The 56,557-nt window shown below is 42.1% G+C and carries 57 protein-coding genes and 7 pseudogenes; 26 read left to right on the top strand and 38 right to left on the bottom strand.

Annotated elements, in window-relative coordinates:
- Positions 1 to 169: 169 nt before the first annotated feature.
- The 3 genes and pseudogenes from CSQ79_RS15050 to CSQ79_RS15040 all read right to left on the bottom strand — a co-directional run bounded on the left by CSQ79_RS15050 (position 170) and on the right by CSQ79_RS15040 (position 986).
- Positions 170 to 371: pseudogene (locus CSQ79_RS15050) on the bottom strand (hypothetical protein).
- 105 nt (positions 372 to 476) lie between these two features.
- Positions 477 to 762, bottom strand: a pseudogene (locus CSQ79_RS15045) (type II toxin-antitoxin system RelE/ParE family toxin).
- Positions 759 to 986 carry a hypothetical protein gene (locus CSQ79_RS15040; RefSeq protein WP_099701978.1) on the bottom strand — a complete coding sequence of 76 codons (228 nt, stop codon included), beginning with the start codon at positions 984 to 986 and terminating at the stop codon, positions 759 to 761. Before CSQ79_RS15040 ends, CSQ79_RS15045 begins: the two are co-directional and overlap by 4 nt.
- A 165-nt stretch (positions 987 to 1,151) precedes the next feature.
- Here CSQ79_RS15040 and CSQ79_RS27850 point away from each other — a divergent pair, with 165 nt between their 5' ends.
- Entirely contained in the window at positions 1,152 to 1,301 is a 150-nt protein-coding gene (locus tag CSQ79_RS27850; RefSeq protein ID WP_289501150.1) for a hypothetical protein, read from the top strand.
- Between the two features lie 373 nt (positions 1,302 to 1,674).
- Here the strand turns inward: CSQ79_RS27850 and CSQ79_RS15030 are convergent, their stop codons facing one another.
- Both CSQ79_RS15030 and CSQ79_RS15025 read right to left on the bottom strand, forming a co-directional pair.
- Positions 1,675 to 2,175 carry a type IV pilin-like G/H family protein gene (locus CSQ79_RS15030; RefSeq protein ID WP_099701976.1) on the bottom strand — a complete coding sequence of 167 codons (501 nt, stop codon included), beginning with the start codon at positions 2,173 to 2,175 and terminating at the stop codon, positions 1,675 to 1,677.
- Positions 2,176 to 2,275: 100 nt separating this feature from the next.
- A complete protein-coding gene (locus CSQ79_RS15025; RefSeq protein WP_099701975.1) occupies positions 2,276 to 3,607 on the bottom strand; it encodes a class I SAM-dependent methyltransferase in 1,332 nt (443 codons plus the stop codon).
- Between the two features lie 310 nt (positions 3,608 to 3,917).
- Between CSQ79_RS15025 and CSQ79_RS15020 the strand changes: the two genes are divergently transcribed.
- Both CSQ79_RS15020 and CSQ79_RS15015 read left to right on the top strand, forming a co-directional pair.
- Entirely contained in the window at positions 3,918 to 4,145 is a 228-nt protein-coding gene (locus tag CSQ79_RS15020) for a hypothetical protein (protein WP_099701974.1), read from the top strand.
- 2 nt (positions 4,146 to 4,147) lie between these two features.
- Positions 4,148 to 4,570 carry a type II toxin-antitoxin system VapC family toxin gene (locus CSQ79_RS15015; RefSeq protein ID WP_099701973.1) on the top strand — a complete coding sequence of 141 codons (423 nt, stop codon included), beginning with the start codon at positions 4,148 to 4,150 and terminating at the stop codon, positions 4,568 to 4,570.
- 180 nt (positions 4,571 to 4,750) lie between these two features.
- Here the strand turns inward: CSQ79_RS15015 and CSQ79_RS15005 are convergent.
- From CSQ79_RS15005 to CSQ79_RS14985, 6 genes and pseudogenes are all read right to left on the bottom strand, one after another.
- A pseudogene (locus CSQ79_RS15005) lies at positions 4,751 to 4,912 on the bottom strand (DUF2281 domain-containing protein); the annotation flags it as partial.
- 283 nt (positions 4,913 to 5,195) lie between these two features.
- On the bottom strand, positions 5,196 to 5,297 hold the full coding sequence (locus tag CSQ79_RS27845; RefSeq protein ID WP_289501161.1) for a ribonuclease HepT family protein: 102 nt from the start codon (positions 5,295 to 5,297) through the stop codon (positions 5,196 to 5,198).
- Positions 5,278 to 5,538, bottom strand: a complete 261-nt coding sequence (locus CSQ79_RS15000) for a HepT-like ribonuclease domain-containing protein (RefSeq protein WP_289501149.1) — start codon at positions 5,536 to 5,538, stop codon at positions 5,278 to 5,280. The genes CSQ79_RS27845 and CSQ79_RS15000 overlap by 20 nt, the downstream gene beginning before the upstream one ends.
- Positions 5,535 to 5,825, bottom strand: coding sequence for a nucleotidyltransferase family protein (locus tag CSQ79_RS14995; protein WP_099701972.1), 291 nt, complete (start codon positions 5,823 to 5,825; stop codon positions 5,535 to 5,537). The genes CSQ79_RS15000 and CSQ79_RS14995 overlap by 4 nt, the downstream gene beginning before the upstream one ends.
- Positions 5,826 to 6,018: 193 nt before the next feature.
- On the bottom strand, positions 6,019 to 6,462 hold the full coding sequence (locus CSQ79_RS14990) for a type II toxin-antitoxin system VapC family toxin (protein WP_099701971.1): 444 nt from the start codon (positions 6,460 to 6,462) through the stop codon (positions 6,019 to 6,021).
- The gene (locus CSQ79_RS14985) at positions 6,462 to 6,704 is read right to left on the bottom strand and encodes a ribbon-helix-helix domain-containing protein (protein WP_099701970.1); all 243 of its coding nucleotides are present in this window, start codon (positions 6,702 to 6,704) and stop codon (positions 6,462 to 6,464) included. The genes CSQ79_RS14990 and CSQ79_RS14985 overlap by 1 nt, the downstream gene beginning before the upstream one ends.
- A 190-nt stretch (positions 6,705 to 6,894) precedes the next feature.
- Between CSQ79_RS14985 and CSQ79_RS14980 the strand changes: the two are divergent.
- The 4 genes and pseudogenes from CSQ79_RS14980 to CSQ79_RS14965 all read left to right on the top strand — a co-directional run bounded on the left by CSQ79_RS14980 (position 6,895) and on the right by CSQ79_RS14965 (position 11,336).
- Positions 6,895 to 7,510 (top strand): annotated as a pseudogene (locus CSQ79_RS14980) (Uma2 family endonuclease).
- Positions 7,511 to 7,612: 102 nt separating this feature from the next.
- A complete protein-coding gene (gene trxB / locus CSQ79_RS14975) occupies positions 7,613 to 8,983 on the top strand; it encodes a thioredoxin-disulfide reductase (RefSeq protein ID WP_099701969.1) in 1,371 nt (456 codons plus the stop codon).
- A gap of 139 nt (positions 8,984 to 9,122) precedes the next feature.
- Positions 9,123 to 10,007, top strand: a complete 885-nt coding sequence (locus CSQ79_RS14970) for an ABC transporter permease (RefSeq protein WP_099701968.1) — start codon at positions 9,123 to 9,125, stop codon at positions 10,005 to 10,007.
- Positions 10,008 to 10,094: 87 nt separating this feature from the next.
- Positions 10,095 to 11,336 (top strand): inorganic phosphate transporter, encoded by a 1,242-nt coding sequence (locus CSQ79_RS14965; protein WP_099701967.1) that lies wholly within the window; start codon positions 10,095 to 10,097, stop codon positions 11,334 to 11,336.
- On the opposite strand, the gene CSQ79_RS14960 is transcribed toward CSQ79_RS14965, so the two are convergent.
- The 3 genes from CSQ79_RS14960 to CSQ79_RS14950 all read right to left on the bottom strand — a co-directional run bounded on the left by CSQ79_RS14960 (position 11,333) and on the right by CSQ79_RS14950 (position 14,881).
- Positions 11,333 to 12,301 (bottom strand): hypothetical protein, encoded by a 969-nt coding sequence (locus CSQ79_RS14960; RefSeq protein WP_099701966.1) that lies wholly within the window; start codon positions 12,299 to 12,301, stop codon positions 11,333 to 11,335. The two genes, CSQ79_RS14965 and CSQ79_RS14960, sit on opposite strands and share 4 nt — an antisense overlap.
- Positions 12,302 to 12,464: 163 nt before the next feature.
- Positions 12,465 to 12,767 (bottom strand): hypothetical protein, encoded by a 303-nt coding sequence (locus tag CSQ79_RS14955; RefSeq protein WP_099701965.1) that lies wholly within the window; start codon positions 12,765 to 12,767, stop codon positions 12,465 to 12,467.
- Positions 12,768 to 12,775: 8 nt separating this feature from the next.
- On the bottom strand, positions 12,776 to 14,881 hold the full coding sequence (locus tag CSQ79_RS14950; RefSeq protein WP_099701992.1) for a TonB-dependent receptor plug domain-containing protein: 2,106 nt from the start codon (positions 14,879 to 14,881) through the stop codon (positions 12,776 to 12,778).
- A 623-nt stretch (positions 14,882 to 15,504) separates the two neighbouring features.
- On the opposite strand from CSQ79_RS14950, the gene CSQ79_RS14945 reads away from it, so the two are divergent.
- Positions 15,505 to 16,575, top strand: coding sequence for a zinc-dependent alcohol dehydrogenase (locus CSQ79_RS14945; RefSeq protein ID WP_099701964.1), 1,071 nt, complete (start codon positions 15,505 to 15,507; stop codon positions 16,573 to 16,575).
- On the opposite strand, the gene CSQ79_RS14940 is transcribed toward CSQ79_RS14945, so the two are convergent.
- The 9 genes from CSQ79_RS14940 to petJ all read right to left on the bottom strand — a co-directional run bounded on the left by CSQ79_RS14940 (position 16,569) and on the right by petJ (position 23,830).
- Positions 16,569 to 17,447 (bottom strand): ribose-phosphate diphosphokinase, encoded by an 879-nt coding sequence (locus CSQ79_RS14940; protein WP_289501148.1) that lies wholly within the window; start codon positions 17,445 to 17,447, stop codon positions 16,569 to 16,571. The genes CSQ79_RS14945 and CSQ79_RS14940 overlap by 7 nt on opposite strands.
- Positions 17,448 to 17,480: 33 nt before the next feature.
- On the bottom strand, positions 17,481 to 18,962 hold the full coding sequence (locus tag CSQ79_RS14935; RefSeq protein ID WP_099701962.1) for a phenylacetate--CoA ligase family protein: 1,482 nt from the start codon (positions 18,960 to 18,962) through the stop codon (positions 17,481 to 17,483).
- Between the two features lie 20 nt (positions 18,963 to 18,982).
- Entirely contained in the window at positions 18,983 to 19,222 is a 240-nt protein-coding gene (locus CSQ79_RS14930) for a hypothetical protein (protein WP_099701961.1), read from the bottom strand.
- A 107-nt stretch (positions 19,223 to 19,329) separates the two neighbouring features.
- Positions 19,330 to 20,043: an HD domain-containing protein gene (locus CSQ79_RS14925; protein WP_289501147.1), complete on the bottom strand. Its 714-nt coding sequence runs from the start codon at positions 20,041 to 20,043 to the stop codon at positions 19,330 to 19,332.
- A gap of 26 nt (positions 20,044 to 20,069) precedes the next feature.
- The gene (locus tag CSQ79_RS14920) at positions 20,070 to 21,305 is read right to left on the bottom strand and encodes a radical SAM/SPASM domain-containing protein (protein WP_099701959.1); all 1,236 of its coding nucleotides are present in this window, start codon (positions 21,303 to 21,305) and stop codon (positions 20,070 to 20,072) included.
- Positions 21,306 to 21,340: 35 nt separating this feature from the next.
- Positions 21,341 to 21,913: an adenine phosphoribosyltransferase gene (locus CSQ79_RS14915; RefSeq protein ID WP_099701958.1), complete on the bottom strand. Its 573-nt coding sequence runs from the start codon at positions 21,911 to 21,913 to the stop codon at positions 21,341 to 21,343.
- A 615-nt stretch (positions 21,914 to 22,528) separates the two neighbouring features.
- Entirely contained in the window at positions 22,529 to 22,918 is a 390-nt protein-coding gene (locus CSQ79_RS28640; RefSeq protein WP_354000913.1) for a tetratricopeptide repeat protein, read from the bottom strand.
- Between the two features lie 6 nt (positions 22,919 to 22,924).
- The gene (locus tag CSQ79_RS27840; RefSeq protein ID WP_289501146.1) at positions 22,925 to 23,392 is read right to left on the bottom strand and encodes a tetratricopeptide repeat protein; all 468 of its coding nucleotides are present in this window, start codon (positions 23,390 to 23,392) and stop codon (positions 22,925 to 22,927) included.
- A gap of 105 nt (positions 23,393 to 23,497) precedes the next feature.
- Positions 23,498 to 23,830: a cytochrome c6 PetJ gene (gene petJ / locus CSQ79_RS14905; RefSeq protein ID WP_099701957.1), complete on the bottom strand. Its 333-nt coding sequence runs from the start codon at positions 23,828 to 23,830 to the stop codon at positions 23,498 to 23,500.
- Positions 23,831 to 24,125: 295 nt separating this feature from the next.
- Between petJ and CSQ79_RS14900 the strand changes: the two genes are divergently transcribed.
- Together CSQ79_RS14900 and CSQ79_RS14895 are read left to right on the top strand one after the other, a co-directional pair.
- Positions 24,126 to 24,545 carry a BlaI/MecI/CopY family transcriptional regulator gene (locus CSQ79_RS14900; protein WP_099701956.1) on the top strand — a complete coding sequence of 140 codons (420 nt, stop codon included), beginning with the start codon at positions 24,126 to 24,128 and terminating at the stop codon, positions 24,543 to 24,545.
- Positions 24,545 to 25,381, top strand: coding sequence for a M56 family metallopeptidase (locus CSQ79_RS14895; RefSeq protein ID WP_099701955.1), 837 nt, complete (start codon positions 24,545 to 24,547; stop codon positions 25,379 to 25,381). The genes CSQ79_RS14900 and CSQ79_RS14895 overlap by 1 nt, the downstream gene beginning before the upstream one ends.
- A gap of 425 nt (positions 25,382 to 25,806) precedes the next feature.
- Here CSQ79_RS14895 and CSQ79_RS14890 read toward each other — a convergent pair whose 3' ends face one another.
- Entirely contained in the window at positions 25,807 to 26,208 is a 402-nt protein-coding gene (locus CSQ79_RS14890; protein ID WP_099701954.1) for an ExbD/TolR family protein, read from the bottom strand.
- Positions 26,192 to 26,845, bottom strand: coding sequence for a MotA/TolQ/ExbB proton channel family protein (locus CSQ79_RS14885; protein ID WP_099701953.1), 654 nt, complete (start codon positions 26,843 to 26,845; stop codon positions 26,192 to 26,194). The genes CSQ79_RS14890 and CSQ79_RS14885 overlap by 17 nt, the downstream gene beginning before the upstream one ends.
- 379 nt (positions 26,846 to 27,224) lie before the next feature.
- On the opposite strand from CSQ79_RS14885, the gene CSQ79_RS14880 reads away from it, so the two are divergent.
- Positions 27,225 to 28,637 carry an energy transducer TonB gene (locus CSQ79_RS14880; RefSeq protein WP_099701952.1) on the top strand — a complete coding sequence of 471 codons (1,413 nt, stop codon included), beginning with the start codon at positions 27,225 to 27,227 and terminating at the stop codon, positions 28,635 to 28,637.
- A 54-nt stretch (positions 28,638 to 28,691) separates the two neighbouring features.
- Here the strand turns inward: CSQ79_RS14880 and CSQ79_RS14875 are convergent, their stop codons facing one another.
- The 4 genes and pseudogenes from CSQ79_RS14875 to cbiT form a co-directional block, all read right to left on the bottom strand.
- Positions 28,692 to 32,234, bottom strand: coding sequence for a WD40 domain-containing protein (locus tag CSQ79_RS14875; protein ID WP_099701951.1), 3,543 nt, complete (start codon positions 32,232 to 32,234; stop codon positions 28,692 to 28,694).
- Positions 32,235 to 32,356: 122 nt separating this feature from the next.
- Positions 32,357 to 32,668, bottom strand: a pseudogene (locus CSQ79_RS14870) (glutathione S-transferase family protein); the annotation flags it as partial.
- A gap of 624 nt (positions 32,669 to 33,292) precedes the next feature.
- Positions 33,293 to 34,162: a phosphatidate cytidylyltransferase gene (locus CSQ79_RS14865; RefSeq protein ID WP_099701949.1), complete on the bottom strand. Its 870-nt coding sequence runs from the start codon at positions 34,160 to 34,162 to the stop codon at positions 33,293 to 33,295.
- A 110-nt stretch (positions 34,163 to 34,272) separates the two neighbouring features.
- A complete protein-coding gene (gene cbiT, locus CSQ79_RS14860) occupies positions 34,273 to 34,875 on the bottom strand; it encodes a precorrin-6Y C5,15-methyltransferase subunit CbiT (protein ID WP_099701948.1) in 603 nt (200 codons plus the stop codon).
- Positions 34,876 to 34,942: 67 nt separating this feature from the next.
- Here cbiT and CSQ79_RS14855 point away from each other — a divergent pair, with 67 nt between their 5' ends.
- Both CSQ79_RS14855 and tatA read left to right on the top strand, forming a co-directional pair.
- Entirely contained in the window at positions 34,943 to 36,334 is a 1,392-nt protein-coding gene (locus CSQ79_RS14855; protein ID WP_099701947.1) for a serine/threonine protein kinase, read from the top strand.
- A 66-nt stretch (positions 36,335 to 36,400) separates the two neighbouring features.
- Entirely contained in the window at positions 36,401 to 36,571 is a 171-nt protein-coding gene (gene tatA, locus CSQ79_RS14850; protein ID WP_099701946.1) for a twin-arginine translocase TatA/TatE family subunit, read from the top strand.
- 206 nt (positions 36,572 to 36,777) lie between these two features.
- Here the strand turns inward: tatA and cphA are convergent, their stop codons facing one another.
- Together cphA and CSQ79_RS14840 are read right to left on the bottom strand one after the other, a co-directional pair.
- Positions 36,778 to 39,471 carry a cyanophycin synthetase gene (gene cphA, locus CSQ79_RS14845; RefSeq protein WP_099701945.1) on the bottom strand — a complete coding sequence of 898 codons (2,694 nt, stop codon included), beginning with the start codon at positions 39,469 to 39,471 and terminating at the stop codon, positions 36,778 to 36,780.
- Between the two features lie 137 nt (positions 39,472 to 39,608).
- Positions 39,609 to 40,469 carry a cyanophycinase gene (locus tag CSQ79_RS14840; RefSeq protein WP_099701944.1) on the bottom strand — a complete coding sequence of 287 codons (861 nt, stop codon included), beginning with the start codon at positions 40,467 to 40,469 and terminating at the stop codon, positions 39,609 to 39,611.
- A 369-nt stretch (positions 40,470 to 40,838) separates the two neighbouring features.
- On the opposite strand from CSQ79_RS14840, the gene trmD reads away from it, so the two are divergent.
- The 4 genes from trmD (at position 40,839) to CSQ79_RS14820 (ending at position 44,936) form a co-directional block, all read left to right on the top strand.
- Positions 40,839 to 41,549, top strand: coding sequence for a tRNA (guanosine(37)-N1)-methyltransferase TrmD (trmD, locus tag CSQ79_RS14835; RefSeq protein ID WP_099701943.1), 711 nt, complete (start codon positions 40,839 to 40,841; stop codon positions 41,547 to 41,549).
- Positions 41,550 to 41,708: 159 nt separating this feature from the next.
- Positions 41,709 to 42,188: a 2-C-methyl-D-erythritol 2,4-cyclodiphosphate synthase gene (gene ispF / locus CSQ79_RS14830; protein ID WP_099701942.1), complete on the top strand. Its 480-nt coding sequence runs from the start codon at positions 41,709 to 41,711 to the stop codon at positions 42,186 to 42,188.
- Positions 42,189 to 42,278: 90 nt separating this feature from the next.
- Positions 42,279 to 43,157 carry an SMP-30/gluconolactonase/LRE family protein gene (locus CSQ79_RS14825; protein ID WP_099701941.1) on the top strand — a complete coding sequence of 293 codons (879 nt, stop codon included), beginning with the start codon at positions 42,279 to 42,281 and terminating at the stop codon, positions 43,155 to 43,157.
- A gap of 3 nt (positions 43,158 to 43,160) precedes the next feature.
- Positions 43,161 to 44,936, top strand: coding sequence for an ABC transporter substrate-binding protein (locus tag CSQ79_RS14820; RefSeq protein WP_099701940.1), 1,776 nt, complete (start codon positions 43,161 to 43,163; stop codon positions 44,934 to 44,936).
- A 271-nt stretch (positions 44,937 to 45,207) separates the two neighbouring features.
- Here CSQ79_RS14820 and CSQ79_RS28910 read toward each other — a convergent pair.
- From CSQ79_RS28910 to CSQ79_RS14805, 3 genes and pseudogenes are all read right to left on the bottom strand, one after another.
- Positions 45,208 to 45,357: pseudogene (locus CSQ79_RS28910) on the bottom strand (Uma2 family endonuclease); the annotation flags it as partial.
- A gap of 268 nt (positions 45,358 to 45,625) precedes the next feature.
- Positions 45,626 to 45,850 (bottom strand): HepT-like ribonuclease domain-containing protein, encoded by a 225-nt coding sequence (locus tag CSQ79_RS27835; protein WP_289501160.1) that lies wholly within the window; start codon positions 45,848 to 45,850, stop codon positions 45,626 to 45,628.
- Between the two features lie 110 nt (positions 45,851 to 45,960).
- Entirely contained in the window at positions 45,961 to 46,251 is a 291-nt protein-coding gene (locus CSQ79_RS14805) for a nucleotidyltransferase family protein (protein ID WP_099701938.1), read from the bottom strand.
- Positions 46,252 to 46,297: 46 nt separating this feature from the next.
- On the opposite strand from CSQ79_RS14805, the gene CSQ79_RS14800 reads away from it, so the two are divergent.
- From CSQ79_RS14800 to CSQ79_RS14780, 5 genes are all read left to right on the top strand, one after another.
- Positions 46,298 to 48,100: an ABC transporter substrate-binding protein gene (locus CSQ79_RS14800; protein WP_099701937.1), complete on the top strand. Its 1,803-nt coding sequence runs from the start codon at positions 46,298 to 46,300 to the stop codon at positions 48,098 to 48,100.
- Between the two features lie 39 nt (positions 48,101 to 48,139).
- Complete coding sequence (locus CSQ79_RS14795) at positions 48,140 to 48,397, top strand: ribbon-helix-helix domain-containing protein (RefSeq protein WP_289501144.1); 258 nt, start codon at positions 48,140 to 48,142, stop codon at positions 48,395 to 48,397.
- Positions 48,387 to 48,539 (top strand): PIN domain-containing protein, encoded by a 153-nt coding sequence (locus tag CSQ79_RS27830; RefSeq protein WP_289501143.1) that lies wholly within the window; start codon positions 48,387 to 48,389, stop codon positions 48,537 to 48,539. The genes CSQ79_RS14795 and CSQ79_RS27830 overlap by 11 nt, the downstream gene beginning before the upstream one ends.
- 327 nt (positions 48,540 to 48,866) lie before the next feature.
- Positions 48,867 to 49,643: a nickel pincer cofactor biosynthesis protein LarB gene (gene larB / locus CSQ79_RS14785; RefSeq protein ID WP_099701935.1), complete on the top strand. Its 777-nt coding sequence runs from the start codon at positions 48,867 to 48,869 to the stop codon at positions 49,641 to 49,643.
- Positions 49,644 to 49,717: 74 nt separating this feature from the next.
- On the top strand, positions 49,718 to 50,725 hold the full coding sequence (locus CSQ79_RS14780) for an endonuclease/exonuclease/phosphatase family protein (RefSeq protein WP_099701934.1): 1,008 nt from the start codon (positions 49,718 to 49,720) through the stop codon (positions 50,723 to 50,725).
- Between the two features lie 90 nt (positions 50,726 to 50,815).
- Here the strand turns inward: CSQ79_RS14780 and CSQ79_RS14775 are convergent, their stop codons facing one another.
- Positions 50,816 to 51,424 (bottom strand): hypothetical protein, encoded by a 609-nt coding sequence (locus tag CSQ79_RS14775; protein ID WP_099701933.1) that lies wholly within the window; start codon positions 51,422 to 51,424, stop codon positions 50,816 to 50,818.
- A gap of 176 nt (positions 51,425 to 51,600) precedes the next feature.
- On the opposite strand from CSQ79_RS14775, the gene psbP reads away from it, so the two are divergent.
- On the top strand, positions 51,601 to 52,143 hold the full coding sequence (gene psbP, locus CSQ79_RS14770) for a photosystem II reaction center PsbP (RefSeq protein WP_099701932.1): 543 nt from the start codon (positions 51,601 to 51,603) through the stop codon (positions 52,141 to 52,143).
- A 171-nt stretch (positions 52,144 to 52,314) separates the two neighbouring features.
- Positions 52,315 to 52,899 carry a Maf family protein gene (locus CSQ79_RS14765; protein ID WP_099701931.1) on the top strand — a complete coding sequence of 195 codons (585 nt, stop codon included), beginning with the start codon at positions 52,315 to 52,317 and terminating at the stop codon, positions 52,897 to 52,899.
- A gap of 2 nt (positions 52,900 to 52,901) precedes the next feature.
- Here CSQ79_RS14765 and CSQ79_RS14760 read toward each other — a convergent pair whose 3' ends face one another.
- Complete coding sequence (locus CSQ79_RS14760) at positions 52,902 to 53,135, bottom strand: hypothetical protein (protein ID WP_099701930.1); 234 nt, start codon at positions 53,133 to 53,135, stop codon at positions 52,902 to 52,904.
- A gap of 214 nt (positions 53,136 to 53,349) precedes the next feature.
- Here CSQ79_RS14760 and CSQ79_RS14755 point away from each other — a divergent pair, with 214 nt between their 5' ends.
- Positions 53,350 to 54,075 carry a phycocyanobilin:ferredoxin oxidoreductase gene (locus CSQ79_RS14755; RefSeq protein ID WP_099701929.1) on the top strand — a complete coding sequence of 242 codons (726 nt, stop codon included), beginning with the start codon at positions 53,350 to 53,352 and terminating at the stop codon, positions 54,073 to 54,075.
- A 123-nt stretch (positions 54,076 to 54,198) separates the two neighbouring features.
- Here the strand turns inward: CSQ79_RS14755 and CSQ79_RS14750 are convergent, their stop codons facing one another.
- The gene (locus CSQ79_RS14750; protein WP_015187670.1) at positions 54,199 to 54,684 is read right to left on the bottom strand and encodes an allophycocyanin subunit alpha-B; all 486 of its coding nucleotides are present in this window, start codon (positions 54,682 to 54,684) and stop codon (positions 54,199 to 54,201) included.
- Positions 54,685 to 54,766: 82 nt separating this feature from the next.
- Between CSQ79_RS14750 and rlmD the strand changes: the two genes are divergently transcribed.
- Entirely contained in the window at positions 54,767 to 56,164 is a 1,398-nt protein-coding gene (gene rlmD, locus CSQ79_RS14745; RefSeq protein WP_099701928.1) for a 23S rRNA (uracil(1939)-C(5))-methyltransferase RlmD, read from the top strand.
- Between the two features lie 35 nt (positions 56,165 to 56,199).
- Here rlmD and CSQ79_RS14740 read toward each other — a convergent pair.
- Positions 56,200 to 56,424, bottom strand: a pseudogene (locus CSQ79_RS14740) (Uma2 family endonuclease); the annotation flags it as partial.
- Positions 56,425 to 56,557 lie beyond the last annotated feature (133 nt).

Raw genomic sequence — 56,557 nt, 5'->3', positions numbered from 1 at the left:
CAAGTCCTACTGCTAATTTACTTCAATTGCTAATATGCCCAGATTTGAGTAAAATCTTGCAAGCACACTAGTGTATTTGTGTGTCAGAGGATGAAAGTGCGATTAGAGTAATTAACAAAAGTGCGATTGGGCTTTGCCCACGCTAGACGCGAACGCCTTTGCATAATACTCAACTATGAAAAGATGATTCTGGTGTCGTATTTGTATCTTTTGTAGGAATTTGCTCAGCTTTGAGAGTGACAATTTTGCCATCTTGCAAAATACTAATTGACTGTCCTAATTGACGATGACGTTCAATCAAAGAGCGCGATCGCATCTTTTACTCCTGCGTCAATTTTTTGATGTAATATCTTCATCTGTTGCTCATTCATCCACCACCTTCAAGATTTACTTCCAATCTATCTTGTATAGGATGAGTTTAAGGCGATCGCTCAGTATCAACTTCGTTAGCGAGTTAGATTGCCGCCACAATACAACTAATAAACTTCCTCATGCGTCCCGATGTCCAGCAGAACAATGACTTCAACCTTCATTTCCGTGTTTTGTTCAATAGAGAAGACAATACGACAATCATAACCACACGAGCAAGATTGAAGACCATCGAGTTTGCCACTCAGTTTGTGAGTTCCTAGGGCTGGGGCAAATATATCAATTTCCATTTGCTCAAGAGTATCTTCAATACGTTGCTGAAGATCAGTATTACGTTTGACAAACTTGCGAAAAGCGCGTTTGAACTTAGGGAGTTAAAACCAGCTGTCTCATGCTTCTGGTTCATGCAAAGACTCGCGTAACGCGATAATTATATCCTCGGCTGACTGGTGTTGAAATTTGCCTGCGCGAAACTCCGTTAAGGTTTGTTGTGCATCTATCGCTATTTCTATACGGCGATTTTCATGAAGGCGATTTTGGAGAATGTTGATCAGCATTTCTTGCTGTTCTCTAGGTAGCTGCGAAGCCGTCTCCAACACTTGATCGAGAGTATTCATAAGTTGACTGTTGCACAGTTGAGTTAATTATATCGTTTATTGCTGAGCATAAATCACAGATAACTCTATTGTGACCTAGCTATGATGATCGCGGCGATTGAGTGCAGCTAGCTACCAATGAACCCATATCTAATAATCTAACGAAAGTGCAATTTTGCTGTTGATGTGAAAGTGCGATTGGGCTTTGCCCACGCTAGACGCGAACGCCTTTATATGACTACTCAACTATCAGGTGACTTTTGGCTAGTATCTGTATCTTTTGCAGGAATTTCCTCAGCTTTGAGAGTGACAACTTTGCATCAAGCCAAATATTAATTGATTACCCACAGTTGCTTTTGCTGTTCAATCGAAGAGCGCGATCGCACATAGTGCAGTGCTTCCTACAAATATAGCTGTATTGATTTTATCGCCACTTGGCAATTGAAACCTGATTGGACTACTTCGCCATGCAATTGAAAAACTCTCAGATGATCGCAACTCGGCTTCTCAGTCAACTTCAAGATCAACAAGCTTAGGTAACTCGCTGTGAAGCAATACAAACTACTAGCTGCTAAAATCTGCAAAGCGATCACTAATAGTAATGTTCCACTTAATAACGTTTTGCCTTGAGTCATGCAATCGGTAGCATGATGCTACAGAAGTTGTAATACTATGGTAATTAAGAGAAATGCGATCGCCACAGACAAACTTACTGCAATCGCTGTGAACCATTAGCACAAGTATTTGAACTCGTAGGCGCGTTTATTGGTGCGTTTCCTGCACTATTCGCCTCACACAAAATTACCTGAGTTGTTTGGTTATGTGCCGATTTAAACACACCACCAGCATAACTTTTCAAGTCTGCTTGCTGTGCAGTTGCCAAATGAGCAACTTGATTCATCAAATCATTGCTACTTACTTCGTAGTTATAATTGACGCTATTGACAATGCCTACACTTAACTTAGTTACATCGTCTGCAAATATTTGATTTTCTAAATAATAAGCTTGTTGCGAACGATTCAAAGTACCAGTACTACTTTTAGCTTCCGATTGCCGAGTTTTTGCCGCTTGATTTAGAAAAGATGGCATTGCAGTAGCAGAAAGAATACCAATGATAATCACAACCACTAGCATTTCAATCAGCGTAAAACCCTCTTCTTGTTTTAGTGTCTTCCGGTATGGGAATTTAGCTGTAAGTTGTGTTTTCATGATACTCTAAGCTACATAGTGGGTAAAATCTTTTGCCAGCATCTAGACCTAGCTTGCCCACTCTCAGAGCTTTTCATATAATCCACATCAAATCATTAATTTAGACCACCTCAAAGTTAGATTCTAAATAGACATAACCAAGCTCATGCAATTTAGCCAATGCACTGATTGTCAATTGCAAAATTTCCTCTTCTGCGGTTGGTTCTAAAGTAACAGGATTCAAAGGGTGGATTTTCTGCCACCGTTCTACCAACGCCTTGATTGACTGTGAACTATCCCACAAAGGTAACAAACAAGCTGCAACACTACTATCAATAGATATGGCGTGTTCAAAAAGTGGTAAAAAACGATTGATATCAAAAGGTTTACGTTGATTGATGCATTTAATAACTTCTTGCTTGACTTCTGGCTGTTTTATCTGAGGGATTAAATAAACTCGCGCAGTTTGCCAATCAGATAAACTCCACTCTGCAACTGATGTAACTTCACTACTTTCTTGAGGATGACCACACCAAAAGTCTATCAAGCGATGCATTGGATGTAACAATTCAAATAAAGTTAGTTGTTCTTCTACCGTTGCTTCTGGTAAGCTTATTGCTAAGAATGCTGGTAAGTTGTTAGGCTCCTTAAACAAATCCATCAAATTCCATTGTCGCCAGTTGATCATACTGATAAACTCAAGTTCAGCAGTTCTCAGCGCAGCAAACAACTCTGGAATCGTATAGCCTTTATCTCCCTGGAACAAGTAGTTCATGAGAATGCGTTCTTTATCCGTCTCCAACTCAGGCTTCCAAGTGACAGATTTGAGTTTGACGTGATCCTTCAATGCATTCATTGTGTCTCGCACCAAGTCAATCTCTAAGTCTTGTGGGTTATCATCCATCAACCCCATCATCTTGAAGACTTCTTGAGCGCGGTAGTAGTGGGTGCGTTGCAATGAACTATGTAAATTAGCACGAATAATACCATCAGGCTTAAGAACCGACTTCATCGCCTGCAATCCAACCGCAGGTTCACTCAACAAGTACAACACATCATCACAGTTAATATAGTCAAACTGCAAACCTAAACTCGGTAATTCTTCAATCCTACATACATAAAACTGTGCATTGTCAAAGCCGTGATATTGCAACCGTTGTTTCGCTAGTTCAATCGAGTTGGCAGAGATATCTACACCCACAATCTTGGCACCAGGGTTTGCTTCAGCTAAAATCAGTGACTTATACCCTGAACCACATCCAGCATCTAAAATCAGCTTACCTTCGGTACTGATCACTTTTTGATTGCGTAAATAATATGCATTGACTAAGCTATGAATATACAGCGCGATCGCATCATTTTTTGGTGACTTCTCTAACGCAATTCGGGGGTATGGTCCGGTATCAAACTGCTGCCGAATTTTTTCACTCAATTCCTTAGTCTCTACCTGCATCGTGGGCTTCTCCTGCGTGGACTTGTTTAGCATTCACTCACTAATATGCCCACAAGAAACAGGAAACTTTACAATCACTTTAAATTTGGTAATTGGTAATTGGTAATTGGGGTTGCGATCGCCTGTATTGCTGTGATAATTAACGAAAGTGCTATTGATGTAATTGAAAGTACGATTGGGCTTTGCTCATGCTTCGCGATCACATTTATAGTGCTGCGCTACGCGCAATCACCTACACTGCTGGCAACCATTGACTCATTTAGTACTACTACATTAAGGTAAGATAAAAGTATGACATAGACGAATAGCGATGAAACGAACGATATATTTACCTGATGATATAGCCGAGCGCCTCAACAAGTATCTCATAGACCATCCAAACGAAACTTTGTCGAGTGTGGTACAGGAGGCTCTAGAAGACAAACTAGCACGAAAAGATGTATCGAAACTCTTAAGTCTTGCAGGCATCGTTCAAAATGCTTCATGCAACGCAGCTGACAACGCTGAGGATCGTGATGCAATCGCCAACGAGAGATAACGTTGCAACAAACACTCAAACAATTAATTTTAGATGCAGGACCACTAATTGGACTTTTTTCAGCTAATGATAGAGATCATGATGTTTGTCAAGCTGGATTTAAGCAACTTTCCCAATCTCAAACTACATTGCTAACACCACTGCCAGTAATATTTGAAGTATACAAATGGCTGCTTTACCGAGCAACACCAACTATAGCTCAAAGTACTCTGACTGTAATGCACGAGAGCCTACATATCATACCACTCAACCAAATCGATTTCCACGAGATTTCTGCTATGATACGAACGTTACCGCAGTGGCAAGGTAGCCTAGAGGATGCGTCAGTTATCTTATTAGCCCAACGCTATCAATGTCCAGTTTGGACGTTGAATTACCGAGATTTTGGGATATTCAAATCACTGGCATTTTGGAATCCTTTGTAAAATACAAAAACCAGTAGCTAAATTTATCTGACATAACAACGAGCGATCGCTACCATGCCACTCAGTAGAAGAAGCTCAGTATTGCATTTGACAAACTTGCGAAAAGCGCGTTTGAACTTGGGAGTTAAAACCAGCTGTCTCATGCTTCTGGTTCATGCAAAGACTCACGTAACGCGATAATCACGCACCATAACCTTCCATATACTTCTTATTAGTAGATAGATCTTCTGCTCCTTCCACACAGCCAATATACTGCTGCGCAAGGGTAAACACAGATACTGGTACGCGCTCTTGATGAGAATTTTCAAGTATTTTACTTTGGAGAAACTCAACAAAATCAAGGACTTCCTGCTGTTTTTCTACAGGAAGGGTTTTAGCTTTTCTATAACTGTCTGTTCAATACTCATTATCAATCGTCTCTAAGTAATTGCTCGCTAGTGGTTTAAAATTACTCCCAAGTTATGACTTAACCTTAACCATAGCGCGATCGCCTGCATTACTGATTAACAAAAGTGCAATTTTGCTGTTGATGAATTGAAAGTGCGATCGCTTTTAGTGCTGCGCTACGCGCAATCGCATAAAAAATGTTGCACTACACGCAATCGAAATAAAGTCCTTTTAATACTTAAGTTTCACTTAATTTCTGTAGTATTGTTACTAAGTTTCTTTTGAAATCAGGCAAATTTTGCTCTACTACGTTCCAAACCTCATTGAGATCGACACCCAAATATCCGTGAATCAAGACGTCTTGTAAAGATAGCTATCCGCCGCCAGGGAACTTCAGGATGACTTTGCCGTAGTTCTTGAGATAGTCTTTTAACAGCTTCTCCAATCACTTCAACATTACGAATCACCGCATCCTGAATAATAAGAGCCTCTAAAAAAACATCCTTACCCTCTTGAGTATATGTCTCAATGCGCTCAATCCGTTGAATGATATCAGCTAAGTAAAACTGATCGTTCTTCACAAGGGCAATGCTTCGCACAAAATGCGATCGCGGATACTCGCTTGTAGTCCTTTTTCGGTTGCAACTTCCACTTTCGTGCCTAATAAATCTTCTAAGTCTTGCATCAGTGCCACGCGATCTAAAAGACTGCGGCTCGATTCTAGTTCTACTAACAAATCAATGTCACTATCTGGTCGTGCTTCACCTCGTGCTACTGAACCAAAAACCCTCACATTGTACGCTCCATGTTGAGCCGCAATGCGGAGAATTTCTGATCGTTGTTGATCAAGTAGCTCACGAATACTCATAAATTTTTAACGTGTAGACATTCACATACACAGCATATTGATTTTAGCGTTACAAGCAATGCGGGCGATCGCCTGTATTACTGTGATGTTAACGAACGTGCAGTTTTGCTTTTGTTGAATTGAAAGTGCGATTGGGTTTTGCCCACGCTAGACGCGATCGCATTTATAGTGCTGCGCTCCGCGCGATCACTGCTCATTCTCTATCTGCTAACCCTTGATAATTAGCCAAATACTCCACAAAATCTAACTTTGAAGCAACCGCATTATATAAGCGGAGATCAGCAGTCATCATATTAGCACTATTGACTTGAGCTAACGCAAGATATAAGGCATCATAGACTGTTCGATCCAAGCGTTCTGCTAAACTATAAGCCTCTGCTAAGATAACTTGCGACTCGACAGTTGGAATCTCTAAATCGAGTAAGTCAAAGATCGAACTTGTTGCTTCTTCTTGCGTAATCAAGCCCAAACGCTGCTTTTTCCAAATAATATTACCAACCTCAACAAATATCAAATTAGGAGCAATCAATTCAACTTTTGAGGATTCCCAATCTTGACATACAGTTCTTGCTTGTGAGTGCAATGGTTCTGGGAACAACCATTTCGCTAAAACACTGCTGTCAATTACTAATAGCATTAACGCTGGCGATCTTCTGCAATCATTTGTGCCGAATCAGGCGTTATGCCAACACGTTTGGCAATTGTGGCGTTTCGTTGAGCGATACTTGCTAATACTTCACTTCGCGATCGCTTTTGTTGTAATGACTGCTCTAAGAGTACAATAATCTGCTGATTTACCGAGCGACGTTCTTGATCTGCAATTTCTTTAATTCGTTGATAAAGTTCTTCTGGAACATCCCGTAAACTTAGGTTTGCCATATATTTGCAGTTTTTAACTTTCTAAAATCATAGCATATTGCTAGCATTTTGGTGTATTTTTGTTTGAAAAACTATGTGTTCTAGCAATAGTCTCTTGATGAAGAGTATGGCAGAAGTGCGATCGCATCTGTACAGTACCTCAAGTGGCACACAATATTTATAGATGGATTAGTTAAGCTGGATAGCAACAATGACTGCTATTACCCTAGATTTACATTCGGTTGTTGATTTAACAGATGAGCAGTTTTATCAACTTTGTCAGGCAAATCCAGACTTCAAATTAGAACGCGCCGCTACAGGGGAAATCGAGATGTCGCTACCAACTGGTTGGGGAACTGGTAAGCGAAATTCTAAACTTACCCAACGTTTATCAGATTAAGCAGAAAATGACGGTACTGGAGTAGCCTTTGATTCCTCGACTGGCGTCATAACTCCCCAATGGAGCAACTCGTTCTCCCGATGCAGCGTGGGTAAAACAAGCAAGAATTGCTGCTCTAAACCCAGATCCTGATAGATTCTTACCTTTAGCCCCTGACTTTGCGGTGGAATTGATGTCTGCAAGTGATGACATAGCAACTACTCAAGCGAAAATGCAAGAATACTGCGATAACGGCGTACGCTTAGGCTGGTTAATCGACCCGAAAAACCAGCGTGTGGAAATTTATCGTCACGACAAGGTGGCGAGGTGTCCTCGCCACAACGTACCATGTCAAGGACTGCCAGTAGAAATACTAAACTCACCTGTCAGCTTATCTGGTGAAGACGTGCTACCAGGATTTGTCTTGGATTTACAAGATATTCTTTAACTTTGCTCTCGATTTAAAATCCGCAACGGTGTCGCTAGCCCTATATGTAACTTTTTGTTATACTAATTTAAACGTAGTCATTATGAGTTTATATAAGTATCCATGACAAATCCAACAGTAGAGAACTTGGTAATTATTGGTTCGGGTCCAGCTGGGTATACGGCTGCAATTTATGCTGCACGAGCTAACCTCAAACCGATTGTATTTGAAGGCTTTCAAGTTGGTGGTTTGCCTGGTGGACAGCTCATGACAACGACAGAAGTAGAAAATTTCCCAGGCTTTCCCCAAGGTATTACAGGACCTGATTTGATGGATCAGATGAAAGCGCAAGCTGAACGCTGGGGAGCCGAGTTATATACAGAAGATGTTACCTACGTTGATCTAAGTCAACGTCCGTTTACAGTACGTTCAGAAGAACGCGAGTTTAAAACGAATAGTATAGTCATAGCCACTGGTGCGACAGCAAAGCGCTTAGGATTACCTTGCGAAGGTGAGTTTTGGAGTCGAGGAATTTCAGCGTGTGCAATCTGCGATGGTGCAACACCGATTTTTCATGGTGCTGAACTTGCGGTAGTTGGTGGTGGAGACTCTGCTGCTGAAGAATCAATTTACCTTACCAAGTATGGTTCGCAAGTACATATGCTGGTCAGAAGTGACACAATGCGGGCAAGTAAAGCGATGCAAGACCGCGTTTTGAGTAATCCCAAAATTCAAGTGCATTGGAATACCGAACCAATAGATGTGTTTGGGAACGAAAAGCATATGGAAGGCGTAAAAGTCCGCAATACCCAAACTGGTGAAGAAGGCAAAATTCATGCCAAAGGGCTATTTTATGCGATTGGACATAAACCAAATACATCACTGTTTCAAGGACAAATTGAACTCGACGATGTAGGCTATATTGTCACCAAGCCTGGTTCGCCAGAAACAAGTGTTGAAGGTGTGTTTGCAGCAGGTGACGTGCAAGATCATGAATATCGTCAAGCAATTACGGCGGCTGGTTCAGGTTGTATGGCAGCAATGTTAGCTGAACGGTGGTTGTCTTCTAATGGTTTAATTCAAGAATTTCATCAAGAGGGAGAGAATTTACACTTAGATAATGAGCTAGTTCACGAAGCAGTCAAGACAGAGGAGAATGGCGAATTTAATTTGAGTACAACACGTCATCAAGGTGGTTATGCTTTACGTAAGTTGTTCCACGAAAGCGATCGCTTAATGATGGTTAAGTATGTCGCCCCTGGCTGCGGTCCTTGTCACACATTAAAACCAATTCTCAATAAAGTAGTAGACGAGTTTGATGGCAAAATTCACTTTGTAGAAATTGATATCGACAAAGAGCGCGATATTGCAGAAACTGCCGGAGTGTCTGGAACACCAACTATTCAATTGTTCAAAAATCAAGAACTCTTAATGGAAGTTAAAGGTATCAAACAAAAGAGTCAATACCGCCAGTTGATTGAAGCCAATTTGTAATTGTGTTCGTCAAAATCATGAATTTAAGTCCGCGTAGGCGGACTTTGTTTTTAGAGGTGCGATTTCCAATTGCTCTTGTCAAAAACGGAGACAATTCTGTAAAAATGGTCAGCAGATCCTGCTCATAGTGCAATCATCGATGGCTGTAACGAAACACCCACTTCCCCTAAGGTTAAAATCTTCTAGTAATTTGAGCGTCTCGCGACAACTGATGCGCATTGGGTTTATGATGACCCTGATTTTTGTACTGCTTGCTATCTTTGCTCCAGTGTTTCAAGCTTGGGGATGGATTCAAAGCCCACTAGAATCGTTGAATAACCCCAGTCACGTACCACCTTCAGCAGAATACTGGTTTGGCACAAATCGGGAAGGTTACGATGTTTTTTCGCGAACGCTGTATGGTACACAGGTAGCGTTGCAAGTTGTTGTTCTTGCTACGATGTTGAGTTTGATTATTGGTGTGCCATTGGGGCTTGTAAGCGGGTATTTAGGTGGTAGCTTGGATCGCACTTTGCTGTTTTTAATGGATACAATTTATACTCTTCCTGGATTGCTACTATCTATTACACTGGCGTTTGTTGTAGGAAGAGGAATATTCAATGCAGCGATCGCAATTAGCATTTCCTACATACCGCAGTATTATCGTGTTGTGCGCAACCATACTGTCAGTGTCAAAACTGAATTATTTGTCGAAGCTGCTCAAGCTATGGGAGCATCAACTTGGCGAGTAATTTCGCGATATCTATTTTTAAATGTGATTCAGAGTGTTCCGGTGTTGTTTACTCTAAATGCTGCTGATGCAATTTTAACGCTAGGAAGTTTAGGGTTTCTGGGACAAGGCTTACCGCCAAGAGTTCCTGAATGGGGACACGATTTACGCCAAGCTTTACAAGCACTACCTACTGGCATTTGGTGGACAGCATTTTTTCCAGGAATGGCATTAACATTACTTGTTGTCGGATTATCCTTGTTAGGTGAAGGCTTGAGTGAATTTATTAATCCCCACTGGCGCAAGCAAAGGTGAGTAGTGGTGAGTTTTGAGTTTTGAGTTTTGAATAGATAGAAAAGAGTATTCTTCTCTGCTCCTTATTTGTAGCAACCTTAGAGCAAAATGATACTACAGCTAGGATTAACTGCATTACTGGCATTTTATGTTGCTTGGAATTTAGGAGCAAATGATGTTGCTAACGCTATGGGAACTTCTGTCGGTTCAAAAGCTGTCACTCTCCGCCAAGCTTTGATTATTGCTGGAGTTTTAGAATTTGCTGGTGCTGTACTATTTGGTCATGAAGTATCAGAAACTTTAGCAACTGAAATTGTCAATCCAGCTTTTTTTGTTGCAGAACCGCAAGTTTTGTTGATTGGAATGTTTTCGGTATTGCTAGCCGCTGGATTATGGCTGCAAATTGCAACATCGCGTGGCTTTCCAGTGTCTTCATCTCATGCTGTTGTTGGTGCGATCGCAGGTTTTAGTTGGGTAGCTGTTGGGGTTCAAGCAATTGATTGGTCATTAATTGGTACTATTTCTTTAGCCTGGGTTGTCACTCCACTTATTAGTGGCACAATCGCAGCTTTATTTTATAGGGTTATCAAGTTCTCGATTCTCGATCGCCAAAATTCTATCCAGCAGTTAAATGAGTGGATTCCTTGGTTAAGTACTGCACTTTTGAGTGTTTTTGGGGTTATTGTATTGCCAAAAATTAGTCAACCAATTTATACATATTTTCACGAACAACTGCATTGGAATATTCCCAAACACGATTTTCCAATTGGGATCGGTGCGATCGCAGCAATCTCACTGACAATGGTGAGTTGGAAACAACTTAATGGTGTGAAGCAAGATATCATTCAAGTCGAAAAACAGCTAGCTAAATTTCAGCTATTGAGTGCGTGTTTTGTTGCATTTGCACATGGTTCTAACGATGTGGGTAATGCGATCGCACCTTTGGCAGTAATTAACTATATTAGTTTAAATAATACTGTTCCTGTTGATGGAATCACAATTCCCTTGTGGATTTTAATTTTAGGTGGTGCAGGAATTGTTACAGGATTAGCAGTTTGGGGTAAAAAAGTCATTGCTACGATTGGAGAAGGTATTATTCCACTACAACCGAGTGCAGGTTTTTGTGCTGAACTTGCTACTGCAACGACAATTTTACTCGCTTCGCGGATTGGAATTCCGGTTTCTACCTCCCATGCACTTGTTGGTGGAGTTGTCGGAATTGGACTTGTACAAGGTAATAAATCAATTCAATTTAAAACTGTGCAGGGCATAATTATGGCATGGTTAATTACAGTGCCTGCTGGTGCATTGTTAGGTGGCACGATCTTTGCGATTGCGCGTTATCTTTAGTGCCCAGCATGATGCTTGCGGGCGACACAATCTTTATGCGCCAATACTGTCTTATTACCAATTTGATAGCGTTGAATCCAATCCCAACCCCACCTTACCATCGGTGCATGACAAATTCCACACACGTATTCATCTATCGTATTTAGTTCAGCACCAATGAGATATTTAGTTGCATCTGGAAAAATACCTGATGCTTTGAGAAATTCACAAATAACTCGATAAGGATCTACGCGACACCACCAACTGGCAACTTGATAAATCTCATATCCTAATTGGTTTAAGAGCACGGTATTGTTTGTTTTTCGTTGATTTCTACTTAAAAACTCACCTTCACCCATAATTTCTATCCCTAACAATCGAAGTTGATTGATATTATGAGAAACCACCCATAATTGATCTAGAATATGCGGATTTTTTTGAACTGTACTTGTCAGCGGAATAATAAATTGAGAAGAAATCAGTTTTACACACTTATACCAATTTGTGTATGTATGAATAAAATTTTGAGAATAAGATTTACTTAATAAAAAGTCAAAGGCATTACGTTGCATTATTTCGTGAACAGCATAGTACATTTCATACTGTCCATAGCAAAATTTATGCTCCTTCAAGTAATCGTCACTTACGCTATAACCTCGTTCTTTAGCAACTTGAAAAACATAAGATTTATTAATTTGTTGAAAATAATCTTCTTTACTGGTAGGAACAATTTTGTAGCCTGAGTTAATATACTCCCAACCTGTTTTAATTGCTTTAAATAGTAGTTCGTGTTCACTAATATCTTCGTATAACTGCTCAACATATTCATAAGATTGCTTAACTTCCCTAGGAAGTTCTAAGGAAATTTGTTGACGCGGTGAACTTAGAATGACTGGAGAACTCCTTAGTGGTAAGTTTGTGAGTTTTTCTAGTTTCTGGATATAGTCATGAATTTTTTCTGCACGTTGAATTTCTAAAATAGGCATGACAGTTTTAATTGCGATAGCATAATGTATAAAAATATACGTATATTTACCAAGTCTGTCTATGTGCGATCGCATGGATTCTTTAAAACTTTATTTAAATTCCATGCATAGTAAAGATCTTACGTAGAAACACCGAGTCATTATATCTAGAGGATCGGATATATTACTCTTCTTGCCAAGTAGCAATAGGTCGTAAAACTGCTGGAATTTCACCTTGAGACAGGGGAAACTCTATCGTTGTTTCTTTCAAACCAAGATAACCCGACTCTGAAAAAGACAATAGCATACGACACAGAGCTAGCCAAACCTCAGTTTCATATTCCCAGTCGCGATACCGCGAAGCTTGACCAGCAATTGATCGTAGCGCCCAAAAATAACTGTTACGTACTACCGAGCCACCTTTTTTAAAACTTGGCACATCCTCACGGTGAAGGAAAAGAACCATATTTTCAATTCTGGCTCGCATACATTTCCTTAAAAATCAGAGGTGATACCTATACGATATGTCCTGCCAGGATGATAAATCCGGTTTGATTTTTCGTAGGCAACATCAGCTAAGTTCTCTACATACAATGTTAGCGCGAGATTACTAAGTAAAGGAACTCGTACGCCAACATCTAAATTGAGCCAAGATGGAGAAAAATCAGTGTTATTCACACCAGGAGTGTTGAAGAACGCCCGACGCGCACCGCTGAAGTAACTTGCAAATAAATTGACTTGCCATCCTTGAGATTGATAACCAATTCCTAGCTGTGCGACTGAGTAAGGGACAAAACCGAGTTGTAATCCTTGTTCCACGCCGCTGGCAATTCTAGCATCTGTGTAAGTGTAGTTAACAAATGTTGACCATTGAGGAGCAATTTGCCACCTTAAGGCTGCTTCCAAACCATTAGTATTGACTAAACCAATGTTTGCCCAGCGTCCAAACTGAATTCCGAGGCGATCGCTTAAACTACTGCCAAAATACGTAAATTGCCCTGTCAAATTAGTTGCAAATTGGACATCAACGCCTGCTGTCCATGATGAACCTGTTTCGGGTTCTAAATCTGGGTTTGGTAGCCAGTTGTGAACAGTATCATAAACATATAACTGATCTAAGCCAGGGTTACGTTGTACAGAAACCCAGCTACCGCGTAGCGCCACATTTGGACTTGCATCCCAGCGTAAACCGACACTTGGATTTAAATAACTTCCGTATTCACTTGTAACATTCTGTCTAAGTCCTAATTCAGCTTGCCAAGCATCATTAATATTCCAGGTATTTAAGGCAAATAAAGCACCTTCAAACCTTTCACGATATTCGGTTTCGTTCAGGGCTATCCTATCAGGATCAGTGCTTAAAACATCACCATTTAAATATCTGTTGCGTAGATCTAATCCCCAGTGTAAGTTATTCGTTGGATTCAATTGCCATTCATGTTCTACTCGTGCTGCAATAGATTGTGAATTGAGAATACCTTGACGATAGAAAATGTTTTGTGTGGGACCGTAAGTACTAAAGTAGTCTTGGTTATAAGAAAGTGTTGTATTTAAAATTGAATCTTCACTACCATTGAGTAAACTTCGCCATGATAAACCAATATTGACAACATCATGGTCTAAGCGATCGCGTTGTAGAGGAAAACCAAAATAAAGTAAACCGCGACGACTACTAATGATGTATGCATCTAAACTAAGGGTATTACTATTATCTAAATCTAAAACAGCACTGCCATAATAATTACTTGTTGCAGTGTCTCCATTAAACAGTAATCCTTCCGCATCGCGATTTGCTGCGCCCTCAGGAACCGGATAACGGTTTTCAGCAAAGAAATCTTCGTAACCAAAATTTAGTCTCAGAGGTCCAAAAGTTCCACCGTAGCTGGCACGATAATTAGAGCGATCGTATGAACCAAATTCTGCTAAACCATTAAATCGAGGAATTTCTGTTCCCTGTTTGGTAATAATGCTGACAACACCACCAAAGGCTTCTGAACCGTACAACGTTGAACTTGTACCACTAGAAAGTTCTACTCTCTCGATTGCATCAACGGGAATGCTATTAAGATCAATATTACCGTGATAGGTGCTGATGTTAGTATTAATTGGTCTACCGTTGAGAAGAAATACTGATTGATTAATTGAATTTCCTCGGTAGAATGTCCCTGTGTGAATATCTGCACCAAAGCCAGCGTCATTAATCGCAAACCCTGGTAAGTTACGTAAGACTTCGGCTAAACTATTAGGTCTTTGCCTTTGAATCTCTTCTTCAGTAATTTCGTAAATGGGAGTTGAGGTAGTAGGAGTGTCTCTTATGCCTTCTACTTCAATTAAAATTTCATCATCTACAATGATTGGTTCGGATGGACTATCAATTGTTGGTCGCTGCTGAGTTAATAATTCTGCCCTTGTATGTGAATGTTTGATTTCACTAAGTTGAGGGATATTAGACCGATATTGTCGTAAAAGTTTGAGTAAAGTTATTTTAGATACAGTATTATTTAAGGTTTGCTGTGTTTCTCCTGCTACAGCAGTCAAGGCGAAAGTTGTAAAGGCTAAGTTTAGTAATGTAATCCAAAATAAAGAGAACGATATTTTCACTTCTGTTATCTCACACCAAGAGGACATTGAAGCGATCGCACTTGCAACACAGACTTATGCATCGCAGATTGCCTGAATTAAATTAATTGATGTGGTGCTTACAGTCAAAAGACAAGCTGTCATACTAGAGTGATGAGCTAATATCTATACACTAAAGCTCGCCAACAGATGAGTCGTACTTCCTCAGTTTCTTCCGTACCTATGCATGTAGCTAATTTATAGCGAAACAGTATAAGCCGCAAATAAATAGCTTAATACTACAAGCTAATTGCCAATTTTTGACATACTGCTATTTTTACTAAAAATTGTAATACTTACTTGACGAACAACAAAAACATTTAACTTTTATGGCTTTTTTTAAGAATTATCAATACAATTAAATTCTAGTTTTGAGCATTTCAGTCATTAACAATATAATTCGCTTTAAATTTGTTAGAGAGCCAATTATTACTAACAAATTGAACAAATGAGCTTGTACTATAATGACAGCATTTTATGAAGCTCAATAAAATCATTAAAGAAGCTAAAGAAAGCATCATAGCCTTGTAATTTCAGCATATTATATTTAGTGATGAAATGATGTCATGGCTCTTGTGGTTTGATATTGGGGGAGAGATTTAGGTATGACCCTCATGCACTATACATCTGTCACTGGGTTAGTCATAACTGCTCCACATAAGGCATCGTTACAAGAGATCGAGGTTCCGTGCGTACCAGAGTTTGTCACGGTTCAAGTTCATCTTTGTGGTATTTGCACGCCTGAACAACGAGTTTTTCGCGGTGCTAAAAAGACTTATCCTTACTGGGGAGGGCATGAACTTTGCGGACGTGTCGAATCAGATAGAAGCAGTTCTCATTCACCGCTTGCTCCTGGAACACCAGTTGCGATCGCACTGATGCCTCGCTGCGGACACTGTGAAGCTTGTCGGCGCGGATTAGATAACCACTGCGCCTACTTGAACCCAACGACCACTAATTTACCTCAAGGACCACGAGGTTTTAGCAATTGTATAACAGTGCCACGCTATCAAGTCTTTCCATTGCCTGCGAGCGTAGATATGTTGACTGCGGCGCTTGCAGAGCCAATAGCCTGCGCCCTACGGAGCGTCAATCGAGGAGCGATCGCGTCAGGCGAGACGGCGGTAGTCATTGGCAGTGGCACAATGGGTCTTTTACACGTAATTCTGCTGATGCTAAAAGGGGTGCGCGTTCTCGTTTTTGATAATGATGTCGCTGGGCTTGAGCAAGCACGTGCTTCAGGAGCAGACTATGTCGGCGCTCTCGATGAAACTCTGGTAGATGTTGTCAAAGATCTGACAAATGGTTGGGGAGCACACGCGGTCTTTTGCACACGTGGTGGAAGTACGGCGATTGAGTGGGCAATCCGTATTGCTGCTAGAAATGGACGTGTTGTACTTTTTCAGTCGGTTTTGGGTTCCGACAATGTGCGCTTGAGTGCTAATGACTTGCATTACCGCGAAATTCAGTTAGTCGGTTCAATTGCCCAAGGAGCTAACGATTTTCGGGCGGCGGTATCTATCCTTGCACATCATGCCACCCGATTCAACAGTATCAAGCGCGTCGTCTTTCCCTATATAAGAGGTGAGGAGGCTTTGGATTGTGCGCTCGGTTCTGAATTCAACCGTGTGATGATTGCTTTTTCTCAAGATGCCGAGAAGTTGGTATCTCAGTGAAGCATCTCAGCAAGAATTTCAGTGAGCGACAGCACCTCTATTTTATTTGTAGCCACTGATGTCAAGGGAACGCTATCACTCACTAGGACGTGCTGCAATGGCGATTGTTCGATCCGGTGAATCGCCTCAAGAGTAAAAAGAGGATGAACGGCGACAGCAATTGCACTCGTAGCACCAGCACTGAGCGTCAGCTTAGCAGCTGAAATGAGTGACTCACCAGAATTAACTTCGTCATCAACAATAACGGCACACTTTCCTTTCACCTGTCCAAGAATTTCAATACTTTCTTTGACGTTACCGTGTCGGATTTTACGCATGACGGCAACTGGCACATGAAGTTCAGCTGCCAGTCGTTCGGCTCGTTTTGCACCGCCAAGATCAGGACTGACAACAACAACTGATCCCAAATCGCTTTGGCGAAGGTATTGGGCAAACATCGGCATCGTATCGATCTCTACCACTGGACAACGAAATGCAACTGCAAGTTGAGGAACGTGAAGCTCTGCCGTTACTAGACGAGTCATGCAGGGTTGTTCAATCAAGTGTGCAATAGCAGAAAACGGGAGCAATGCGCCTGTAGACACAGGCTTGTCTGAGCGCGTATAGGGAAGGTAGGGCAGCACAATCGTTAGATGACGAGGTTTCAAAATGCGAACAGCCTGAAGTGCCAGCAATAACTCGATTAGGCGATCGTTGACCCTATCAGGAAATGACTGAAATAGACAAACTTCATCAACATGCGTGTTTGATTTTGGAGGAACAACCTCGATTTGACCGTTTGGGAAATAGTGCGTCACAAGTACCTCGATAGGTACGTTTAATTTGCTGGCAACACGGTAAGCTATTTCCGTCGCAGTTGACGTCGTCAGCACCAGCACTTTAACCTCCTTTGCGACGCGGTGCAGTTAGATTTTGATGATGTAGGAGTCTTTGAGTCCTCCAGGGGGTAGAAACTGAACTGTGAAAGTCATTTCTCCGCTATCGTAAGCCGCACCAAATTCGCTGCCTTCCACATTTTTGAGATATTCGACAATCAATTTTTCAATTTCGCGCAATCGTTCTGGATAACAGTGCGGTGCATATTTCAATTCTACCGATAGCAGAATCTCAAGCTGACCATTGCTGTTTTCTGAACTTTTGAGAGCGACAATGGGAAGCGAACCAACAGTACGATCCTTGACTTCTCGAACATTGGAAAACCACTCATAAACATTAAGATCCGGAATTCCTGCTAGAACTTCATGCAGTTCTGCTGAGAAGATGAACCACCGCCGATTCTTACCGCTGCCAGAACTGATACTATTTCGCGCCCGTCCCAGGAACTGGAAAACTGGTGAAGGCGTACAATGACAGGTACGACAGCGCACGATGTCACCGGTTACATACCGAATCAGCGGCATCATTTGCGCGAATGGATACAGGTTCGTAACTACTAAACGTCCGATTCCTTCGTCAACAGGTTCTTCAGAATCAACTTCAATCACCTCAAAAAAAACGTGCGGATCAGGCTTGAACCATTGGCAAGTATGACAGCGTGAAGCACCTCCTACCGTCTCGGTCAACGAAAAGCGATCGTTAACAATGCAACCCCATGCGTCGCCGAGGAACCGTCGCCAGTGCAGGGGGACGAAACCTCCAGCCACGTTGATTAACCTTAGCTGAAAGCTCTTTGGATCAATTTGTTGCTCTAGAAGGAAACTGGTAAAAAATAGCACCTGAAATGCCATTCCGCTAAGGATGGAGATGCGGCGATCGTGATTGACCACGTGGTATTCAGTGGACAAAACCCGCAGAGCATCACGGATGAGGGTATCATCTGTAACTCCGCTGACAAAGCTAATTCCAGGACTCGGCATTGGGACAGGTACACCATGATGCGGTGTGGGAAAGCTCAATGTCAGAGGGCGACTTGGCACTGTAAAAGCTGGCTGAAACAACTCGGTGAAGAACCGACCAATGAAATTAACCTCCTCAAAGGATTTGTAGATTTCCAACGGTTGTCCAGTTGTGCCTGAGGTATGACAAACGGAACGCAGATGTACGTCATTGGCAATGAATTCAGGAAAGTGGCTAGTGATAGTAGCGCGGTCGATTGTTGGCAAACCATCTAAACTCGTGCGTTTTGTTTGTGACGACTCTTGCCAAGCCGCATAAACTTCTCGTTTGTAATAGATAGTATGACGTTGTGCATGTTCAACGGTTCGCCAAAGTAAGGCAGTTTGAAGTGCAGAAAACAAAGCACGCGAATATGCATTCTTTCCAAAGCTCATGGAAAATAGCTGTGCTAGAGAAACGGGATCGATGTCATCTACATCCTTCAAACGAGAAACAATTTCATCAGAAAATGCTTCAAGTGATATCGCGTGCTTCTCATCCTCATGCAACATAAATTAACTCACGGCAAAACTTAGCGAAAGCCACCAAAGCGAGGCGCTCCAAATCCCGATTCAGCAGCAGCTTCTGCCGCAGCTTCACTCGATGCTTCCGCCGCAGCTTCTATTGCTGCCTCACTCGCAGCTTCTGCACTGACTTCTTGTATCACTTCTGAAACAAGTGTTGCTGAAACATCGGCAAGTTTTGCCTGATCAATGTTACTGCCACCTGATTCTTGAATTGTTTTAGATACGAAGCTTACCATGTCTTGCATTTTCGTTTTCTCCTTTAATTAATTTGGGCAATCTTTAAAAGCGTCCTCAACGATTTCCAAGACGCGATATTCTGCGATTAATCTGGCATTTTCGTTTTCTCCTTTAGTTAATTTGGGAAATCTCCAAAAGCGGTCTCAACGATTTCCAGCCGCAATTCAGTTAAAAAATCACGCAGAAAAGATACACGATGTTCTGCGATCGCCTGTGCCGGAGCAGTGTTCATTTGCTTGCCCAGATCAAGCAACTTCGTAAAGAAATGGTCAACGGTGTATTGCTGATCGTCGAGGACGCGATCGCTAGCGAACGGATCGTCGAGATGATAATAGGCAGCACCAAGTCGGCACCCACAGGTTGCTGCACGGAAAATGCCAATAGCTCCGAGCGCATCTAGCCGATCGGCATCTTGCAAAACTGCTGACTCGATCGATGACGGGGGATAGCCAAGAGAATAGCTGTGTTCAATAATCACTCTTTGGATACGCTGTACTTCAATATCGTCATAGCCAGCATTCCTCAAGATATCCTCTGAGGCTTTAGCTGCTGCTGTGCTAGCCTCAGAACGTTTGGGGCTATTTTTAGGAACATTGATTAGGTCATGCAAAAGTGCTGAGGAAGCAAGGATTTGCATATCTGCACCAACCAATGCACCGATCTGCTTGCAGCTTTTCAACACTCGCATCACATGCAACCAATCATGACCAGGATCATCAGTTTGTTCATAGCGAAACCTCACTGCCTCTTGAACACAGACAAGACGTGAATCAAGGTTCGCATCCTGCTTTGTTTGCTCGCTTAACTTTTGCCAGCCTTGGTTGAACATCGATGAATTCCTGTGCTGCATATTGCTTAGCTGTGAATTTTCTCCGGTTCGGTATGTTCCATTTCTGCCCGCTGCTCGCGAATGACACCACGCTTATACGTAGAGTCCTGATTTGGATCGATCAGCGCATAGCTTGGGAATTGTCCGCTGTTATAAATCTCCTGACATAACGGATATGGTGCATCCTTTTCACCATAGTGTCCATAGCTGCTCATCTTGCAGACACCACGGCAGACTTTATAAAAGATGCAGTTTCCGCAAACTCCTTTGACATTACCCTTACCAATCTGGCGCAGTTCTTCAAAAAACGGGCTGTTGTGCCAAATGTCTAAAAGGGATTGATCAAATGCGTTACCGCCGATCATTTCTGCATCATCATAAGACGCACTGCACATGGAAATATTACCGTTGGAGAGGATACCCAAAACATTGTCTCCCCAGCCACAGGTATGCACTCCGTTGAGATACTGCAGTGGCATCAATGCTGGCGGAAGCGTCATGTAGGCACGACCGGTGCGGAAACTCTCTAACTCTAGTAAGTTACCAATCAACTCTTCGCATTCATCCAGCGTAATCGCATTGTCGAGGTGTCCTCGGGCATTTCCTATTGGATGAATATTCAGAAGAGTGCGATGCCGATTTATTCCCCAACCGAGAACCAAGTCAATGATCTGCGCAATCTTATTGTAATTGCTTCGATATGCGGTTGTGGTGACAACACTATCAATGTTTGTCTGACCAAGCGTTTGAAGCACTTCCACCGTTCGGTCAAAAGCACCAACTCTGCCTCGAAATTTATCGTGCGCTTCAGGATCAAAATGATCGAGACTGATAAAAACTGTCAAGTTTGGAATTTTCTCTAACCATGCGAGCGTGTCATGTTTAAAGAGTGTACCGTTCGTTTCTAGGACAAGTTCGCGTAAGCCAATCGAGCCAAGATATTCCATAATCATCCGGAATTCTTTATGAACCATTGGTTCACCGCCAGATACCTTGACCTTTCGTAATCCGTTAGGACGCGCCTGCTCAATTAATCCCTGAATAGTCTCGAAGTTAAAGTCAACTCCCTTTGCATTTGGACCGACACCTTCGATGTAGCAGTGCTGGCAGCCAAGATTGCACTTTCGGGTCAAAAATAGATAGATTGTTTTGAGATCTGTTGTGCTGGTTCTCTGACTAAACTCACGCTCAACCATCGCCTGCAAACGAAATCGAGTCGTGTCTTCGTCAACAGGTTCTCTCAACCAGCTTAGTGCTTCCATGAGACTTCCTCCGAATTGTTCAATAACCAAGCAAGTCAACAGCGAAAGATAGTATGTACTGGTCCATCATGCAGCCGCTTTCGCCCCTCAAGAGCCTCAATCTCTACCATAAAGCAGTAGCCGACAACGATTGCACCTCGTTCAACAGTAAAGTCAGACGTTGCGCGTGCGGTACCGCCTGTTGCTAACAAATCATCGACAATTAGACAACGATCTCCGTAGTCTATGACACCATCTGTAACCTCTAGATGTCCGCTACTGTATTCACAGGTGTAAGCAAAGCGATGAACGGTACCTGGCAACTTGCCTGGCTTGCGTACCATCACGAGTCCAGCCTCAGTACGATCTGCCAACGCAGCCCCTAGAATGAACCCGCGTGCATCTACTGCTAAGATTTTATCTGGCTTCAACTCCATCACTACCGGACTAATTGCTGAGACAGCACGACTCAGCATCCCTGGCTGCGCTAGAACTGGCGCAATGTCTTTAAAAAGAATATTTGCAATTGGAAAATGCTCTATTTCATGGACATTTGCCAGGAAAAAGGTCTGAAGTTCAGAACTCAGCACCTCTGTGATTTCCGGTTCATGCTTTGTCTGTGTAGTCATAAAATTCTACTTAGTCTTGATGTGATGTAATCTGAAACGTTTTAAATCTCACAACCAACAAGGAAACTAGCTCAACTGACGCACAACATCTGCACGAACATGAACGCAAAACAGTAGCCTCGATGAACCTAAAACATGAACGACACTGCTACTGTAAGAGCAAGCTTCATAGAGAAGTTCTCTAGTATATTTGCAATGCAGCGAGCAAATCCACAAAACCTATAACGTTACCTGTTTTTGGTTTACTACGCTGAACGAACAAGTCGATGCTGTCTGACGATAAGTGTGCTGAAAAATTGAGACTAGAAGAAATTGAGTGATGGAATTTATAGTCAGAATTTGGCACAGACAAAAACCAGAGTGCATTTCTTGGTGCAATCTATGCTAATCTAAAAAATGGTATGCTATACCATTTTTTACAAAATAAATTCTGAGACGGCAGGATAACTTATTCAATAAAGTAAACTAGCGCATCGAAATTCACAAGTTTCAATTACAAAAATTTACAGCTATTATTTGAAAGCACGTTGAAAATTCTGTTTAATAAAGCACAATCTGTTAAATAATGGGCGTTGCATAATACACAATATGAAGAATAACAGAATGTCCACACACTCAAGCATCGATACTGGCAATCTGCCACTCGGTGGTGTCGCGTTGAATTTGGAGTAGCTTTAAGAGCTTGTGACAGGCGGCTGTTTCTCCTTGGTGAAGGTAGCCTTGGGCGGCTTGTTGTAAATCGGCGATCGCAGCTTGCTGATAGCCTAGTTGATATCGAGCAAGACCTCGGTTAACATAAGCAGCAACATTTACCGGATTGAGACGTAGTGATTGAGTAAAATCATGAATGGCATTGTGTTCGTCGCCGTGTTTTTGACACGCACATCCTCGGTTGTAATAAGCACGCGCATCGTTAGCGTTGAGACGAATTGCTAAAGAAAAATCTGCGATCGCACCTTCGTAGTTTTGTAAGTTGAACTGTGCTAATCCGCGATCGTTGTAGATATCTGCTCAGAGTTGCCCCTTGAGAGGAATTTGACACAAAGCTTGATTGTATGCGATCGCACTTTTGTAGTTTCCGATAGCAGACAAGGCAATCCCGCGATTATAGTAAGCGCGAAAATCATGAGGTTTTTGCTCAATTAACTGATTGTAGCTGGCGATCGCACTTGAATAATTACCGAGTCGGTAATAAGCAAGTCCTCGATGTAAATAAGCTTCTGTGCTGTGAGGAGATAAGATCGTTGCTTGGCGACAATCTTGAATTGCCTGATGGTACTGTTCTAACTGTAGGTAGGCTAGACATCGATTACTGTAAGCTGGAGCAAAATGATCTTGATACTGAATCACTTGGGATAAGTGATGAATCGCTTCAGTGCACTCACCTCGAACAAGTTCTTCAATTCCTTGCGGTGTCCCAAAAAAGATATTGGTGCTGATTATTAGGACAATGAAGTGAGGTATAATCCCCGTAACCATACGACACCAACCTTGCTAAATGACTTGTGGTTAACAAAAAGCCCCAAAAGATAGATTTTTAGGGCAAGGTATGTATATTTTGGCTCGTCATTCAATTAATACGACTTAAGTCCAGCCCTTAGCCGCCTGTTCTAACACATACGCTGCTACATCTTCAATTTGTTGATCGTTAAGACGTCCTTTAAAAGCAGGCATAGCATTTTTGCCATTTTTCACTTGATTGATAATCGCTTCTGCTGAGTTCATGCTGTACTTATCTAAATCATCTTGCTTCAAAGTTTTCTGTGCAGCGACAACGTTACGCCCACCCATATGACACGCCGCACAATTTGCACTAAAGATTTTTGCACCACTCGCAGCATCTGCGGCTAAAGCTGGACGTGTCAAAGCGAAAGTGCAGATGACTAAAAGTAAGACAATTGACAATATTTTTTTCACGCTTGTGTTTCCTCATTAATCCATACGCCAAATTACGTTGATTTTGAGATAGAAAAAATATCTGCGTCAAAAGACAGCCTGTCAAAGGAAAGTTAATAACTGGTAATCTAAATAAAAGAATGCGAATAAATTCGCTGCTAAATAAACTAAGTTCACCTCCGTGAACTTAATAACCAAAACCTTGTCTTAGTGTACGAAGGTACAATTTGCTTGGGTAGCCTCGACTTTGGTCGAAAGGCACATTTACAATTCACACCAGAGATTTAGTAATAGTTAATCTAAAATCCAGACTAATATGTCTCCATTGCCTGACTACAGTCCAAAACAACTATCACTTGGTCCCTTAGAGACAGAGATTTTAAATATTATTTGGGAAGTTGGTTCTGTCACTGTTAAAGATGTCCACGATCGCATCTTGAGCGATCCCAACCGCGAATTAGCTTATACTTCTGTTACCACAGTACTGCGGCGTTTGACTGACAAGGGTTGGCTAGCATGTGATAAAAAAGCAAAAGCGTTCTATTGGCGTCCACTAGTTACCAAACAGCAAGCGCAAATGATTAAAGCCCACGATCAGTTGCATCGGTTCTTGGCTGTGGGTAATCCTGATGTTGTTGCTGCTTTTGCAGATAGTCTCGATCAAACAAGTCTAGAAAAATTGCAAGCGATCGCCCAACGGATTCAAGCTGCACGTCAAGCACGGGAGGAGAAGTAATGCACTTACTCATTATCTTAGTAGCCTTAGGAGTTGCTTGGTCGTTAAGACATTTGCCTGTATTGGAAGGAAATTGGCAACAGCGCTTTGAACGTGTCTTATTTTTATTCTTATTTCCTCCTACACTGCTACTCATGACAGCGATCGCTGTACTATGTATGGGACCGCAGGGGCAAATGGTAGGATTGAGAGTAGGCTGGCTGAGCTACATGCTAGCGTCATCGTGTCTTGGAATTGCCGCAATTTTATGCATCAAGCTCGGTTGGCAAGGTTGGCAATCGACTAGACGCGCGCGCGAATGTCCTAAAATAAACCTTGAAGGTAAAGATGTTCGGATTCTCGATACAGACGCTTTATTTGCTGCACAAATTGGTTTTTGGCAACCTGAATTAGTTGTCACTCAAGGATTACTGCAAATTGCACCAGCACATTTGCATTCTGTCTTAACTCACGAGCAAGCACATTATCATTATCGAGATACGTTTTGGTTTTTCTGGCTTAGTTGGATTCGCGATTGTACAGCTTGGCTACCAAATACTGATGCGTTGTGGCAAGAGTTATTAGTTTTAAGAGAACTGCGTGCAGATCATTGGGCTGCACAACAAGTCGATCCGCTACTACTTGCTGAATCCTTACTTATGGTAGTCGGTCATCACGTCCTAGAATCAGATGTTTTTTGTGCGCCATTAGCTTCTAGTCAAGTTGGCGATCGCTTAGAACAAAGAATTGATGCGCTGCTATCATACCCAGAAGAAATAGCGAAACCAAACTTACACTCTTGGAGTTGGTTTGTCTGCGCGTTTTTACCATTATTAACAGTAGTGCTGCACTCTTAACTCGTAAGAAGCACAATTCACAGTAAATAGTTAGTTGTGAAGTGTTGAGTTTAAGAGAAGAAAGTTAGGAAAGTTCCTCAATTCAAAACGTGCTCACACACCGCTACGCTAACAAAACTGAGAATTCAAAACTCTACTCTTAGCACTTTGTCTGGATAGCCCCGAAGAGAGTCGGAGGGCATTTGCATTTATGTACTAAAGCTATTGAATATAATTATCAGCAAATTGGAGGAACTTCTGAAAGATTCGTTCTCAAGATGGCACGAGCATTCTCAGAAAAAATAAAGTTGCGGTTTTGCTCTCTGCTACTTGCAGGCGAGTTGCCACACGCAACCTTAAAATGCACCTAAGTCAGGTATCAACCGCTAATACCTGACATCAATCTAAACTTAATAAAAATAGTTGTCAAGAAGCAGCGAAAGACTTTACGGTCTTTGTGCGGCGATCGCTAGTTTTGCTCCAGGAACTCGACGAATTCGATCCATAACAGCGATGACTTGACCGTGGTTAACTTGTTCGTCTGCATTGAGTACAACAACAGCTTCTTGATTAGGTGCAATTAAGCCAGAAACTCTTCCTTCGAGTGCAGCTAAATCAACAGGTTGACGATTTAATGCGATCTGACCTTGATTATCTAATGTCACCGTGATTGTAGATGAGCGCTGTACTTGTGTGGTCGTTGCTTTTGGTAAATTGACTGGTAATCCTTGCGATCGCGTCAAAAACAAAGTGGACATAATAAAGAACGTCAAAATTGCAAAGATCACATCGATCATCGGTACGATGTTGATTGTGGCAGGACTTTCTGGTTCATCTGGCAGGCGCATAAGTTATCTCCCTCTGTTCGTAGTTACGGCGATAGAGTAATTCCATTTGTCCGCCATATTCTTGGATCAACGCTGCTTGACGTTGATAAAGTCCGCGAAAGGTATTGGCAAAAAACAGCGTGAAAATGGCAACTACAAGTCCCGCCGCTGTTGACACTAGCGCCTCACTGATCCCTGAAGTGACACCAGCTGTTTGTGTACCGCCAAGATCGCCCAAATTGAGCGAAGCAAAAGAATTAATTAGACCCAAAACTGTTCCTAAAAGTCCCAGAAGTGGAGAGAGACTGATAATTGTGTCAAATATTGTGTTAAACCGTTTGAGGTGTGGAATTTCTGCTTGGGCTTCACTTTCGAGGGCAAGACGAAATTCTTCGGGAGTTGGTTGTTCAAGTTCGAGTGCTGCTAAAAAAATCCGCGCCATAGGCAAATCAGCATTTTGCTTCAGTTTATCTATAGCACCGACTACATTATCTTTACGGTAGAGATTCAATACATCTCGCACCACTCGACTTTGACGACGATTAATTCTTGCCCAAAAAGCAATCCGCTCGATAATTAGCGCGATCGCTAGTATAGAAAACCCCAGCAGCGGCCACATTACTATCCCGCCCGCTGCAAATAGATTACTTATTCCCATGTATTGTCTCTAAGTTCATCAAGTCAAGCTTCAGTCTTGTCGCTGTTAGCAAAACTGATATAACTTCTCAATAGTAAAATAAAACAAACGAAAAATAGTTTTAACTTTGTTACATAATTGTCATAGCATCATTAAATTTTCTAAGTCAAAGTGGCTCTTGTCAAAAGACAAGAAGTCAAACTTAGTAATTTTGGTATCTAGAACAAATTCTATTGCTTCATGCTTGTTTAACTAACAAAGGATATAAATATCTCTTAACTGTAATTGCTGAACAAATAAGCAGATGTTTGACGATTGTAAACTGCTGTGTTGGTTGTCTTGACAGGAGTAGCCTAAAGCATTAATCTAGAAAACTAGTGAGAACTACTAGCAATAAAATATGAGTGTTTCCAACATTGCTATCGCGCAGCGAGAGAGAGAAATCAAGTCACTTAAGTCTTTTTTGGCATATAGCTTGATTGGTTCATTAGCATTGCATGTTGGAGTATTGAGTTTAACGATTAACAACATCTGGAATCGCACAGCAGAACTAGAAGAAGAACCAATTGAGGTCGTGCTTGTCGATCCTCCAACTCCAGAACCTGAGCAGCAACCTGAAGTCGAACCACCCAAACCAGAAGCAGTAACCCCGCCACCACCTGCACCCACGACTCCGCCACCAGCCGCAACGACAACAATAGAGCCACCACCGCCACAACCTGTACAACGGGCACAAACACCACCAAAACCTGTAGAAAACACTAAACCAGAGCCAGCACCAGTAGCAACAGCACCATCACCAGTTGCATCACCTCCTGCACCTAGTGCGCCAGCGGCTAGCCCAGCACCGCAACCAGTGCAACCTAATGAGCAGCTCACAGCAGACTTGCGCTCACTAAGAGAAACACGAGCAGCATCGACAGTTCCTGTTCCTAGTGTCACTCAGCAGCCAAGCCCTAGTAATCCAGCACCAGCTGCTCCCCCCGCAGCGACAAATACGGCAAGAACAACTGCTCCAAGTGCTCCTCGCCAGCCAGCAAATACCACAGTAGCAACTGGCTCATCTCCAAGACCTGCTGCACCTGCACCTAGCGCTCCGAGTAGTGGTAATACTGATTCTGGCTCTGGTCGTTTAGCTTGTCGCGATTGTAGTAAACCCAAATATCCTGAACGTGCTAGACGTCAAGGAGTTGAAGGAAGAACCGAAGTCAAAGTTGATGTTGATGCTAAAGGCAATGTCACCAATGTGCAAGTCGCTCGTTCGAGCGGTAACAGAGAGCTAGACGAAGCTGCAGTACGAGCAGCAAGAGACTGGCGATTTAATTCTACAAGAGAAGGTAGACAAGGAGTTTCTGCCAAAGTTGATTTTGCTTTAGAAGGATCGCAGCGATCGCGTCAGTTACGAGAACGCAGACAGCAACAAGAAGCCTCACAAAAGAAACCTGCATCACAATCTGCAGCAGCAACTCAACAGAAACCAGCACCACAACGTCGCCCTCGACAAGCAACATCTCAACAAAAACCAGCAGCGCCAGCACCGCAACGTACTCAACAAGCAGCATCTCAACAAAAGCCAGCAGCGCCAGCACCGCAACGTACTCAACAAGCAGCATCTCAACAAAAGCCAGCAGCGCCAGCACCACAACGCCGCCCTCAACAAGCAGCATCTCAAAGTCAATCTAATGTAAGACAGACTCTAAGGCGTCAACGTCAACAACCTCAACCACAGCAAGCTGCTCCTGCTAGCCCAAGCCAAGGTAGTTTACGCGATACACTGCGACGTAGTAGAGATCAGTCATCATCTGCACCCTAGTAGTGTTGAGTTTAAGAGAGTCGTGAAGTGTTGAGTTAAGAAAATTCTTTTAATTCAAAACTCAAAACTCTTAAAGTCTACAGCTCCTAATGCTTGCAAGCTTGATTTTTGTGCTGCAGTTAAGCCTGTGACACCTGTGATGTTCATTTTTTCATAGATTCTAGGTACTGGTAATGTTTTGATACACTCGCCAGTGACAACATCCCAGAGTTTAATTATTTGATCTGTTCCACCACTCGCTAACATATTTCCATCAGAGCTAAACGCGATCGCCCACACTTCACCTAAATGTCCGCTTAAGGTTTTAAGACACACACCTGCGTCAACATCCCATAATTTCACTGTTTTATCGTGACTACCGCTAGCTAAAATCTTACCTTGAGGGCTAAACGCAACACTCCAAGCGACACCTTTGTGTTCCTGTAAGGTGTGCAAACACTTGCCATGCCTATTCCATAACTTAACAGTTTTGTCGTCACTTGCACTTGCAATCACTTCGCCATCAGGACTAAACGCAACTCCAAAAACTAAACTTGTGTGTCCGACTAAAGATGCTACGCACTCGCCTTCTAAGTTCCACAACTTGACAGTTTGGTCATCGTGACCACTAGCTAACATGTTTCCATCAGGGCGAAACGCGATCGCCCAAGCCCGACAATCACCAGATAACAATTTCAGACATTCACCCGTGCGGATATCCCATAATTTGATCGTACGGTCATTATCACAACTAGCAATGATGTCACCAAGAGGACTAAAAACTGCCGAAAATACTGTATTGGCACGACTTTGAAAACCTTGGAGAATCCGCTGAAGTTTACCTGTAGTAGTATTCCATAACTTAATTGTGCCGTTGTTACTAGTGCTTGCTAAAGTTTGACCGTCAGGGCTAAATGCGACACACCACACCCAACTATCATGTCCTGAACGCGATTGAATACATTCTCCCGACTGGACGTGCCATAACCTAATTGTTGTATCATCACTACCACTCGCCAAAAACTGACCATCAGGACTAAATGCAATCGATTTAATACTTGCGCTATTGCCTTGCAGTGTGCGTAGCGATCGCCCTGTATTCATGTCCCACAAAGTTACTGTATTGTCAAAACTACCACTCGCTAAAGTTTGACCATCAGGATGAAAGGCAACTGACCAAATCCAGCCGGAATGCTTTTGCAAAGTTTTTAGGCATTGTCCTGTCGCGACATGCCATAACTTCACTGTACAATCGTAGCTACCACTGGCAAGCATCGTCCCATCAGGACTAAAAACAACTGATGCTGCGGGTTCGCTGTGTCCCTCTAATGTCGTGAATTTACCAGTGTTGACATTCCATAACTTGAGTGTACGATCCCAACTACTACTAGCGATCGCTTGACCGTCAGGACTAAACGCAATCGATCTTACCCAATGCCCGTGTCCCTGTAAAACCTTGATGACTTCTCCACTGTTGAGATCCCAAAACCTCACAGTTTGATCGTAGCTGCTGCTAGCTAATAAACAACCATCAGGACTAAATGCTGCGGCTGTGACGTGATTTGTATGTCCTTGGAGGATTTGTAAGCATTCGCCAGTAGAGACATTCCATACTCTGAGAGTACAATCAAAACTACCTGTCACTAAAAGATGACCTTGAGGATGAAAAGCGATCGCGTGTGCCCAACCTGTATGTCCTTGTAGTACATGAAGACACTCACCTGTCGCTAAATCCCAAATTCGCACTGTTTGATCAAAACTTGCACTTGCCAAGTATCCATGAGGACTAAACGCAATTGAAATCACCCAACTTTTGTGTCCTTCACAAGTCAATACTTCTGTGTAGTCAGCAGTGCGCCATATTCGTACTTTGCTATCAGCATTGCCCATTGCAAACAAACTACCATCAGGACTAAAGGCAACCGATAAAGCACTATTTAAAACACCTGTAAAAACCGATTTATCTAAGTTAGCACCAGAAAAGTTCACTTGCTGTAAGTTAGCACCAACAAGATAAGCTTGCCAGATTTGCAAATACGAGAAATTATAACCACAAAGATCGACTTGTAGGTAACGTAAGAGATTAATAACATTACCACCACCGTATCCTACTAAAAAGGGTGGCGATCGCATCTGCACAATAATATTGCTGAGTTGCTGTTCTACTTGCTGAAGAGAGCCTAACTCAGCAATCAATCTAGCTGTGAGTGGTGCAAGAACAATTCTTGTTTGACTTTCGCGAATGTAGTCTTTGGAAGACGCTTTAATTAATGCATGGCTCAAAAATAGCTTAAGTTGCTGTGTTATGATTTCTGCACGATTTTGCTCAATTAGCTGTTCAGTCACATACTCCATAACAACAGGCTGTAGAGTAAATAATCCATTAGTTTTTTCTAACAGCGATCGCCGCCGTAAAGATAGCAAAACTTCTAATAATTTCGATTGCGAGATTCTCGGCACAAAATCTTCGCGCAGTTCTGCCAAAGTAACCCACTCGCGGTTAATTGCCAGCCAATACATTACCTGTTTTTCTAACTCAGATAAACGTTGAAACTGTTCATCTAGTAACGTACTAATATCACCAAAGGCGATCGCCTCTTGTGCTAAAAACTCTGTTACACTTCCATCAAATAAATCGCGGACAGTTGTTGCCACAATCTTGATTGCTAAAGGATTTCCTGCATAACTTGCTTGTAGTTGTTGCCAATCTATTTCTGAAGTGCAAAAACAATCATTACTTTGACAAATTTCTTTCACTTCTGCTGTACTTAAACCAGTTAAAGATAAACTGCGAATTGGTAAAAGATTTCCTGCTAATGCTGTTAAAGTTTTCGGTTGTTCGCGACTTGTCAGCAAAAGACAACTTGAATGAAGTTCTGCACCTACACGCCTGATGACCTCGCCGTAGCCTTCGTAACCTTCGCGATACTGTCCAGCGCGTCCATCACTGAGAATTGCATCTACATTGTCCCAGACAATTAAACACCGCGAGTTGCGTAGATACTGCAACAATAGTGATAGTTGAGCTTCGTAAGTTTCAGGTAATGCGTCCTGCTGATTAAATTGGAGTAGTTGTGTGAGAATTTCTATAATAGGCGGCGCATCGCGTAAAGATTGCCAGATCAAAACATCGAACTGATCTTGAATTTGAGTTGCTAACTTCGTTGCGAGTGCCGTTTTACCAATACCACCCATACCCAAGATTGCCACTAATCGGCAGCGTTGAGTCACCCACTGTTGCAATAATGCCAGTTCTTCACTGCGACCATAGAATACAGAAACGTCGATTGCTTCTCCCCAATGTTGAGATTTTTTGTGTGTCAGGGCGATCGCTTCTTTAGAAATTGTGACGTGTTGTATTTGTCGCCGCAATACCGCTTGGACGTTATTTTTTGTGACTTGCTCTCCCAATGCTTGGGTTAGTTGTTGCCATAGATGAGAACCAACATCACGAATGTGCCCTGTATCGTAGCCAGCGTGTGCCGCAATTTTAGGATAAGTCCATCCTTGCCAGGAGTAACGAAAGACGAGTTCCTGGACATCCTTTAACTTTTGTCCTGCTAATAATCTATCTAGCTGTATTAAAGCCTCTTCAGCAGACATCATTACATCTTGCATACAACACTCCCTGCCTAATTTAGGCTAAAATAGCTGTTATGTAGCGCAATCTTTATTAGCGTGTAACTAGGTTGCTGGTCTGCTGAGCAAGCATCGATAGGTACGAGTTACGCTGTTGTCACGAGAATATTGGCACTAAACTCAATCCAAGAGCGATGTTTTGCCTTTTCCAGCGGATTAGATGGGTGAAGCGATCCTGGGGTAATTTCGTTTAAATACTCACAAATAACCACTGATTCAAAGACAACTGCAGCATCAACTTTGAGTAGTGGGACTTTTCCTAGCGGTGAAATTTGGCGAAACCAATCTGGCTTATTGGCTAAATCAATAGAAGTGTTCTGGTGAGGAATGTCCTTTTCGCGCAATAGAATAACTGCACGTTGTGCGTAGGGACAAAGATGATGACTCACTAGTTCTAGATGTGGATAAGACATGATAACTGTATGTTAGAAGGATGAATTTACGCTCACTGCTGTTGTCATTCTTCAGTGAAATGTTACCCTCTGTTTGACTTCACACTATCTAATACTGATTACGCAAAGCATTTCAAGAAATTGCGATCGCATAGCGTACCGTAGCTAATCGCACTCTCCCAAAATTCTGATATAGCGATCCTATTTAAGTTATCAAGGTTTTTTGGAAACGCAGATGCATAGCGACTTGCCGTAAGTTATCACTAAGAACACATTCCCCGTAGGGATTACTGTCAGCGTAGCAAAGGCTTTAGCCGCAAGGGTTAGGCTAAAACACAAACAGAAGAGAAACAGAGGAATTTTTATGAATCATTTAAGATGACTGTAGTCATCAAAAGCTGTTTGATTTTCATACAAGTTTGCTATGCAATATTTTTGAGGAACATACCATTTCACTCAATGAGAAATACAAACAAGGTCTCATATGCCCCTGAAGCTCCTATTTGCATCAAGTTTGAAGTGAAACGGTATGAGAGTTCTACATTCACCACAGTAGTTTTGAACTGCACATTTGTCTTTACAGCAAATCTCTGGACTTTACCGAGTGAAACCTCAGAAAATCTCAGCTCAACCTAGCATTATGATTCAACTCTTTAGTAGAGGTAACAGAAGGCTGACAAAGTAATATACTAATGGGGCGGTGAATACGTAACTATCCGCACGGTCAAGAATACCACCATGTCCAGGAATTAATTGCCCTGAATCTTTCACTCCCGCATCTCGCTTCATCATTGACTCGGTTAAGTCTCCGAGTAAGCTAGCAATTCCTATTAGTAGTCCTAAACCAAGTCCTGTTAAAGACCATAAAGGCCATTGTAAGTACCAAGCACCTGCCATAGCGACTGCAACACTTGCAACTACGCCAAAAGCTGCACCTTCCACTGTTTTCTTAGGGCTAATATCTGAAAGCCGAGTGCGACCAAATAATCGACCAAAGGTGTAAGCGCCAATATCAGCCGCCCAAATACAGAAAAAAGCAAGCAGTGTGTAGATTAATCCTGGAGGAAAGTTCTGAAAATCTGCCCATGTGTCAGGTAAATATCCAGAAAACGGCAAATTACTCACAGCATCGTTGCCAATTGCGCGGATTCTTACCCAGTAACTTGGTAAGTATCCTCCATAAAATAAACCCAAAATTGAAGTTGAAATATCAGCGATTGTTGCAAGTTTGGGCTGAAATAATAAATAAAAACAGATAAATGTTCCTGCCACTGGCACAACTGCATCTGCTAGCGTTGATGATACTGTTGCAATAAAGAGCAAAGCTTGACTAACTGCCAAAGTTGTTTTAGCAGCGGGGGCAATTCCTTTAGCACGGACAAGCTGGAAATATTCCAACTGACCTAAATAGACAATGACAGCAAACATGACCGTAAAATACCACCCTCCCAAAATACTTCCGGTGAGGGCGATCGCGATCGCAATGATTCCACTAACAATTCGAGACCAGGGCATAGACTAGGGGTGAGGGGCGAGGGGCTGGGGGCGAGGGAAGAGAATAAACTATTCTTCTTGATCTCTTGAATTCTCTATATTTTTATCCAATAATGTTTAAACAATTGGATTTAGTCTAACTTTTCACCGCTAAGAATAAAAATTGGATCGACGGCAGCAAAACTTTGGGAGAAACCCCGCGATTCCAAACGATTAACAGCAGACTGGACAACTTCAACATTACGAGCCTGCAATTGTGCAAAGCTCTGAGATACAGCATACAGAGTTTCTAGATTACTTGCTGTGGCAACTACTCTACCTTGAGGTAACAAATATTGCCAGACTTCTTGCAAGATAGTTTGAATTGGACGACCACCTTCTATACATACGCGATGGGGAGGGTGGGGTAAGTGTGATAAACATTCTGGGGCGCTACCTTCGACAACTTCGACATTCTTGACCTCAAAGCGATCGCAGTTACGACGAATTAAATTTGCCACTTCAAAGTCGCGTTCAACAGCAATTATGCGTCCGTGAGGACACAGCAATCCCACTTCCACAGGAATTGTACCGGTTCCTGCACCAATATCCCATAAAACTGAATTGGGTTGAATCCGTAACTGTGCTATCAGTAATAGCCGGATTTCGCGTTTACTGAGGGGAATTCCTGGTAGGCGTTCAAATAACTCATCAGAAATCCCTGGAGTGAGGTAAGGCCATAATTTTGAGGGCATAGGAAAAAGATACCATTGCAGTCGCCGATCTTCCAAAGCTATAACAGCTGTATACGCTCACAACAGCATGCAGTACATGGCTCAGATATTAGGCGATCGCTACGAAGTGCAACAACAATTAGCAAAAAAATCTGGACGCCGGACGCTATTAGCCCGCGATTTAACAACTCAAAATTTAGTTGTTGTGAAGTTACTGTCGTTTAGTCATGATTTTGAATGGGACGATTTGAAGCTATTCGGGCGAGAAGCAGAAATTTTAAAGACCGTTGCGCATCCAGCAATTCCGCGTTATTTAGATTATTTTGAGCTTGATTCAGCACAATTTAAAGGATTTGCCCTCGTCCAAACTTATCTTCCCGCAAAGTCTTTAGAGGAACATTTAAGACAAGGAACAGTATTTAGTGAATTTGATGTTCAGCAAATTGCTACAGCACTTTTAGAAATTCTGACTTACCTCCACAGCCATCAACCTCCAGTCATTCACCGCGATATTAAGCCAAGTAACATTCTCTTGACACGCTCAGAAAAACATTTACGTGTTTATCTTGTCGATTTTGGGTCAGTACAAACACTTGCTGCTCGTGAAGGTGGAACAATGACGGTAGTGGGGACTTATGGTTATATGCCACCAGAGCAATTTGGCGATCGCGCAGTTCCAGCATCGGATCTCTACAGTTTAGGCGCTACTCTCATGGCGTTAGTCACAGGGACACACCCCGCTGATTTACCACACCGCGATGGACGAATTCAATTTGAGCAAGTCACAACGCTTAGCCCTACTTTTACAAGATGGTTAAGGCGGATGACCGAACCTAGCTTAGACCGCCGCTTTTTGTCTGCTAAACAAGCTTTGCAAGCACTGCGCGAGCCAATGCTCAAGGATACTACTTTAACAGTTGGCAAGCCATTTAATAGCAAGGTTTCATTGTATAAGGATGCCAACGTTCTAGACATTACACTGCCTGCGAAAGGATTTAGCCCTGAAATTGTAGGCTTAACTTTATTTGCAATTGCGTGGAATTCTTTTGTTGTGGTGTGGACGGGTTTTACTGTTGTTGCAGCACCTTTTCCTATTAATCTATTTTTTACTCTATTTTCTCTACCATTTTGGGGCGCAGGCGCAGGAATGGTGTGGCAAATCGCCTCTAATTTATTTCGACGTGTCCGGTTGAGAGTTGATCAAAAACAAATTTCGCTCAGTCACGAAATATTAGGCTGGCAGTATCGTCGTCCGCGTGTCGCTGGTATCCAGAATATTACGAAATTAGAACGTACATCAAAATTCATGAGCATGGTCAAAAATAGCGGGGGCGATCTCGTTGAAGTTAAGCCACAAATTAATATCTGGGTAGGAACCCAAAAATATGAATTAGGCGATCGCGTCCTTACTGAACCAGAAATCGATTGGTTAGCTCAAGAACTTAGCGACTGGCTGGGTATGCCAGTTATCAAAGAGTAGGTGTAATATACAAAAAAGATTCGCTTCCTGTTTATAGTAATTCAGGAAGGATTCCAGGAGGCAAATATGTTTGGTTTAGGATGGCCAGAGGTGGGTGTTATTGCTTTAGCTGCAATATTGATCTTTGGTCCTAAGAAGATTCCAGAGATGGGTAGTGCCTTGGGTAAAACCTTGCGTGGCTTTAAAGAAGAGTTGAAAGGATCTGACGATGATGTTGAACAAGATCATGATAGATAGGGGTCAAAGGTCAGAGGACGCTACGTAAGCCTGCGGTTCAGATCGTAGCCTTGCGACTGAAGTCGAGGCTACATCAACGAAGTGTGCCTCCGCACACTAATATAAAAGTTTTCTCAGTAAGTCCACGGAGGTGGACTTTGCTTGTTTAGCTGCGAATAAATTCGCCAAGCGTTCATGCAAGAGATCCGCGAATTTATTCGCTAAGCTTACAACTGATTAGCAACAGAAGATTGTACGCTAATTTGCGTATCTGTTGTTGAATTTTCATTTGGTTGTTGGATATCATCTCCAACAGGGCGACGCGCTTCAATTAAGCTAATTGCCCGCGTTACACTTTCAGGTAAGATGACAACTAAACTGCCGTCAGAGGCGCTATCTAGTCCTTTGTTGATCGCAGTTGTCTCGTCCAAAATTGACTCGTAAGGGCAATCAGGCTTAACTTGCATGATCCCTTTGAGGATAAGTTCAGCTGCTGAACCACGCGATCGCCCACGAGTATCATCATCTTCTTTGATAATAATGCGATCAAAAATTCCAGCAGAGAGTTTACCGAGTGTAATAAAATCTTCATCGCGGCGATCGCCAGGTCCACCAACGACACCAATTCTCTCGCCTGTCCAATTGCGAATGAAACCACCTAATGCTTCATAACTATGAGGATTATGAGCATAGTCAATGAGTGCATGATAGCGACCTAAATTGAATAGATTCATTCGTCCTGGTGTTTGATTCACCGAGGCTTTAAATGTATTCAACCCAGCGCGAATTTGCTCAATCGAGACTCCTTGCACAAAAGCGGCTAAACTAGCGGCTAAAGCATTAGCAATCATAAACGGTGCTTTACCTGCCATTGTCAGCGGTACATTCACTGCTTGTTCGATGCGTAGTGTCCAATCACCTTTAAGAATTGATAAGTAACCGTTTTCATAAACTGCGGCTAATCCACCTTGTTGAGTGTGCTGCTTCACCAGTTCATTGTCAGGACTCATGGTAAAGAAAGCAACTTGTGATTTGACGCGATCGCGCATCGCAGCCACGCGTACGTCATCTGCATTCAATACAGCATAACCATTAGGTAAGACAGCTTCAGCAACGACACTCTTGAGGTGTGCCATTTGATCGATGGTGTCAATATCACCGATGCCTAAATGGTCGGCAGCCACATTCAACACGACGCCAACATTACTAGCATCAAATGCTAACCCTGAGCGTAATATTCCTCCGCGTGCCGATTCTAATACAGCAACTTCCACAGTCGGATCTTGTAAAATTAGTTGCGCACTTTGCGGACCTGTATTATCACCTGGTTCAACTAAGTAGTCGCCAATATATGTCCCGTCAGTTGTTGTATAACCGATCACTTGACCTGTTTGTTTGAAAATATGGGCGAGTAGTCGTGTTGTTGTCGTTTTACCATTGGTACCAGTCACCGCTAGAATGGGAATGCGGCTGGGTTTTTCGGGAGGAAACAGCATATCTAATACAGCCCCTGCGACATTGCGAGGAATTCCGCGACTAGGGCTGACGTGCATTCTAAACCCAGGAGCAGCATTAACTTCCACAATCACGCCATCAACTTCACGCAAAGGACGTGTGATGTCTTCTGTGACAATATCAATTCCTGCAATATCTAAACCAATAACCTTAGCGACTCGCTGTGCTAACCAGACGTTTTCGGGGTGAATATCGTCAGTGCGGTCTACAGCAATACCACCAGTGCTTAAGTTTGCTGTCGCGCGCAGATAGCAAATTTCATCTTTAGGCAGCACAGTATCAACAGTATACCCCTGTCGTTCTAGAAGCTGGTAGCTGGTGCGGTCCAGTTCAATGCGAGTCAGAACATTATCGTGTCCTTCACCGCGATTCGGGTCACTATTCGTTTGCTTAATAAGTTCTTCAATTGTACTTGCACCATTACCAACAACATGGGCAGGTATGCGTTCTGCTACGGCTACAACTTTCCCATCAACAACTAAAACGCGGTGGTCGCGACCAGTATAGTACCGTTCAACAATAATTGACCGTGACACCTCTCGTGCTGCATCATAAGCCGCTTCAGCTTCTTCCCAATTCCGAATATCAATCGTAATCCCTCGACCATGATTGCCATCAAGAGGTTTAATTACAATCGGGTAGCCACCAACATCCGCGATCGCAGTTTCAAGTTCATCAAAATAGTTAATCACTGTGCCTCTAGGAACTGGCACACCTGCATCTGCTAAGATCCGTTTTGTTCCTTCTTTGTCACAGGCAAGTTCAACTCCCAAAATTCCTGTTTGGGCTGTCATCGTCGCTTGAATGCGTTTTTGATGGACACCGTAGCCGAGTTGAATTAAAAAGCGCGTTCCCAACGACATCCAAGGCATACCTCGTGCTTCGGCTTCTTGGACAATCGCATCGGTACTTGGTCCTAGTGCGGCGTCGCGCTGTAGATCTCTAAGATCTTCTAGATCTTGCTCAAGTTCTTGTCGGAGATAGTACCCTTTATTCACAATGCTTTGACAAAGGCGCACTGCTGCCCTGGCAGTATAACGTCCTGCTTGCTCTTCTTGGTACTCAAAGACAACTTGATACACTCCAGGAGTTCCCGTTTCCCTTGTCCGACCAAATCCTGCGGGCATTCCTGCAAGTTCTTGTAATTCTAGGGCGACGTGCTCGATAATGTGCCCCATCATTGTGCCTTCACGCACCCGCATCAAAAAACCACCATGACAGCCAGGCGAACACAAATGTGATTCCAGACTTGGTAGTGCCTCGACTAATCCTTCGTAGAAGCCTGATATTTCGTTGGAGGGTTTCTCAGCTAACTCTTCTAAGTCTAATCGCATGACGATTAGCTTGTGCCGTCGAATACTCCAGTAATTGGGACCGCGTAAAGTCTGGATTTTGAGGATTCTCATGTGCGCTCTTGAATTCGCATCCAATAATCTAGTTTCCACTTGTGCGTGAGCAGGAAACTGTTCATTGAGAACAGTTTGTCAGCTATCTATGGTAGGAAGTTATAACTTACTTAATGATAGTGCCACAGTAACTCCAATTACTTTTGGAGATGACTAGCAGATAAAACTTTGCGCTTATACAAGTGATAGCGATCGCCATAACTGAGAATGTGTAGACGTAAGTTATGTAGGCTCAAAGGTTCGGTAGCTGTAACTGCACTGTAATTAGTATGTGTTACTTCACCAGGATCAATTACAGTGACAGTTCCTTTCCCCATCACTTGTAAAGTTCCATCACTTTCGATCAAAGCGCAGGTATCTTCATCAATACCAATACCCAAACGATCTGGATAGCAAGCGATCGCACTAATTAAGCGTGCCATGCGGTTGCGGTTTTGAAAGTGTTGATCGACAATCAACTCAGGAATAATCCCTAAGCCTGTTCCTAAATCAACCAAGGAACGATTTGGCGACTCGCCACTGCCACCACCCGCAATCATATAATGACCCATTACAGCAGCTCCGGCACTCGTTCCAGCTAATGTTAGTTCGTTACACTGTACGCGTTGGCGAATTGTCTCCATTGCCGGAGTATCAGCTAATACACCACATAAACGAAGTTGATCTCCACCAGTCCAAAATACTCCGGTGCAAGTTTCTAAACACTTTTGGACATTAAGATCTTCACACTGCTGTCGCTCGCGAATGTCTAGTAGCTCAATTTGCTTAGCTCCCATTTCTTCAAAGATACTCATGTATCTGTTGCCAATGATGGCTGGTTCGCGTGAAGCTGAGGGAATAATCGCGATGTGAGCATTTTGTCCGCCAGCGCGGTTAAAAAACGTTTGTAATATTTCTCTGCCGTGAACTTTGTCTTCAGCACCACCTATAATCAATACGGCAGTTGTAGTAGATTGGGGCTTTCTCATTTCTAGCAATTGAGCTTCTAATTGCGCCATGTGTCTTCCTCTTTTCAGCCTCAGGGAACTTAAACCCGACCGCAGATCAGTGAATTCAGATCGCGGATGCGATCTGATCTTGCTCAACAGACGCCTGCGATCGCTCATTGCTGCACCACAAGTACGAACAGGTCTGATAAGCAACTGCTTTGCTGAGGATTGCTCCTAAGTCGAGCAATTTTTAACCCTGAATCTTTAATAATAATCCGCAAGATGTGAAAATATTTAAACATAATTTAAGCAATTAGAAAAACTTTTAGCTAAAACATTAAGTTACAGGAGTCACAGGTCATTCCACCTGTACCACTAGCCACTAGCTACTAGTCACTAACTAATTCATCAAATTAGCTGTTTCTTTATTGGATTACTGTGCGATTTGATATAGTTACTCTGTTTCCAGATTTTTTTTGCTCTGCCCTGAAGTCAGGATTGTTAGGGAAAGCTTTAGCACGACAAATTGCTACAGTTAACTTAATCAATCCTCGCGAGTTTACAACAGATAAGCATCACAAAGTTGATGATGAACCTTACGGTGGTGGCGTGGGCATGTTGATGAAGCCTGAACCCATTTTTGCAGCAATTGAATCATTACCTGCTTTATCCCGACGGGAGATTATTCTGATGACTCCCCAAGGTCAAACACTAAAGCAACCTTTACTTCAAGACTTAGCGACATACGAGCAGTTAGTGGTGATTTGCGGTCATTATGAAGGTGTCGATGAGCGAGTACTTCATTTAGTCACGCGCGAGATTTCTTTAGGTGATTTTGTGCTGACTGGGGGCGAAATTCCGGCACTAGCGTTAATTAATGGTGTCACGCGGTTACTTCCTGGAACGGTAGGTAAAGCGGAATCGCTCAAATCTGAAAGTTTTGAAGCTGGGTTATTAGATTATCCACAGTATACACGTCCGGCGGAGTTTCGCGGGTGGAAAGTGCCTGATGTGTTACGTTCAGGAAATCATGAAAAAATTGCCCAGTGGCGATACGAACAACAAATTGCACGTACGCGCGATCGCCGCCCCGATCTCTATGCCGAATGGTTAGAAAATATCAAATCGCAATCAGATATAGACAGGTAATGGGTCATCGGTAACTGGTAATAGGGTGAGAACTTGAATGCGATCGCTAAAGCTAACAGATAATCAATAACTGCTCTACTTTTGTCAATTACCAATTACCTATTACCAATTACCAACTGAGGTATCGTTACTAAAAGAGGGTTTTTTGTAACTGTACTCATGAACATTCGGATTGGTAACGGCTACGATATTCATCAATTAAGCTTTGATCGGCGTTTAATTTTGGGTGGTGTAGAAATTCCGCACGATCGCGGTTTACTCGGACATAGTGATGCTGATGTCCTTACTCATGCAATTATGGATGCGATGTTAGGCGCTTTGAGTTTGGGTGACATTGGGTTATATTTTCCCCCAACTGATCCGCAGTGGAAAGGTGCGGATAGTTTAGTTTTACTCGCTAAAGTGAATCAATTAATCGGCGATCGCGGCTGGCAAATTGGCAATATAGACTCGGTAGTTGTCGCAGAACGTCCGAAGTTGAAACCGCATATTCAACAAATGCGATCGCGCCTTGCAGAAGTTTTAGCAGTACAACCCGATCAAATTGGGATTAAAGCAACAACAAACGAAAAATTAGGTCCCGTAGGAAGAGAAGAAGGTATTGCAGCGTATGCAGTAGTGTTACTGCAACAAAGTTAGGTAATGGGTAATTGGTAATTGGTAATGGGTAATTGTTTTTATTGAAATTACTGAATATTACTAAAATGTAAACTGGGTGTAAAATCTGTTATGAATTCTATTAATGAATCGCCTAAAAATGTTCTCAGGGCTAGAGCAAGGCTAGGAGAAGGACCAATTTGGCATTCACAAAGTCAATTACTGTACTGGGTTGATATTTATAATCACCGAGTTCACGAATTCGATCCAAAAACAGGCGAACAAAAATTCTTTGATGTGGGCGAAGTTGTCGGTTGTATTGCACCAGCAGGAACAGACCGTTTTATTATGGCGCAGCGCCATCGATTGGCGTTTTTAGATACGAGTAACGGTGAAGTAACGCCGATTATTGATGTTGAAAAAGAAAAGCCATCAGATATTCGTCTCAATGATGGTAAATGCGATCCAGTAGGGCGTTTTTGGTTTGGTTCCATGTCTACAAGTGGACCTACAGCGCGGTTGTTTCGCTACGATCCTGATGGTTCGTTACACGTTCTTTTAACAGGTTTAACGGTATCAAATGGACTGGGATGGAGTCCCGATCACAAGACATTTTATTTAACTGATTCGCCTTTAAAAAAAATCTATGCCTTTGACTTTGATTTAGACAGTGGCAATATTAGTCATCAACGCGTGTTTGCTGAGATCGATATAGATGGCGTTCCTGATGGCTTGACGGTAGATCGAGACGGATGTGTTTGGTCGGCGATTTGGGATGGCTGGTGCGTTGTTAAGTTTGATTCGACAGGAAAAGAAATGGCGCGGATTTCTATACCTGTGCAGCGCCCTACGTGTTGTGTATTTGGCAATCAAGATTTAGCAACACTTTATATCACAACTGCGTCAGTCGGTTTGAGTGAAGAGGAAATTCAAAAAAGCTTTGATTCAGGAGACTTATTTAGCCTCGCTACAAATACTTCGGGTATGCCTACTTATGAATTTGCAGGGTGAAGGATGAAAGCTACAGTCAAAGGTATTTTACGTCGTTGGAGTGCTGTTGGGTTGTGCTTTATTTTGGCGATCGCGCTTTCGGGTTGTAATCCTGCTAATTTTGAAACAGTAGCCGCACAAGTTCCGCAAATTGTTGTTAGTGTTCTTAGCGATCCGAAAACTTTTAACTATGCGCTGAATCAAGAGTCCCCAAATATTTTTGGTTTGACCTACGACGGTTTAGTCACAGAAAATCCGCTGACAGGTGCAGTTGAACCAGCGTTAGCCGAATCGTGGGAGATTGCTGAAAATAACTTGAGAATTACCTTTACGTTACGCGAAGGATTAAGATGGTCTGACGGAGAACCATTAACTGCTGATGATGTAGATTTTACCTATAACAGCGTTTATCTTAACGAAGCAATTCCTACTGATACCAGAGATGTCTTACGTATTGGTGAAAGTAGACAATTACCAACTGTTCGTCAACTTGATGCACGTACAGTAGAATTCACCACTCCAGAACCTTTCGCGCCTTTTTTACGAATTACAGGTTTACCTATTTTACCTGCTCATGCTTTGCGCGAAGCAGTTGAAACCAAAGATTCGCAAGGAAATCCTCGATTTTTAACAACATGGGGAGTTGATACACCACCTCAAAAAATTATTGTGAATGGTCCTTATCAACTTGAGGAGTATGTAACGAGTCAGCGTGTCGTATATCGACGTAACCCCTACTACTGGCGGCGCGATTCTCAAGGCAATCCACAACCGTATGTTGAACGGCTCATTTGGCAAATTGTAGAATCAACTGATACATCGCTTGTTCAATTTCGTTCGCAAGGTTTAGATTCTGTCGCAGTTACACCTGAATACTTTTCACTGCTCAAACGCGAAGAAGATCGCGGCAGATTTACGATATACGAAGATGGTCCTGCACCTGGAACCAACTTTATCTCGTTCAATCTTAATAAAGGTCGCAGAAACGGTCGTCCATTAGTTAATCCAGTTAAGTCGCGATGGTTTAATTCTCCAGATTTCAGACGGGCGATCGCCTACGGAATTGATCGTCAACGGATGATTAATAATATCTTTCGTGGTTTAGGTCAGTTACAAAATTCGCCAATTTCTGTGCAAAGTCCTTACTATCTCTCATCAGAGGAAGGCTTAAAGGTATATGAATACGATCCCGATCGGGCAAGAGAATTATTGCGTCAAGCAGGATTTCAGTACAATAGTGCAGGTCAATTACTAGATGCTGATGGCAATCGCGTCCGCTTTTCGCTAATTACAAACGCAGGTAATCGCATTCGGGAAGCAATGGGCGCACAAATCAAACAAGACTTGAGCCAAATTGGTATTCAAGTTGATTTTAATCCTCTTGCTTTTAGTGTATTGGTAGATCGCTTATCTAATACTTTGGATTGGGATTGTCATTTATTAGGCTTTACTGGTGGTGTTGAACCTAACAGTAGTGCTAACATTTGGTCAGTTGACGGCGGTTTACACGCTTTCAATCAAAAACTACCTCCAGGACAACCACCCCTTGAAGGGCGAGAAGTTGCAGATTGGGAACAGCAAATTTCCGATCTTTATATTGATGCGGCGCGGGAGTTAGACGAGTCCCAACGCAAAGTAATTTATGCTCAAACTCAGCAATTAACTCAAGAATATTTACCGTTTATTTATCTCGTGAGTCCTTTAGCAATGACAGCTGTACGCGATCGCATTCAGGGCGTGCAATATTCTGCATTGGGTGGCGCTTTCTGGAATATTTATGAGCTGAGAACGGTAGATTAACGACGTCGATCGCCTGGCGACTAAAGTCGCGGCTTAAAAACTAAGTCCACGGAGGTGGACTTGTGTAACAATCTATCTTTGTAAAAACTTATGAAGATAGGTTTTGTCTGCATAGCTGCGGTTTTAACCGAATCAGCTTTGTCAATTTTTGCACAAATTCAGCGTGTTCTGGAGAATTTAATCCTTGCTGTAGCACAGCTAAAACTTGAGCCATTTTTCCTTCAAGAAGTCCACTGACAGCTAACCACAGCCCAGGAAAAACGTGCGATCGCACTCCTTCGATCAGTTCTGCTTTTTTAATATCTGGAATGGCGGTATAGCGGCGTTCAAATTCGTGACGGGTTAGGCGATCGCCACTTTCTAAGGGGGGAGTAGAAATAGTTTTAGCTTGTTTGTCTTGCGTCAGTAATCGATTTATCATGTCTTACTTCTCTACAGGCTAAATAGAAATGATTTCGCCACTTACATCAACAGCTAAGTAAGTGGGTGAAAATAAACGTAATTAAAAGGTTGGTAACTGGTCATTGGTCATTGGTAGCAATTCGTTTGTGTGGCTAAATGCTAATTGCCAAGTGATAAAAGCTTTTCAAGTTCCCTATTACCCATTACCCATTACCGACCTTAACAAGTGTGATACTTAATTGTGTTCACCTACTTATGTACATACAATTCTCTAACTTTTATCAGGGTTACAGTCGTCCTAACTCTTGTAAAATCAACTCTATTTGTTTTTTGAGTATAGATAAATCTTTTTCAATAACATCCCATACTCTAATCAAACTTATTTTTAAATAATCATGAATTAAAATGTTACGGAATCCTACAATTTCACGCCAAGGTACTTCGGGATATTTTTGTTTGATATCTTCTGATATTCGTTTAGTTGCCTCTCTCATGATTTCAAAGTTGCAAATTACTGCATCCTAAATCATCACAGTTTCCGTAAATACCTCTTTCCCCTCACGTGTATATACTTCTATGCGGTTGATGCATTCAAGGATATTTTCTAAATAAACCCGCTGCTTTACAAAGGTATTGCCTCTTGTAAAACTTGTTCTCGAATGCATTGTTGCAGATTATCTGGTTCAGCTACATCTACTTTTCGCCCTAGTAACTCCTCTAGATCTATAATCAAACCTGCAGGAAACCATGGACTATGGGGACCTACATCTATTAAAAAATCTATGTCGCTATCAGCTTTATCTTCTCCGCGTGCTACTGAACCAAATACACGGACGTTATAAGCCCCGTGTTTTGCTGCAATTTGTAAAATTTCTTGCCGCTTTTCCTGAAGAAGTTCGTTAACAATTGGCATATAAGTTTTACAGTTCAATCCTTATCTAGTATTCTATTTCTTCCTTATGACTTTTTCACTTCGCCGTTGGATATTTGCTTTTTTCATAATATTCTTCTTGCTATGTCAAGTCATCTTAACGGCTTGTAATCCAGATTTGAAAGCTGAGACTGCGCGATCGCAATGGGTTGTCAGTACGTTAGGCGATCCTAAAACGTTCAACTATGCATTTAATCAAGAATTCCCTCACGTATTTTTATTTACTGCAGAAGGATTAACTTCACTCAATGCAATCACAACAGAAATTGAACCAGCATTAGCCGAAACTTGGGAAATTTCTGACGATCAAAAGCGTATAGTTTTTACACTTCGCGAAAACTTAAAATGGTCTGACGGCGAGCCATTAACCGCTGATGATGTTGTCTTTACTTATCAAGATATTATTGCTAACCCAGCAATTCCTACAGATTGGAAAGATACTTTTAAAGTAGGTGAAAGGGGAATTTTTCCTCAAGTTAATAAAATAGACGATCGCCGTGTTGAATTTCTCCTACCGGAACCTTTTGCGCCTTTTTTAAGTGCAACTACAGGCGGTGCAAGCAATCAAGTTGGAATTTTACCAAAACACGCATTATCTAAATATATTACTACTAAAGATAGTGAAGGGAAACCTCAATTTTTATCAGTATGGGGCACAAACACAGATCCTAGCCAAGTTATTGTTAATGGTCCTTACAAAATTGAAAGTTATACTCCAGGTCAACGCGTTATCTTTCGGCGTAATCCTCACTACTGGCGTAAAGATAGTCAAGGAAATCCATTACCGTACATCGATCGTGTTGTTTGGCAAATCATCGAATCAACTGATACAAGTGTTTTACAATTTCGTTCGGGAGGATTAGATAGCATTGAAGTTTCACCCGAAAACTTTTCATTGCTAAAACGCGAGGAAAAGCGGGGTAGATTTACCGTCTACAATGAAGGACCAAGATTTACTCAAACTTTTATTTCTTTTAATCTTAACAAAGGGCGCAGACAGAATGGAAATCCTGTCGTCGATCCCGTTAAATCGCGTTGGTTTAATACATTAGAATTTCGCCAGGCGATCGCCCACGCAATCGATCGTCAAACAATGCTCAATAATGCATTTCGTGGCGTTGGAATGATTCAAGATTCACCAATTTTTCCCCAAAGTCCTTATTATCTTTCACCTGAACAAGGCTTGAAAACTTACGAATACAATCAAGATAAAGCAAGAGAATTATTACTCAACGCTGGGTTTAAATATAATCCCAAAGGTCAATTACTAGATGCTGAAGGTAATCGCGTTCGTTTTTCACTCATTACAAACGCCGAGAATAGAACTCGTGTTGCCATGGGGGCACAAATTAGGCAGGATTTAAATAGAATTGGCATTCAAGTTGATTTCAATCCTATAAATTTTAATACACTTGTCGATCGCCTTTCTAATTCACTCGATTGGGAATGTCATCTTTTAGGTTTTATCTCAGGAACCATTGAACCTCACGATGGTGCAAATACTTGGCTACCTGATGGTGGATTGCATACTTTTAATCAAAAACCTTTAGCAGGACAAGAACCATTAATAGGCTGGGAAGTCGCAGATTGGGAAGCAGAAATTGGGCGACTTTACATTCAAGGAGCGCAGGAATTTGATGAAGCTAAACGTAAAGAAATTTATGCGCAAACACAACGTATTGCTCAAGAAAATTTACCTTTTATTTATTTAGTGAATCCACTCTCACTTGCTGCAATTCGCGATCGCATTCAAGGCGTTAAATACTCAGCCCTCGGTTCACTTAGCGGTACGCTGTGGAACAAGTACGAACTAAAAGTAGAAGACGACTAAATTTATAATATGATGTATACATTAGATACAATGTACATCATGAAGACAAAAATTAGAAAGCAGATTTACATTGAACCAGAACAAGAGGTGCGACTAAAACAGCTATCACAGCAAACAGGAAGTTCTGAGGCTGAAGTGATCCGTCAAGCAATCGCACAATATACTCAGGGAAGTGAAGTATTCCAGCGGGATCTGAAGTGCTGGGAGCAAGAACGTGTATTTATTGAGAACTTAATCTCGTTGGGGAAGATTACAGAATCGCGAACCTGGCGACGAGACGATTTGTATGAAAGATAGAGTTTTGGTTGATACCAATATTCTTGTCTATGCATATGATCGTTCTACACCAAAACAGCAGCAAGCATTGGAAGTATTAAACCAATTAGCAATTACAGGAAAGGGCGTACTTAGCACACAGGTTTTAGCAGAATTTTTGTAACGGTAACGCGGAAGATTCCGTCACCACTGGATGTACCTACTGCTTACGAACGAATACAAAACTATCTAAGAGCGTGGAGTGTAGTAGACATCAACGGATGGGTAATCTTAGAAGCAGTACGCGGAGTTCGCGATTACCAGTTCGGCTATTGGGATGCTCAAATCTGGGCGGTAGCACGTTTAAACCAAATAGCTTTAGTTTATAGCGAGGATTTTAACGTTGGCTCTGTAATCGAGGGAGTACAATTTGTGAATCCTTTTAACAAGTGAAGCTTTTTGTATACACTGTATCAGTATTGAGTACAATTAGTCGTGTTAGTTTTTTAAAGTGACACAACCCGAAGCTTTACGATCGCTCTTAGAATCTGTTGCTGCTGGTGAAGTTAATCCAGCAGAGGCTTTAGATAAGCTGAAACATTTAAACTATGAACCTGTAGGTGATTTTGCGCGTGTCGATCATCATCGCCGTTTACGCACAGGTTTTCCTGAAGTTATTTGGGGACTAGGTAAAACACCCGATCAGATTGCCCAAATTATGATCGCGATGCGCGATCGCGGTTCTGTCGTTATGGCGACACGGATCGAACCAGAAGTTTATGCACAACTACAAGAAAAAGTACCGAATTTGCATTACTATGCCATGGCGCGAATTTGTGCAATTGCTCCTACCATAGAACCTCAATACTCTGGTACAATTAGCATTCTTTCTGCTGGTACTGCTGATTTACCAGTAGCAGAAGAAGCTGCTGTTACTGCTGAACTTTCTGGTTTTCGCGTTCAAAGGTTATGGGATGTTGGCGTTGCTGGTATTCACCGTCTACTGAATAATCGCCATGTCATTGAATCAGCAGATGTCTTAATTGTCGTTGCAGGAATGGAAGGCGCGTTACCAAGTGTCGTTGCAGGTTTAGCCGATTGTCCTGTAATCGCAGTTCCTACCAGTATTGGTTATGGTGCGAGTTTTGGTGGATTAGCCCCCCTCTTGACAATGCTCAACTCTTGTGCTGCGGGAGTCGGAGTAGTCAATATTGATAATGGCTTTGGTGCGGCTGTATTAGCAGGGCAAATTTTGAGAACAGTGAACAAGTGGCAATCACAAAAGTAAATCTGGAATTGATTTTACGTCAGCTGTAGTAGCTAGCGGATGAGAAGGCAAACTCTACTATTCTGGAGACTTGTATGGTAAGCACCTTATCAAATTCTAGTATTCATACTGCTGATAATGACCATCTTTCCGAGTTTCTCAGTGACTTTGTTCCGGATGAGTTACAAGGAACAGATCATTTTCTAGACGTTATCACGTGGAATATCAAGTTCTTCAATACACGCGATCCTAAGCGTGTAGAACAGATTACAAATATTATGCAAGAGTTAAATGCAGATTTATTTGTACTTCAGGAAATAGAAGCAGGTTCACTCGATGGAGTTGCTCAAAGTTTAACTGAAGCAGGAGCCGGATTGTATAAAGTTGTCTATGGAACGACAGGCGGAGATCAGCGAGTCGCCTTGATGTATGACATGGAGTGGGTCAAAGCTTCTACAGATATCGCAGAAATTTTTACTGACAATCCTACAGTTGTTGTGGGGACAGGACGAGGTTCTAGTAGAAAAGCAGTTTTTCCTCGCTTACCATTGTACGGCAGCTTTGTTGTTAGAGCTATAGAGGAGCAGGAAGGGGAATTACAAGAAGATCCGTTTGATTTTGAACTGATTGGCGTACACTTAAAATCACAACGTGGTGGCGGTCGAGAACAACGTTCTGAAGCTGCAAGACTTTTAGCAGATTGGCTGCTAATGGAAGCTACCGATGAGGATGTCATCATAGCAGGTGATTGGAATGCTCCAGCCGATCGCCCAGAATGGGAAGCAATTCAAGAATTAGAAGAACAAAAAATTCTGAAATTTGCAGGGTTTAATGACAATGGTGAAGGTAGTCATTTACGAGTTGGTGGGCAAAGATCTCGTTTAGACTTTATTGCGGTTACTCACGCGATCGCTGATGCAATCGAAGAAAAATCGGCAGATGAAAATAATGCTTTAGGAAAATCAGTCGTCATTGAGTGGAATGCACTACTCAAAAATCAACGAGGACAGCGAACGAGAAAACTTCTAGAACAAATTATTGGTACTATCAGCGATCATCTTCCTGTACTAACACGATTTTACTTTACAGATAAAGACGAATAAGTTACTGATGGATAGTGAAGAGTGACCAGTTGCTCTTCACTCATTACTTTAATTGTCAGTAATTAACCAAATTTAACATCATTACAAATATTACTTAATAACTAAAGATAACCAGTGGGGATAAGCATAAGAGTCTTTAACTTCAAGCTTCTGATATAGATTGCTTTGAAGTATCCTACTAGCTGGTTCTTTAAGATTTTCTAAGGTGCGATCGCTTTTGCTATAAGCTTCAAAAGCTAAACTCCACCACACATTACCATTAACTTCTAATTCGGTGAGTTCTACATTACAGCCTTCTTCATTTTCGTCTCCCGCTTTTACACTGATTAATTGCTCAGCAAGACTTTTATATGTACGCTGAGTGCGTTTTTTCTTGACACTTACCCAAAATTTACCTGTCACCTCGTTTGGTTGAAAGCATTCATTACTAAGATCTTCACACAGCCACTTTGTCCACGTTTCAGCTTTACCTGTAGCTTTACCGAACTGTAAATCACCTAATTCGGCTTTGCGCCATTTAATTTCTAATCTTCCCTGTCGCAGTTTAATTCCCACAAAATCACTGTCAGGAACATATAAATAAATATCCTCGCGTTCCTCTGCTGATGCTAATCCAAGTTGATCTTGCTCAAACCACTGTAAGACCACTTCCGGTAGTTTACCAGGATAAAACCAGCGTATTTCTGCCGTTGTCAGCATATAACTGTTCCTAATTAGTTTTCATCTCATCTTGACAAGTCACACTCATCAAAGCGAGTATCCCAAGGTGGGATAATTGAAATCGCATTGGTTTATGCTTTGCTTATCGCTACCGAAAAGAGTGTATTTTTGCTACCTAAATCCAATCAACTAATCGCTAAAAATCTTAGAGAAAAATGTTAAGACGACTGTTAGTCATTTTGTTAATTGCTGTTAGCGTTGGTCTAACAAGCTGTACATCCGCCGTTTCTGGCTTGAAAAGTTATGTTGATAGCATCGATGGTTATGAGTTTTTGTATCCGAATGGCTGGGTTCCTGTTAGTGTATCGAATGGTCCTGATGTTGTACTTCACGATTTAATTGAAACAACTGAAAATGTTTCTGTCGTTGTCAGTGATGTTCCTGAAGGCAAAACCTTAGCTGATTTGGGAAACCCCAGCGAAGTAGGTTATAAACTCGGTAAAAGTGCAATCGCCCCTGTTGACTCTGGGCGAGAAGCTGAGTTAGTTAATGCTGCAAAATTAGAAACAGAGACAAAAACCTATTACCTTCTAGAGTACACAGTTAAACTACCCAATCAACAGCAACGCCATAACCTAGCTAGTGTTGCCGTCAGTCGTGGTAAGCTATTCACTTTCAATGCCTCTACCCCCGAACGACGTTGGACAAAAGTTAAGCCTACACTAGATGCAGTCGTCAAATCTTTTACAGTTTATTAGTAAACCACAACAAGCACTTAAGGACTGAGAACCAGCAGCGCAAGAAGAAGACACCCTTCACTTTCAAACCCTTTCATAAATGTAGCTTGCGCAAATCAACAAAGCGTCATCATAAAGTTACTTTAGCAAATCCCCGACCTCTGACCTGTGACCTCTGACCTCTTCTCAGCTATGCAATTTATTCTTGCGTCTGCTTCCCCAGCGCGACGTCGTCTGTTACAAAGTGTGGGCATTGATCCTATAGTTTCCCCAAGTAACTTCGACGAATCTCAAATTCAAGAACGCGATCCGCGGTTGTTAGTCAAAACTTTAGCCCGCAGTAAAGCTGAAACGGTTGCACCTCAATTTGATTCTGCGCTGATTATGGGGTGCGATTCTGTTTTATCAATTAACGGAGAGATTCACGGTAAACCTGCTAATACTGAAGAAGCGATCGCCCGTTGGCAGAAAATGCGGGGTAATGTTGGTGAACTTTATACAGGTCATGCTCTCATTGACCTACAACAACAGCATACCTTGGTACGCTGCCAAGTCACGCGAGTTTACTTTGCCAATGCTAGCGATCGTCAAATTGAAGCTTATGTAGCGACAGGAGAACCTCTTAAGTGTGCGGGAGGTTTTGCATTAGAAGGCAAAGGGGGATTATTTATAGAGAAGTTAGAGGGCTGTCACACAAATGTGATTGGTTTGAGTTTACCGCTACTGCGCCAGATGTTGAGCGATCTTAGCTACGATATTACAGATTTTTGGCTTTAGGGTCATGCGCAAAACTGATGTGCGTGGAGAGTAACTTCTCCATGTTGGGGAACCCACGCTACCCATTTATCATGCGACAACTGACACAATAGCAGCGCTTCATCGTGACTATAATCGCTAGGAAGTTCTCGTAGCTGTACCCAACTATTTGCTGTAAATTCCGGCTGTACTTTATTTAGAAAAGGTTTGATATTCCAAATTGGTGCGTCTGTAATTTTATGGACATCAAGCTTCATTACTGTTTCCTATATAAACAATTAGCATTTAGCAATTGGCAATTAGCTCAGCACTATTTATGCCAATGCAAATATTTTATATATTTTCTGTAACTTATGCTACAAAAATTTAGTAGCTTTGAGCAAGGAGTTGTTTCATAAATTTACTTTTGTGCGAGCAGTACTACTGCTAGCGGTAATCTAGTTAAAACAACCAGTTCACAAGTGTTGTTTTATGACATCCAGTACCTACTCACTACGATCGCAACAACATCCTCTAATTCGTCAATTGGCTGATAGTATCGAGTCAATTTGGCAGCGCCTAGAACTTTCTCCTTATCAGTTACCACACGAGTTTGGGTATGTAGAAGGAAAATTAGAAGGAGAAAAACTCACCATCGAGAATCGCTGCTATCAAACGCCGCAGTTTCGCAAAATGCACCTCGAACTTGCCAAAGTAGGGACAACGCTGGATATCTTGCATTGCGTCATGTTCCCTCGCCCCGAATACAATTTACCGATGTTTGGTTGCGACTTAGTCGGCGGTAGAGGGCAAATTAGTGCAGCGATCGCAGATCTATCTCCTGTTTGCGAGAGTAGCTTACCTGATACCTATACTCAAGCATTAGCAGCACTTCCAGCACCCAATTTTTCACAACCCAGAGATCTTCCAGAGTGGGGTCATATTTTCTCTAAATTTTGTTTATTCGTTCGTCCTCACGGTGAAGAAGAAGCATTATTTCTCCAGCAAGTGCAAAACTATCTAGAAATTCACGTTACACAGGCGATCGCTGCTCAGCCTGTATCTGCAGCACAACAGGCACAAATTTTAGCAGGTCAACGCAATTACTGTACCCAACAACAGCAAAACGACAAAACCCGCCGCGTTCTCGAAAAAGCTTTTGGTAAAGAATGGGCAGATCGTTATATGACTACAGTGTTATTTGACTACATTGAGTAAATCAAAACAGTCCCCACCACCTGCGATCGCCCTAACAAAAATGCTAGCAACAGTCGTAGACAGTGGGGCGTTGAGAGCTATTAGCTAATTGCCAACCGCTAAATGCTAATCGCTTTTATGAGACTAAGACATAGCTTGAATAATATAATCAAAGTAGGGTGCAGCTTCAGCAGCATCTTCAGAACTTAATAAGCCCAAAGATGCTTCCTTAAGACAACGAATTGATTCAACCATTCCTGGTACTGGTACACCGAGCGAATTATACATTTCTCGAACACCAATCAAACCAATTTTTTCAATTGGTTCTTTATCGCCAGAAAGCACACCGTAAGTAATCAAGCGCAAGTACCAACCGTAGTCGCGCAGACACAAAGCCCGTTGGCGTTCGCCATAAGCATTTCCACCAGGGGCAATAAAATCTGGGCGTTTCTGCCAAAGTTGTTTACTGGCTTGCTGTACGATTTTCTTTTCGTTTTCTGCTAGCGTACTAGCAATACGCATCCGTTGTTCGCCGGTTTGCAAAAAATCTTTGATGTTTTTTAGTTCGCCGCTGCTAGGATAACGCAGTTCATCATCGGCTTTGAGGATCACGTTGCTAACTATGCTCATGATTAAGGGTATCTCAAAGATCAAAAGAATATCACTTGTAGTTTAACGAGTCAGTGGCACTCAAAGAAAGAGAGAGAATACTGTGTCTTTAACAGAATTATCTAATATCGATGCTCAAAATCAGTCAAAAAATTTATGGCAACAGGGAAATTTAGTCGAAGTTGTCATTGATGACTTGAGCGATACTGGCGATGGAGTAGGGCGATTTGGCGATCGCGTTGTCTTTGTTCCTGATACTGTACCAGGCGATCGCGCCCTAGTACGACTTACTTATACTAAACCCCAATTCGCTCGTGCCAAGCTTTATCAGTTACTCGCATCGTCTCCACACCGCATTCGTCCGAGTTGTATTGTTGCTGATAAGTGTGGTGGTTGTCAGTGGCAACATATCAATTATGAATATCAGTTAGAAGCAAAGCGAAATTTAGTGATTCAAGCTTTGCAACGCATTGGCGGTTTTAGCAATCCTCTTGTTAATTCTGTTCTCGCTGCACCTTCAGCGTTAAGCTATCGTAACAAAGCGACATATCCTTTAGGAATTTCAGCCACAGGACAAGTTCAAGCTGGTTACTATCAAAAAAACACTCATCAATTAATTAATCTTAATCAATGTCCAGTACAAGACTCGCGATTAAATCCGCTACTGCGTGAAGTCAAGCAAGATATTCAAAACCAGAAGTGGCAAATCTACGATGAAAAACACCACAAAGGGCAAATTCGTCACTTAGCTTTGCGGATTGGGCGTTGCACTGGAGAAATGCTGTTGACATTGGTAGTTAAAGATTGGATACCAGAAATTACAGATCAAGCTCAAGAGTGGTTAAAACGCTACCCACGGTTAGTCGGAGTAGCCCTCAATCGCAACAGCGATCGCACCAACGCCATTTTTGGGCAAGAAACTCGGTGTATTGCCGGAAAAGCTTACTTAATTGAAGAATTTGCCGGACTACAATTTCAAGTCCGCCCAGAGACATTTTTTCAAGTGAATACCGAAGTCGCAGAAGCTTTGCTACAAGAAATTAGTCAGCAACTCAATTTACAAGGACATGAAATATTACTCGATGCCTATTGTGGGATTGGTACGCTTACTTTACCTCTAGCACCACAAGTTAGACAAGCCATTGGTTTAGAATTGCAACCAACATCAGTACAGCAAGCACAACACAACGCAAATTTAAATCACATCAAGAATGTCAGTTTTCAAGTGGGCGCAGTTGAAAAATTGCTACCACAACTAGAAATTACCCCTGATATTGTTTTCCTCGATCCTCCGCGCAAAGGATGCGATCGCACTGTCATTGAAACTTTACTGCAAGTGCAACCATCACAAATTGTCTACGTTAGCTGTAAAGTCGCTACTCTCGCCCGCGATCTCAAGTTACTGTGTCAAAAAGGCTATGATCTCGTTCGAGTACAACCTGCTGATTTCTTCCCGCAGACATCGCACGTAGAATGTGCCGCCTTCCTTGTCAGTAGTTAGTTGATAGTAGCTAGCAACTAGTCAATAGTCACTTTTTCTTCAAGTAAGATTTTTACGATATCTCCTACAAGCCCCTTTATCACTTCATGTTCTGGCAGCGGTGTCATAATCTCTAAAGTGCCTTGGCTGTAGGCAATTCGCGAGCTACGATGTTCGCCTAACTCTGCTATAATGTCCTCAAATTGCTGCCAGTCTACATTTTGCAACACGATGCGTTGTCCTGGTAAAACGTCAATTTGACTGAGTTGCAGCATTACCATAATTTACAATTATCAGCAATTGTGTTTTATTGAATCATATTGTCAGTTGCGATCGCACATACCAATGCTTTAAGTATTGTTTCTAAGCATATAAATGTTAGAATAAATATAAACCTGCATTTTTTTTAGCTAG

This window comes from Gloeocapsopsis sp. IPPAS B-1203 (assembly GCF_002749975.1).
GTDB lineage: Bacteria > Cyanobacteriota > Cyanobacteriia > Cyanobacteriales > Chroococcidiopsidaceae > Gloeocapsopsis.
This window is presented reverse-complemented; position numbering and strand designations above follow the sequence as displayed.

Bases quoted from the DNA above. Each gene is read 5' to 3' on its own strand.
- CSQ79_RS15040 (WP_099701978.1), bottom strand. From the start codon at position 986: ATGAATACTCTCGATCAAGTGTTGGAGACGGCTTCGCAGCTACCTAGA.
- CSQ79_RS15030 (WP_099701976.1), bottom strand. From the start codon at position 2,175: ATGAAAACACAACTTACAGCTAAATTCCCATACCGGAAGACACTAAAA.
- CSQ79_RS15025 (WP_099701975.1), bottom strand. From the start codon at position 3,607: ATGCAGGTAGAGACTAAGGAATTGAGTGAAAAAATTCGGCAGCAGTTT.
- CSQ79_RS15020 (WP_099701974.1), top strand. From the start codon at position 3,918: ATGAAACGAACGATATATTTACCTGATGATATAGCCGAGCGCCTCAAC.
- CSQ79_RS14995 (WP_099701972.1), bottom strand. From the start codon at position 5,825: ATGAGTATTCGTGAGCTACTTGATCAACAACGATCAGAAATTCTCCGC.
- CSQ79_RS14990 (WP_099701971.1), bottom strand. From the start codon at position 6,462: ATGCTATTAGTAATTGACAGCAGTGTTTTAGCGAAATGGTTGTTCCCA.
- CSQ79_RS14985 (WP_099701970.1), bottom strand. From the start codon at position 6,704: ATGGCAAACCTAAGTTTACGGGATGTTCCAGAAGAACTTTATCAACGA.
- trxB (WP_099701969.1), top strand. From the start codon at position 7,613: ATGACAAATCCAACAGTAGAGAACTTGGTAATTATTGGTTCGGGTCCA.
- CSQ79_RS14970 (WP_099701968.1), top strand. From the start codon at position 9,123: ATGGCTGTAACGAAACACCCACTTCCCCTAAGGTTAAAATCTTCTAGT.
- CSQ79_RS14965 (WP_099701967.1), top strand. From the start codon at position 10,095: ATGATACTACAGCTAGGATTAACTGCATTACTGGCATTTTATGTTGCT.
- CSQ79_RS14960 (WP_099701966.1), bottom strand. From the start codon at position 12,301: ATGCCTATTTTAGAAATTCAACGTGCAGAAAAAATTCATGACTATATC.
- CSQ79_RS14955 (WP_099701965.1), bottom strand. From the start codon at position 12,767: ATGCGAGCCAGAATTGAAAATATGGTTCTTTTCCTTCACCGTGAGGAT.
- CSQ79_RS14945 (WP_099701964.1), top strand. From the start codon at position 15,505: ATGACCCTCATGCACTATACATCTGTCACTGGGTTAGTCATAACTGCT.
- CSQ79_RS14935 (WP_099701962.1), bottom strand. From the start codon at position 18,962: ATGTTGCATGAGGATGAGAAGCACGCGATATCACTTGAAGCATTTTCT.
- CSQ79_RS14930 (WP_099701961.1), bottom strand. From the start codon at position 19,222: ATGCAAGACATGGTAAGCTTCGTATCTAAAACAATTCAAGAATCAGGT.
- CSQ79_RS14925 (WP_289501147.1), bottom strand. From the start codon at position 20,043: ATGTTCAACCAAGGCTGGCAAAAGTTAAGCGAGCAAACAAAGCAGGAT.
- CSQ79_RS14920 (WP_099701959.1), bottom strand. From the start codon at position 21,305: ATGGAAGCACTAAGCTGGTTGAGAGAACCTGTTGACGAAGACACGACT.
- CSQ79_RS14915 (WP_099701958.1), bottom strand. From the start codon at position 21,913: ATGACTACACAGACAAAGCATGAACCGGAAATCACAGAGGTGCTGAGT.
- CSQ79_RS27840 (WP_289501146.1), bottom strand. From the start codon at position 23,392: ATGGTTACGGGGATTATACCTCACTTCATTGTCCTAATAATCAGCACC.
- CSQ79_RS14900 (WP_099701956.1), top strand. From the start codon at position 24,126: ATGTCTCCATTGCCTGACTACAGTCCAAAACAACTATCACTTGGTCCC.
- CSQ79_RS14895 (WP_099701955.1), top strand. From the start codon at position 24,545: ATGCACTTACTCATTATCTTAGTAGCCTTAGGAGTTGCTTGGTCGTTA.
- CSQ79_RS14890 (WP_099701954.1), bottom strand. From the start codon at position 26,208: ATGCGCCTGCCAGATGAACCAGAAAGTCCTGCCACAATCAACATCGTA.
- CSQ79_RS14885 (WP_099701953.1), bottom strand. From the start codon at position 26,845: ATGGGAATAAGTAATCTATTTGCAGCGGGCGGGATAGTAATGTGGCCG.
- CSQ79_RS14880 (WP_099701952.1), top strand. From the start codon at position 27,225: ATGAGTGTTTCCAACATTGCTATCGCGCAGCGAGAGAGAGAAATCAAG.
- CSQ79_RS14875 (WP_099701951.1), bottom strand. From the start codon at position 32,234: ATGCAAGATGTAATGATGTCTGCTGAAGAGGCTTTAATACAGCTAGAT.
- CSQ79_RS14865 (WP_099701949.1), bottom strand. From the start codon at position 34,162: ATGCCCTGGTCTCGAATTGTTAGTGGAATCATTGCGATCGCGATCGCC.
- cbiT (WP_099701948.1), bottom strand. From the start codon at position 34,875: ATGCCCTCAAAATTATGGCCTTACCTCACTCCAGGGATTTCTGATGAG.
- CSQ79_RS14855 (WP_099701947.1), top strand. From the start codon at position 34,943: ATGCAGTACATGGCTCAGATATTAGGCGATCGCTACGAAGTGCAACAA.
- tatA (WP_099701946.1), top strand. From the start codon at position 36,401: ATGTTTGGTTTAGGATGGCCAGAGGTGGGTGTTATTGCTTTAGCTGCA.
- cphA (WP_099701945.1), bottom strand. From the start codon at position 39,471: ATGAGAATCCTCAAAATCCAGACTTTACGCGGTCCCAATTACTGGAGT.
- CSQ79_RS14840 (WP_099701944.1), bottom strand. From the start codon at position 40,469: ATGGCGCAATTAGAAGCTCAATTGCTAGAAATGAGAAAGCCCCAATCT.
- ispF (WP_099701942.1), top strand. From the start codon at position 41,709: ATGAACATTCGGATTGGTAACGGCTACGATATTCATCAATTAAGCTTT.
- CSQ79_RS14825 (WP_099701941.1), top strand. From the start codon at position 42,279: ATGAATTCTATTAATGAATCGCCTAAAAATGTTCTCAGGGCTAGAGCA.
- CSQ79_RS14820 (WP_099701940.1), top strand. From the start codon at position 43,161: ATGAAAGCTACAGTCAAAGGTATTTTACGTCGTTGGAGTGCTGTTGGG.
- CSQ79_RS14805 (WP_099701938.1), bottom strand. From the start codon at position 46,251: ATGCCAATTGTTAACGAACTTCTTCAGGAAAAGCGGCAAGAAATTTTA.
- CSQ79_RS14800 (WP_099701937.1), top strand. From the start codon at position 46,298: ATGACTTTTTCACTTCGCCGTTGGATATTTGCTTTTTTCATAATATTC.
- CSQ79_RS14795 (WP_289501144.1), top strand. From the start codon at position 48,140: ATGAAGACAAAAATTAGAAAGCAGATTTACATTGAACCAGAACAAGAG.
- CSQ79_RS27830 (WP_289501143.1), top strand. From the start codon at position 48,387: ATGAAAGATAGAGTTTTGGTTGATACCAATATTCTTGTCTATGCATAT.
- CSQ79_RS14780 (WP_099701934.1), top strand. From the start codon at position 49,718: ATGGTAAGCACCTTATCAAATTCTAGTATTCATACTGCTGATAATGAC.
- CSQ79_RS14775 (WP_099701933.1), bottom strand. From the start codon at position 51,424: ATGCTGACAACGGCAGAAATACGCTGGTTTTATCCTGGTAAACTACCG.
- psbP (WP_099701932.1), top strand. From the start codon at position 51,601: ATGTTAAGACGACTGTTAGTCATTTTGTTAATTGCTGTTAGCGTTGGT.
- CSQ79_RS14765 (WP_099701931.1), top strand. From the start codon at position 52,315: ATGCAATTTATTCTTGCGTCTGCTTCCCCAGCGCGACGTCGTCTGTTA.
- CSQ79_RS14760 (WP_099701930.1), bottom strand. From the start codon at position 53,135: ATGAAGCTTGATGTCCATAAAATTACAGACGCACCAATTTGGAATATC.
- CSQ79_RS14755 (WP_099701929.1), top strand. From the start codon at position 53,350: ATGACATCCAGTACCTACTCACTACGATCGCAACAACATCCTCTAATT.
- CSQ79_RS14750 (WP_015187670.1), bottom strand. From the start codon at position 54,684: ATGAGCATAGTTAGCAACGTGATCCTCAAAGCCGATGATGAACTGCGT.